The organism is Stutzerimonas stutzeri (assembly GCF_024448935.1).
GTDB classification, from domain to species: domain Bacteria; phylum Pseudomonadota; class Gammaproteobacteria; order Pseudomonadales; family Pseudomonadaceae; genus Stutzerimonas; species Stutzerimonas stutzeri_AO.
In genome coordinates, this window is the sequence record NZ_JAMOIE010000041.1 from 1 (window position 1) to 41,780 (window position 41,780).

35 protein-coding genes and 6 pseudogenes are annotated in these 41,780 nt (G+C 61.8%); 10 read left to right on the forward strand and 31 right to left on the reverse strand.

Features of this window, described 5'->3' with window-relative positions; genetic code table 11:
- Positions 1-143: 143 nt before the first annotated feature.
- The 3 genes from NA637_RS13005 to uvrD form a co-directional block, all read right to left on the reverse strand.
- Positions 144-977: a Tim44 domain-containing protein gene (locus NA637_RS13005; RefSeq protein ID WP_256072680.1), complete on the reverse strand. Its 834-nt coding sequence runs from the start codon at positions 975-977 to the stop codon at positions 144-146.
- A 134-nt stretch (positions 978-1,111) separates the two neighbouring features.
- On the reverse strand, positions 1,112-2,221 hold the full coding sequence (locus NA637_RS13010) for a TRAP transporter substrate-binding protein (protein WP_256072681.1): 1,110 nt from the start codon (positions 2,219-2,221) through the stop codon (positions 1,112-1,114).
- 55 nt (positions 2,222-2,276) lie between these two features.
- On the reverse strand, positions 2,277-4,466 hold the full coding sequence (gene uvrD / locus NA637_RS13015) for a DNA helicase II (RefSeq protein WP_256072682.1): 2,190 nt from the start codon (positions 4,464-4,466) through the stop codon (positions 2,277-2,279).
- A gap of 80 nt (positions 4,467-4,546) precedes the next feature.
- Here uvrD and NA637_RS13020 point away from each other — a divergent pair, with 80 nt between their 5' ends.
- The gene (locus NA637_RS13020; protein ID WP_256072683.1) at positions 4,547-4,858 is read left to right on the forward strand and encodes a hypothetical protein; all 312 of its coding nucleotides are present in this window, start codon (positions 4,547-4,549) and stop codon (positions 4,856-4,858) included.
- 24 nt (positions 4,859-4,882) lie between these two features.
- On the opposite strand, the gene yegQ is transcribed toward NA637_RS13020, so the two are convergent.
- The 7 genes and pseudogenes from yegQ to zwf all read right to left on the reverse strand — a co-directional run bounded on the left by yegQ (position 4,883) and on the right by zwf (position 13,692).
- Entirely contained in the window at positions 4,883-6,256 is a 1,374-nt protein-coding gene (gene yegQ, locus NA637_RS13025; RefSeq protein ID WP_256072684.1) for a tRNA 5-hydroxyuridine modification protein YegQ, read from the reverse strand.
- 430 nt (positions 6,257-6,686) lie between these two features.
- Positions 6,687-8,117 carry an aspartate kinase gene (locus tag NA637_RS13030; RefSeq protein ID WP_256072685.1) on the reverse strand — a complete coding sequence of 477 codons (1,431 nt, stop codon included), beginning with the start codon at positions 8,115-8,117 and terminating at the stop codon, positions 6,687-6,689.
- 103 nt (positions 8,118-8,220) lie between these two features.
- The gene (gene thpD, locus NA637_RS13035; RefSeq protein WP_256072714.1) at positions 8,221-9,129 is read right to left on the reverse strand and encodes an ectoine hydroxylase; all 909 of its coding nucleotides are present in this window, start codon (positions 9,127-9,129) and stop codon (positions 8,221-8,223) included.
- Positions 9,130-9,365: 236 nt separating this feature from the next.
- The gene (locus NA637_RS13040; RefSeq protein WP_256072687.1) at positions 9,366-9,761 is read right to left on the reverse strand and encodes an ectoine synthase; all 396 of its coding nucleotides are present in this window, start codon (positions 9,759-9,761) and stop codon (positions 9,366-9,368) included.
- Positions 9,762-9,773: 12 nt separating this feature from the next.
- Positions 9,774-11,051 (reverse strand): diaminobutyrate--2-oxoglutarate transaminase, encoded by a 1,278-nt coding sequence (ectB, locus tag NA637_RS13045; protein WP_256072716.1) that lies wholly within the window; start codon positions 11,049-11,051, stop codon positions 9,774-9,776.
- Positions 11,052-11,114: 63 nt separating this feature from the next.
- Positions 11,115-11,642, reverse strand: a pseudogene (gene ectA / locus NA637_RS13050) (diaminobutyrate acetyltransferase); the annotation flags it as partial.
- 607 nt (positions 11,643-12,249) lie between these two features.
- On the reverse strand, positions 12,250-13,692 hold the full coding sequence (gene zwf, locus NA637_RS13055) for a glucose-6-phosphate dehydrogenase (protein WP_336605502.1): 1,443 nt from the start codon (positions 13,690-13,692) through the stop codon (positions 12,250-12,252).
- A 160-nt stretch (positions 13,693-13,852) separates the two neighbouring features.
- Between zwf and hexR the strand changes: the two genes are divergently transcribed.
- Together hexR and NA637_RS13065 are read left to right on the forward strand one after the other, a co-directional pair.
- On the forward strand, positions 13,853-14,719 hold the full coding sequence (gene hexR / locus NA637_RS13060) for a transcriptional regulator HexR (RefSeq protein WP_256072688.1): 867 nt from the start codon (positions 13,853-13,855) through the stop codon (positions 14,717-14,719).
- Positions 14,720-14,823: 104 nt separating this feature from the next.
- On the forward strand, positions 14,824-15,027 hold the full coding sequence (locus NA637_RS13065) for a PA3496 family putative envelope integrity protein (protein WP_256072689.1): 204 nt from the start codon (positions 14,824-14,826) through the stop codon (positions 15,025-15,027).
- On the opposite strand, the gene NA637_RS13070 is transcribed toward NA637_RS13065, so the two are convergent.
- The 3 genes and pseudogenes from NA637_RS13070 to NA637_RS25700 form a co-directional block, all read right to left on the reverse strand.
- Positions 14,981-15,943, reverse strand: coding sequence for a LysR family transcriptional regulator (locus tag NA637_RS13070; protein ID WP_272889020.1), 963 nt, complete (start codon positions 15,941-15,943; stop codon positions 14,981-14,983). The two genes, NA637_RS13065 and NA637_RS13070, sit on opposite strands and share 47 nt — an antisense overlap.
- Before the next feature lie 91 nt (positions 15,944-16,034).
- Positions 16,035-16,433, reverse strand: a complete 399-nt coding sequence (locus NA637_RS13075) for an MATE family efflux transporter (RefSeq protein WP_256072690.1) — start codon at positions 16,431-16,433, stop codon at positions 16,035-16,037.
- A 313-nt stretch (positions 16,434-16,746) separates the two neighbouring features.
- A pseudogene (locus NA637_RS25700) lies at positions 16,747-17,094 on the reverse strand (transposase); the annotation flags it as partial.
- On the opposite strand from NA637_RS25700, the gene NA637_RS13085 reads away from it, so the two are divergent.
- Positions 17,065-17,265 (forward strand): hypothetical protein, encoded by a 201-nt coding sequence (locus NA637_RS13085; RefSeq protein ID WP_256072691.1) that lies wholly within the window; start codon positions 17,065-17,067, stop codon positions 17,263-17,265. The pseudogene NA637_RS25700 and the gene NA637_RS13085 overlap by 30 nt on opposite strands.
- A 57-nt stretch (positions 17,266-17,322) precedes the next feature.
- Here the strand turns inward: NA637_RS13085 and NA637_RS13090 are convergent, their stop codons facing one another.
- The 8 genes and pseudogenes from NA637_RS13090 to NA637_RS13125 all read right to left on the reverse strand — a co-directional run.
- On the reverse strand, positions 17,323-17,610 hold the full coding sequence (locus tag NA637_RS13090) for an SDR family oxidoreductase (protein WP_256072692.1): 288 nt from the start codon (positions 17,608-17,610) through the stop codon (positions 17,323-17,325).
- Positions 17,507-18,097 (reverse strand): SDR family NAD(P)-dependent oxidoreductase, encoded by a 591-nt coding sequence (locus NA637_RS13095; RefSeq protein ID WP_256072693.1) that lies wholly within the window; start codon positions 18,095-18,097, stop codon positions 17,507-17,509. Before NA637_RS13095 ends, NA637_RS13090 begins: the two co-directional genes overlap by 104 nt.
- 27 nt (positions 18,098-18,124) lie before the next feature.
- Positions 18,125-18,668 (reverse strand): annotated as a pseudogene (locus NA637_RS13100) (transposase).
- A 92-nt stretch (positions 18,669-18,760) separates the two neighbouring features.
- On the reverse strand, positions 18,761-19,072 hold the full coding sequence (locus NA637_RS13105) for an EthD family reductase (protein ID WP_256072694.1): 312 nt from the start codon (positions 19,070-19,072) through the stop codon (positions 18,761-18,763).
- Positions 19,073-19,108: 36 nt separating this feature from the next.
- Entirely contained in the window at positions 19,109-20,296 is a 1,188-nt protein-coding gene (locus NA637_RS13110) for a serine hydrolase domain-containing protein (RefSeq protein ID WP_256072695.1), read from the reverse strand.
- A gap of 105 nt (positions 20,297-20,401) precedes the next feature.
- On the reverse strand, positions 20,402-21,934 hold the full coding sequence (locus tag NA637_RS13115) for a flavin-containing monooxygenase (protein ID WP_272889024.1): 1,533 nt from the start codon (positions 21,932-21,934) through the stop codon (positions 20,402-20,404).
- Between the two features lie 413 nt (positions 21,935-22,347).
- Positions 22,348-23,382: pseudogene (locus NA637_RS13120) on the reverse strand (transposase).
- Positions 23,383-23,549: 167 nt separating this feature from the next.
- A pseudogene (locus NA637_RS13125) lies at positions 23,550-23,681 on the reverse strand (helix-turn-helix domain-containing protein); the annotation flags it as partial.
- Positions 23,682-23,852: 171 nt separating this feature from the next.
- On the opposite strand from NA637_RS13125, the gene NA637_RS13130 reads away from it, so the two are divergent.
- Positions 23,853-25,319, forward strand: a complete 1,467-nt coding sequence (locus tag NA637_RS13130) for a DASS family sodium-coupled anion symporter (RefSeq protein ID WP_256072696.1) — start codon at positions 23,853-23,855, stop codon at positions 25,317-25,319.
- Between the two features lie 371 nt (positions 25,320-25,690).
- On the opposite strand, the gene NA637_RS13135 is transcribed toward NA637_RS13130, so the two are convergent.
- From NA637_RS13135 to NA637_RS13155, 5 genes are all read right to left on the reverse strand, one after another.
- Positions 25,691-26,254 carry a fructose-2,6-bisphosphatase gene (locus NA637_RS13135; protein ID WP_256072698.1) on the reverse strand — a complete coding sequence of 188 codons (564 nt, stop codon included), beginning with the start codon at positions 26,252-26,254 and terminating at the stop codon, positions 25,691-25,693.
- 132 nt (positions 26,255-26,386) lie between these two features.
- Positions 26,387-26,809: an HPF/RaiA family ribosome-associated protein gene (locus NA637_RS13140; protein WP_045423360.1), complete on the reverse strand. Its 423-nt coding sequence runs from the start codon at positions 26,807-26,809 to the stop codon at positions 26,387-26,389.
- A gap of 176 nt (positions 26,810-26,985) precedes the next feature.
- A complete protein-coding gene (locus tag NA637_RS13145) occupies positions 26,986-27,567 on the reverse strand; it encodes an Sbal_3080 family lipoprotein (RefSeq protein ID WP_256072699.1) in 582 nt (193 codons plus the stop codon).
- A gap of 67 nt (positions 27,568-27,634) precedes the next feature.
- A complete protein-coding gene (locus tag NA637_RS13150; RefSeq protein ID WP_256072700.1) occupies positions 27,635-28,930 on the reverse strand; it encodes an NTP/NDP exchange transporter in 1,296 nt (431 codons plus the stop codon).
- Positions 28,931-28,964: 34 nt separating this feature from the next.
- Entirely contained in the window at positions 28,965-29,882 is a 918-nt protein-coding gene (locus tag NA637_RS13155) for an aldo/keto reductase (protein WP_256072701.1), read from the reverse strand.
- 277 nt (positions 29,883-30,159) lie between these two features.
- Between NA637_RS13155 and NA637_RS13160 the strand changes: the two genes are divergently transcribed.
- Positions 30,160-30,354, forward strand: coding sequence for a hypothetical protein (locus NA637_RS13160; protein WP_256072703.1), 195 nt, complete (start codon positions 30,160-30,162; stop codon positions 30,352-30,354).
- A 27-nt stretch (positions 30,355-30,381) separates the two neighbouring features.
- Here NA637_RS13160 and NA637_RS13165 read toward each other — a convergent pair.
- Positions 30,382-32,018: pseudogene (locus NA637_RS13165) on the reverse strand (methyl-accepting chemotaxis protein).
- Positions 32,019-32,381: 363 nt separating this feature from the next.
- Here NA637_RS13165 and NA637_RS13170 point away from each other — a divergent pair.
- A complete protein-coding gene (locus NA637_RS13170; RefSeq protein WP_256072705.1) occupies positions 32,382-34,403 on the forward strand; it encodes a methyl-accepting chemotaxis protein in 2,022 nt (673 codons plus the stop codon).
- A gap of 64 nt (positions 34,404-34,467) precedes the next feature.
- Here NA637_RS13170 and NA637_RS13175 read toward each other — a convergent pair whose 3' ends face one another.
- The gene (locus NA637_RS13175) at positions 34,468-36,393 is read right to left on the reverse strand and encodes a RecQ family ATP-dependent DNA helicase (RefSeq protein WP_256072707.1); all 1,926 of its coding nucleotides are present in this window, start codon (positions 36,391-36,393) and stop codon (positions 34,468-34,470) included.
- 313 nt (positions 36,394-36,706) lie between these two features.
- Here NA637_RS13175 and NA637_RS13180 point away from each other — a divergent pair, with 313 nt between their 5' ends.
- Complete coding sequence (locus NA637_RS13180; protein WP_256072708.1) at positions 36,707-36,955, forward strand: DUF2790 domain-containing protein; 249 nt, start codon at positions 36,707-36,709, stop codon at positions 36,953-36,955.
- A gap of 207 nt (positions 36,956-37,162) precedes the next feature.
- On the opposite strand, the gene NA637_RS13185 is transcribed toward NA637_RS13180, so the two are convergent.
- From NA637_RS13185 to NA637_RS13195, 3 genes are all read right to left on the reverse strand, one after another.
- The gene (locus NA637_RS13185; RefSeq protein WP_256072709.1) at positions 37,163-38,707 is read right to left on the reverse strand and encodes a phosphoenolpyruvate carboxykinase; all 1,545 of its coding nucleotides are present in this window, start codon (positions 38,705-38,707) and stop codon (positions 37,163-37,165) included.
- A gap of 156 nt (positions 38,708-38,863) precedes the next feature.
- Positions 38,864-39,757, reverse strand: coding sequence for an Hsp33 family molecular chaperone HslO (gene hslO / locus NA637_RS13190; protein ID WP_423836728.1), 894 nt, complete (start codon positions 39,755-39,757; stop codon positions 38,864-38,866).
- A gap of 137 nt (positions 39,758-39,894) precedes the next feature.
- The gene (locus NA637_RS13195; RefSeq protein WP_256072711.1) at positions 39,895-40,290 is read right to left on the reverse strand and encodes an RNA-binding S4 domain-containing protein; all 396 of its coding nucleotides are present in this window, start codon (positions 40,288-40,290) and stop codon (positions 39,895-39,897) included.
- A 101-nt stretch (positions 40,291-40,391) separates the two neighbouring features.
- Between NA637_RS13195 and NA637_RS13200 the strand changes: the two genes are divergently transcribed.
- Together NA637_RS13200 and rimK are read left to right on the forward strand one after the other, a co-directional pair.
- Positions 40,392-40,859 (forward strand): ATP-dependent zinc protease, encoded by a 468-nt coding sequence (locus NA637_RS13200; protein WP_256072712.1) that lies wholly within the window; start codon positions 40,392-40,394, stop codon positions 40,857-40,859.
- Complete coding sequence (rimK, locus tag NA637_RS13205; RefSeq protein ID WP_256072713.1) at positions 40,856-41,761, forward strand: 30S ribosomal protein S6--L-glutamate ligase; 906 nt, start codon at positions 40,856-40,858, stop codon at positions 41,759-41,761. The genes NA637_RS13200 and rimK overlap by 4 nt, the downstream gene beginning before the upstream one ends.
- Positions 41,762-41,780: the final 19 nt, after the last annotated feature.

Below are 41,780 nucleotides of genomic sequence, written 5' to 3' on the forward strand. Positions count from 1 at the left end.
GATGTGTAGAGGGCTTTCATCTCCAAGTCACCCGCTTGACCACCACAGCCAAGCCAGTTGCGCTTATGCGCAATGCGCCATATGCCTGGCGCACCAATGAAAAAACCCGGGCAAGCCCGGGTTCTTCATTTCGTCTACGCGTGTCAGGCGTTCTGGCGGATTCCCGCAACCAGCCACGGCTGGTTCTCGCCTTGCGCACGTTCCATGCGCCAGCTTTCGCTGAAGGGCTCGCCCTGGTCGAAGCGCGAATTCTTCGATACGCCCACGAAGGTGAGGGTGGCGATGGTCTTGTCGGCCTGATCGTCCACGCCATCAAGCTGGACCTGCAGGTCGTCAACGTAGGTGGCCTGATAGGCGTCGCCGATCTCGGCCCGCTCGCGCTTGAGGAACTCATGCAACTGCGGCGTGACGAACTCGGCGATCTTGTCCATCTCGTTGGCATCCCAGTGCTGCTGGAGCGACAGGAAGTGCTCGCGCGCCGCGGCCACGAAATTCTGCTCGTTGAACCAGGCGGGGGCGTTGATCACCGGTGCAGCCGCTGCGGATGTGGCGCTGCCACCGAAGATCGACGGTTGCGCAGGCATCTCGCGCTGCATCGGCGCATGGCCGGCCACGGCCGGTTGCTGCTGGCGACGACGGGCGGCGAGGAAGCGGAACAGCAGGAAGGCGATACCGCCGAAGATGAGGATGTCCATGAACTGGATGCCTTCGAAGCCATCTCCCATGAACATCGAAGCCAACAGGCCACCTGCGGCGAGACCGGCCAGCGGACCCAGCCAACGCGACGCGCCACTGGCAGCGGCCGGGGTCTTGCCTGCCTGGTTGGGCGCTGCCTGAGTCTGTTGAGGTGCCTGGCGAGTCTGATGGCTGGGCGCCGAGCCGAAGCTCTTGCCGCCGCCGAAACGCTTGGCGTGAACGTCGAGGCTAAGGGTCAGGCCGATACACAGCGCCATGAATAAGCTGAGCACACGTTGCATTTGGTATTCCTGAGTAATGAACATTCGGAGCAGATGGTGCACGGCCCGGTCCGGGCGCGCCAGTTGCAGAGTGTTTCGGGCTTTTGCTCCGTTGCGCTTGCCGACACACCGGCAAGCGCAACGGGTCGTCTGCCTCAACGCCAGTTATACAACTCTTTCTCGGAGATCTCGTGCATCGGCTTGACCTGCGCCTGGAACGCCTTCATCGAGGCCCAGATGCGGCCATTCAGCTCGCTCTGCGCGGCCAGTTCGCCTAGGACGACATCGGACTGCTCGCGCATGGCGTTCAGCACCGCGTCAGGAAAGCGCTTGAGTTGCGTACCTTGTTGCTTGAGCTGCTCGAGTGCCATGGCGTTGTTATAAACGTAATCGTCGATCATGTCGCGGCTGGCGGCGAGCGCGGCTTCGGTTAGGATCGCGCGCAAGTCGTCCGGCAGGCTGTCGAGCGCCTTCTGGTTGACCAGCAGCTCCAGCACCGCCTGTGGCTCCTGCCAGCCGGGGTAGTAATAGTACTTGGCGGCCTTGTGCAGGCCAAAGGCGAGATCGTTGTAAGGGCTGACCCAGTCGGTGGCATCGATCGCGCCCGTCTGCAGCGCGGTAAAGATCTCTCCGCCCGGCATGTTGACGGTGGTCGCGCCGAGTCGACTCAGCACTTCGCCACCCAGGCCGGGCGTGCGGATCTTCAGACCCTTGAGGTCGTCGAGCGAATTGATTTCCTTGTTGAACCAGCCGCCCATCTGCATGCCGGTATTGCCCACCACCATGGGTTTGACGCCGTAGGGCGCGTAGGCTTCGTCCCAGAACTCCTGACCACCGCCGCGGGTCAGCCAGGCATTCATCTCGCTAGTGGAAAGACCGAACGGAACCGAGGTGAAGAACTGCGCGGTGGGCACCTTGCCCTTCCAGTAATACGCGGGGCCGTGGCCAAGCTCGGCGGTGCCGCGCGAGACGGCATCGAAGACTTCCAACGCGGGCACCAGCTCGCCACCGGCGTAAACCTTGATGGTCAGCCGGCCGTCGCTCATGGCGTTGACCCTATCGGCCAGGCGCTGGGCGGCAGTGCCCAGGCCTGGATAATTTTTTGGCCAGGTGGTAACCATTTTCCAGTGATAGCTCTTGGGTGCTTCGCTGGTGGTGGCTTGCGGCTCGGCGGTGGATTCGACTTTCTTCTCGTCGTTGCAGCCTGCGAGGCTGAGGGAGGCAAGCAGGGCAGCGACGGCACCAAACAAGTGACGGCGTTTCATGAAGGCTATTTCCTTTGGCGAATTTTATTAGTATTGGTACAGGTTCACGTAAACGTTATAGCGGTTCCAGTTTGGCATAACTGAGCATCAGCCACTTGCTTCCTTCACTTTCGAAATTCACCTGCACCCGGGCCTGGGCGCCGGAACCTTCGAAGTTGAGGATGGTGCCTTCGCCGAACAGCGAATGGCGGACCCGCTGACCGAGGTTGAACGGGGTATCCGGCACATTGGCGCCGTCGAACAGCGAGCCGCCACCCATGCCGCGTGTGGTGAAGCTGCGACTGACGGTATTACGCAGGCGCACTTCGCTGACCAGTGCCGGGGGTAGTTCGCGAACGAAACGCGAGATCTTGTTGTAGGTCTCGCTGCCGTACAAGCGCCGAGTTTCGGCGTAGGTGATGATCAGCTGCTGCATGGCACGGGTGATGCCGACATAGGCCAGGCGGCGTTCCTCTTCCAGACGGCCGGGTTCTTCCAGGCTCATCTTGTGCGGGAACAGGCCTTCTTCCATGCCGACCAGGAACACCAGCGGAAACTCCAGACCCTTGGCGCTGTGCAGGGTCATCAGCTGCACGCTGTCTTCGTGGTCGCCGGCCTGCTGCTCGCCGGCCTCCAGCGAGGCGTGATCGAGGAAGGCCGCCAGCGGTGTCTGCTCGTCTTCCTGGTCTTCGCTGTAGTTGTCGAAGGCGCGTGCAGCGGAGACCAGTTCCTCGAGGTTTTCCACCCGTGCCTGAGCTTTCTCGCCCTTCTCGTCGCGGTGGTAAGCGAGCAGCCCGGATTGTTCGATGACCAGCTGCGCCATGTTGTGCAGCTGCATGCCCTCGACTTTCAGGGCAAGGGTGTCGATCAGTTCGACGAAACCGTTCAGCGCGCTCGCCGCACGGCCCGAGACTACCTTGGTGCCGACCGCCTGGTGCAGCGCCGCCCACATCGATGTGCTCTCTTGGCGGGCCAGCTGACGCAGGCATTCGACGGTTTTTTCGCCGATGCCGCGGGCCGGCACGTTGATCACCCGCTCCAGTGCCGCGTCGTTGTCACGGGCCTGGATCAGGCGCAGGTAGGCCATGGCGTTCTTGATCTCGGCGCGCTCGAAGAAGCGCTGGCCGCCGTATATCCGATAGGGGATGCGTTCACGCAGCAAGGCTTCTTCGAGCACCCGCGACTGCGCGTTTGAGCGGTAGAGGATGGCGATCTCGCTACGGCTCATGCCCTCGCGGATGGCCTTCTCGATGCTCTCGACCACGTAGCGCGCTTCGTCGTGCTCGTTGAAGGCGGCATACAGGCTGATTGGCTCGCCCTCGCAGCCTTCGGTCCACAGTTCCTTGCCCAGACGGCCCTGGTTGTTGGCGATCAGCGCGTTGGCGGCCTTGAGGATGCAGGCGGTGGAGCGGTAGTTCTGTTCCAGGCGGATGGTTACGGCGTCCTGGAAGTCTTCGCTGAACTGGTGCAGGTTTTCCACTCGTGCGCCGCGCCAGCCATAGATCGACTGGTCATCGTCGCCCACCACCATCAGGCTGTCGCCGCCCTTGGCCAGCAAACGCAACCAGGCGTACTGCACCGCGTTGGTGTCCTGGAACTCGTCCACCAGGATGTGGCGGAAGCGCCGCTGGTAATGATCGAGCAGGCCCGGGTTATCGCGCCACAAATCCAGCGCGCGCAACAGCAGCTCGGAAAAATCGATGACGCCGGCACGCGCGCAGGCCTCTTCATAGGCCTGGTAGATGCTCAGCATCGTCGCCAGAAACAGGTCGCCGCTGGGCTGGATGTGCTTGGGCCGCAGACCTTCGTCCTTCTGTCCGTTGATCCACCACTGGGCCTGGCGTGCCGGCCAGCGCTGCTCGTCGAGACCGAGTTCGCGGATCACACGCTTGACCAGGCGCTGCTGGTCGTCCGAATCGAGGATCTGGAAGTTCTGCGCCAACTTCGCTTCCTGCCAGTGAGCACGCAGCAAGCGGTGCGCAAGGCCGTGAAAGGTGCCGACCCACATGCCTTGCGGGTTGACCTTCATCAACTGCTCGATGCGCTGGCGCATCTCGGCAGCGGCCTTGTTGGTAAAGGTCACCGACAGGATCGAATGCAGCGAGGCGCGCTCGACCTGGTGCAGCCAGGCGATGCGGTGCACCAGCACACGGGTCTTGCCCGAGCCGGCACCGGCAAGGACCAAGTGACGACCCAGCGGTGCGGCCACGGCCTGGCGCTGGGCATCGTTGAGGGAGTTCAGGAGGAGGGAGAGATCGTCATGCATGGGCGCATTCTAGCCATAAACCGGCCCGGCTGGCTCGTGCAACGGACGGACGTCCGTGAAGCCATGCGCAGACAGAGGGCTTGCTGGGAGAGGACAGGCAGCGCCGGGCGCCGGGCCGGGCTCTGGTCATCGACCTGTTGACGGAAGAAGCGTCGCCCTGCTGGCGCCGCCAGCAACATTCGGTTATTCGCGAAAGCCTGGGGCAGCACGGTATCTGGCAAGGCGAGCTGATCGAGACCCGCAAGAATGGTGAGGTCTGCCCGCAGTGGGCACAGATGCCAGTGGTGCATGATCGGCTCGGCAACGTCACCGATGTGGTCGCGTTCTTCTCCGATCTCAGCGTCAGGCGCCAGGTCGAGGAGCGCCTGCGCTACCTCAGCAAGCGAGCCTGAAGCTGCTTTGCTGCACCTGCCTTGCTAGCCGCGAGTTGTGCTTTCACCCAGCTCACGCATCAGCAGCGCATGTTGCAGATCGACGCTTTCCGGTACGGGCAGATAGAGCACATGCCCGTCGCCGGGCGCCACTTCGGCGCGTTCACCCCGCTTGTTTTCCAGCGCCTCCAGGCGGAAATTCAGGTTGCCCTGCGGGGTCATCAACTCCAGGCGGTCGCCGACGGCGAAGCGGTTCTTGACGATCACTTCGGCCAGCCCGTTGCGCCGTTCGCCGGTCAGTTCGCCGACGAACTGCTGGCGCTCCGAGAGCGAGAAGCCACGTTCGTAGTTCTGGTACTCGTCGTGCACATGGCGGCGCAGGAAGCCCTCGGTGTAGCCGCGGTGGGCCAGCGATTCCAGGGTATCCATCAATGACTTGTCGAATGGCCGACCGGCCACCGCATCGTCGATGGCCTTGCGGTAGACCTGGGCGGTGCGCGCCACGTAGTAGTGGGATTTGGTCCGGCCTTCGATCTTCAGTGAATGCACGCCCATCTGCACCAGCCGCTCGACATGCTGGACGGCACGCAAGTCCTTGGAGTTCATGATGTAGGTGCCGTGCTCGTCCTCGAATGCTTCCATCATTTCGCCGGGATGGCCGCTGCCTTCGAGCAGGAAGACCTGATCGGTCGGCGCGCCGGCACCCAGGGTCGGCTGGATGGCGCCTGCCCCAAGCTGCTGCACGGGGATCGGCTGATGATACTGCTGGACGATATTGCCCAGCTCGTCTTCCTTGCCTTCGTGCGCCTTGTATTCCCAGCGGCAGGCGTTGGTGCAGGAACCCTGGTTGGGGTCGCGCCTGTTGATGTAGCCGGAGAGCAGGCAGCGGCCGGAGTAAGCCATGCACAGCGCGCCGTGAACGAAGACCTCCAGCTCCATGCCCGGCACCTTTCCACGGATCTCGCCGATCTCTTCCAGCGACAGCTCGCGCGAGAGGATGGCGCGGGTCAGGCCCTGCTGACGCCAGAACTCGACGCTGGCCCAGTTCACTGCGTTGGCCTGCACCGAGAGGTGAATGGTCATCTTGGGGAAATGCTGGCGAACCAGCATGATCAGACCGGGATCGGACATGATCAGCGCATCCGGGCCCATGGCGAGCACCGGCTCGAGATCCTTGATGAAGGTGCGCAGCTTGGCGTTGTGCGGCGCGATGTTGACCACCACGTAGAACTGCTTGCCCTGGGCATGCGCCTCGTCGATCCCCAGGCGCAGGTTGGCGTGGTCGAATTCGTTGTTGCGCACGCGCAGGCTGTAGCGCGGCTGCCCGGCGTAGACCGCGTCGGCGCCGTAGGCAAAGGCGTAGCGCATGGATTTCAGGGTGCCGGCGGGCGACAGCAATTCGGTGCGAGGGTGGGTCATGGTGCGGCGGCTCTGTATACCAGCAGAAATTGTGCGGATTCTACTGAGTTGGCCGGCGCTTTTCGCCCGGTCAGGTCAAGACGATGGAGAACTCCTGCGGCTGACCCCAGTCACTCATAGACAGGGCTTGAGTCGAGCGTACCGAGTTCCGGTGCAAGCCAACCCGTTATCAGCCGAGTTCCATCATTAGCAGCCGGCTTGTACCTGTGCGTGCAGCTGGGCAGCCGTCGCGCGGTGTCGCGCTTGCAGGCCTGGGCCGGTTTGTTGCTTGGCGCAGGCGGCTTTCAGCTGTTCTGAGCTGTTGCTGGCGTTGGTGTTTTTCGCCACTGGCACCGATGGCGCAAAATCTCCGAGAGACCGTCATCGACGACCGACGACGAGCCACCGACCCTGGCTAGAGCCAAGGCCGGCGGGCAGGTGCAGCCGTAGCTTAGGCTGCGGCGATCACATCGCCATGGTTTTCCGGCTCGATCAGTGCGCGGTGCAAGGCTGCCACCGCCGCACCGTAGTCCTCCTCATTGACCACGCACTGCATCTCCACCTGGCGGATCGACTGATGCACTGCCTGGATGCTGATGCCCGCACCGGCCAGCGCCGCGACGGTCTTGGCCAGGATGCCCTTGACCTTTAGGTCCGAACCGATCGCCGAGACGATGGCGACGTTATGCACGGTGACTTCGGCGGCCGGGTACTTCTCCTCGATCAATCGCGCGGCGCGGTTGATAAGCTTGCGCGAGCCCGAGGCGTAGTAGGTGATGCTGTTGGCATCGGAGTCCTTGTTCACCACATACAGACGCAGCTGCTTGAGCAGCTTGCTGATCTCGATGTCGTAGCCGATGTCGCCGAGCATGTCCTGATCGAATACTTCGATGCCAAAGACATCCTTGCGGCCGGCGATGATCTCGACGCAGGGCCGGTCGCTCTTGTAGTCCTGGCTGATGAGGGTGCCGGCGTGCTCGGGCTCGAAGGCATTCTTGATGCGCAATTCGATGCCGGCGCGACGCAAGGTCTTGGCCGCACGCGGATGGATCGCTTCCATGCCCAGGTTCGACAGCTGGTCGGCGACGTCGTAGTTGGTGCGGCCGATGGTGACGACCGTGTCGGCACCGACCAGGTTCGGGTCGGCGCTGGAAAGGTGGAATTCCTTGTGAATGATCGCCTCGCGCGCGCCGGTAGCAGCGGCAATCTGGGCGAAGGTGATCTCGCTGTAGCCTCGGTCAAAGGTGTTCATCAGGCCTTCGCTGCAGTGCGTATAGCCGGTGGCGACGACCAGCTCGCGGCTGAGGTCTACCTCTTCGAAGCTGTGGCGGACCATCTCTTCGAAAGGCAGCGGCGCGTCGCGGTGCCAGCCGGTCAGATCGACCATCCTGGCATTGACGCCGCGGTGCTTGAGCGCCAGCACCGCGTTGAAGGCACTGTGCGCTTCGCCGAGGGAGGCGAGCATCTCGCGGACCTTCATCAGGTGCTCGTCGAGCTGGAAATGACCATAGGCGCACAGACGCTGCAGGCTGCTCATGCATTCGCGGGCATCGTCGATGCGCGAGTTGATGAACTGGTTGGCCGCGTGTTGCTCGAACTCGCTGGCGAACAGTTCGGCGTTCTTGCCCAGCATGCGGTCACGTACGATTTCCAGCGCGTCGAGCCAGGCGCCCTCGTTGCGGGCATCGGCGAAGCGCTGGTAGACGCCGGGTTCACCGGTCTTCTTGTGTTCCAGCAGCAGGTTGGTCATGCCGCTGTAGGCCGACACCACGAAGACGCGTTGATAGAGCGCGGCGCCTTTGCGCTGGCCGATAAAGATATTATTGAGTACTTCATCAAAGCGGCTCATGGATGTGCCGCCGATTTTTTCTACGGTATGCATCGATTCAACGTCCCGTCTTGGGGGTGAATTTTCATCCCTGGGCCGCCATCTGGCCGCCAACAAAGATCAGGCCCGGTTTGGTTGCGGGCCTGAGTTACCTATTTCAGAGATATCGTTGTGGCTGGATCTGCAGCGGCTCGAAATGCTCGCGCTCGGCGACGAAGGCCGGGCGTGGCTCAAGGCCGCAAAACGGCGCCTGCGCGGCATTATCCACGTGGTTGTAGACATAGAACAGATTGCTGCGCGCGCTGGGCGTGATGTTGCTGTTGGAGCCATGCATGGTGTTGCAGTCGAAGAACACCACACTGCCCGCCGGGCCCGTAGCGGTCTCGATGCCATAACGGTCCGCCAGTTGGGTCAGGCTGTCGTGATCCGGTACGCCGAACTCCTGCTTGCGCAGGGACTTCTGGTAGTGGTTCTCCGGCGTCGCGCCCACGCAGCGGATGTAGTGCTTGTGCGATCCCGGGACCAGCATCAGCGGACCATTGTGCGGTTCGTTGTCGGTGAGCAGGATCGAGCAGCTCAGGGTGCGCATGCGCGGCAGGCCGTCTTCGACGTGCCAGGTCTCGAAATCCGAATGCCAGTAGAACTCCTTGCCGGTGAAGCCGGGTTTGAAGTTCATCCGCGACTGGTGCACATAGATATCCCCACCCAGGATGAAGCGGGCGATCGCGGCGGTGCGCTCGTCGCTGGCGACACGGGCGAACAGCGGATTGTCGGCGTGGATGGCGAACACCGAGCGGATTGCGCCGCTGTCCGGTTCCTGGATGGTCTTGCCGGAGTCGGCCACTGCCGGGTCCTGACGCATGCGCTCGAGTTCTTCGCGGAATACCGCGACTTCCTCGGCGCTGAATAGATTGGGAATGACCAGATAACCGTCACGCTCGAAGCGTTCGATCAGGTCCGGTGCGATCGGGGCGTTGGCCAGATCACTGCGGTAGACAACCGGATCCAGACGCTTCTGCCAGCTGGGTTCATCGTGCTGGCGCGAAGGGTAGAGGTCGGCTTGCACGGGGTTCACGTTAGGTTCTCCTTAGGGCTGGACGATTGCCGCGAATGCCAAGGTGCGATCCTGCGTGTCAGTTGGCGCCGAGCATGAATGACGGGTTGCTGCGCCCATTCGACGATTTTGGACGCCCGCCACATCGATGCCGGCGCTAACACCGCTCGGCGCGTTTTCATCCGAGCTTCGTAGGATGGGTGCAACCCATCAAATAGCTGTTACGAGCTGCACACGCGTTACGCGCCTTAGACGGTTTCAGCCTCCAGCGGGTAGACGCCGCTTTCGTCATGCACTTCTTTGCCGTTGAGCGGCGGGTTGAAGACGCAGGCCATCTTCATGTCCTCGCTGCCGCCGCGCAGCAGATGCTCGTCGTGCTTGTCGAGGACGTACAGGGTGCCGGGCTCGATCTTGTAGATCTTGCCGTCGGCGAGGGTCTCGACTTCACCATTGCCACTGATGCAGTACACCGACTCCAGATGGTTCTGGTAGTGGATATGCGTCTCGGTGTTGGCATAGATGGTGGTGATATGGAACGAGAAGCCCATGTTGTCGTCCTTGAGCAACAGGCGGGTGCTGTCCCAGGTCTCGGTGGTGATTTTGCGGTTGGACTGCTCGCAGTCAGCCAGAGTACGTACGATCATATTTTCAATTCCTCAAGAAGCGGCCTTGTTGGTGTCCTGTTCGGACATCACGGCGGCGAATGCCTTGTCCAGAATGCTCATGGCCTTGTCGATCTGCTCTTCGCTGATGATCAGCGGGCAAAGGCACTTGACCACTTCGCTGTGGGCGCCGCTGGTTTCGATGACCAGTCCGTTTTCGAAGGCGTGGCGGCAGATGGCGGCGGCAGTGTCGCCATCCGGGCAGCTGATGCCGATCATCATGCCGCGGCCCTTGACGAACAAGGAATCGGGACCATAACGGCGCACGATCTTGTGCATACCGTCGGCGATGCGCTTGCCCTTGGCCTGGACGCTCTTGGCGAACTGGTCATTGCTCCAGAAGTGCTCGATGGCCGCAGCGGCGGTGACGAAGGCGTGGTTGTTACCACGGAAGGTGCCGTTGTGCTCGCCCGGCTTCCACTGGTCCAGCTCCTTGCGCAGCAGCACCATGGCGAATGGCAGGCCGTAGCCCGACAGCGACTTGGACAGGGTGATCATGTCCGGCTTGATGCCCATCTCCTCGAAGCTGAAAAAGGTGCCGGTACGGCCACAGCCGGCCTGGATGTCGTCGATGATCAGCAGCATCTCGTGCTTGCGGCAGAGCTTTTCCAGCTTGCGGACCCACTCGGCCGATGCCGCGTTGAGACCGCCTTCGCCCTGAACCACTTCAACGATCACTGCAGCCGGCTTGTCGATGCCGCTGGACGGGTCGGTCAGCAGCTTGTCCATCATCCCGATGGTGTTGACCTTGTCGCCGAAGTAGTTGGCGTAGGGCATGCGGCTGACATCGGTCAGCGGTACTCCGGCGGCGCCGCGGTGATGCTTGTTGCCGGTCGCGGCGAGCGCGCCGATGCTGCAGCCATGGAAGCCGTTGGTGAAGCTGATGATGTTGTTGCGGCCAGTCACCTTGCGCGCCAGCTTCAGCGCGGCCTCGACCGCGTTGGTGCCGGTCGGGCCGGTAAACTGCATGACATAGTCCATGTTGCGCGGCTTGAGGATCAGCCGGTCGAACGTCGACAGGAAGGTCTCCTTCGCTTCGGAATACATGTCCAGGCCATGGGTGATGCCGTCGGCGCTGATGTAGTCGAGCAGCGCTTGCTTCAGCACGGGGTGGTTATGGCCATAGTTAAGCGTGCCGGCGCCGGCTAGGAAGTCGATGTAGTGCTTGCCTTCACGGGTGATCAGTTCAGCGCCGCGGGCTTGCTTGAATACCACCGGGAAGGAGCGGCAGTAACTGCGAACACCGGATTCGTGCAGTTCAAACGTTTGCATGGAATTTCCTCGAATTCTTTCTCTGGTTCTTTCTCTGGAGTCGGTGGCGACGAACGGACCCGCGCGATAGAGCTCTTCGTCCTCGTGCTGGCCGGCGAAGTGCTTGGCCCGGGAGAACAGCGTGCGGGTGCTGTACTCGGTCTCCAGCTGAGCGAAGGCTTTCTTGAAAAGCGCCTGCGAAGCGCCGTTGTCTGGCGAAATGGTCGTTTCCAGGTGACGGACGCCCTGTTCTCTGGCGACCCGAGTAACCAGGGCCATCAGCATGCGCAGAGCCAGACCCTGGCCGCGCATCGAAGCATCAACCGCGACCTGCCAGACGAACAGCGTGTCGGGGCGAGCGGGTGGGCGATATCCGGAAATGAAACCTACCAGTTGGCCGTGTGCATCTTCGGCCGCGATGGAGGTATCAGCGAAGTCGGAACACTGCAGAAGGTTGCAGTACACCGAATTGATATCCAGAGGCTGGCAGCGAGCTACCAGATCATGGAGGGCGGAACCGTCGCTGTCGGTTGGGCGACGGAGCGTTACGGTAGGAATACTCAAAACAAATCCTTTGGGGTTGTTGATTGAATCCTTTATCAGGATAAACACATTGAAAATTTAATCTCAACCCGAGCGGACGATCATCACCCTGGATTCACCGCCGATATCGTAGAAGTTGGCCGTATATCGGCCGGCTTGGACTTTCTGTCGAACTCGCGAAATGCCCGCTGCATTCGGCTACATATCGAGGCGGATGTCTTCCGTGAGTTGGGCTGACGAATCAGCGGGTGTTTCGGCTGCCGCGTGGTGCTCCAGGTGCCCTGCTGGAGCGTGCCGCAGAGTTGTTCCAAAGCCAGCAAAATCAAGCGCTGTGGCGAAGTTGGGCGCCGCCATCGGTGCCCCCGGCTGGCACTGCTGCAAACTGTTGTTGAAGTAACGGAAGTTGGCTGGCCGGATGCGCCGGATTCAGCTGGCAAACTACCGTGAGGGGGCGTAGATATCGGCGACTGATATCTGGACCCTTATTCCGGAAGATTGGCGACTTCGTCGCATTCGATGAAATTTTCATGGCGAGTTGGTTGCTGCGATTCTGGCGAGTTGCTCTGAATAGTTGTATGGCGGCTGCTGCGTTAGTTGTGTCGAAATGCAGCAAGCCGCTCTGTCCCGCATGCTGGAAGCGTTCTGGGCTTGATCGGCAGTGCGCTCCGGCCGGACCTCAGCGCCACCACTGGCGGCCCTGGTGCTCGATCAACTGATGCGCCTGCTCGGGACCATCGGTGCCGGCCGGGTAGGGCCGCGGTTTGCGGTAGTGGCTGTGCCAACCGCGCAGGATCGGATCGACCCAGTTCCAGGCGGCTTCCACCTCGTCGCGGCGCATGAACAATGTCGAGTCGCCTTCGATCACGTCCAGCAACAGCCGCTCGTAGGCCTCCCAGCGGCGTGTGCTGCTGAACGCATGGGCCAGATTCAGATCGAGCTCGACGGGCTCCAGTTGCATCCCTTTACCGGGTGCCTTGGCCATGAGCTGCAGGCTGATGCTCTCCTCCGGCTGCAGACGGATCACCAGGCGGTTCACTTCGCCTTTGGTGAACAACCTGTGCGGCACCTCCTTGAAGGTGATGATGATTTCCGAGCGCTTCTTCGCCATGCGCTTGCCGGTGCGCAGATAGAAGGGCACGCCGGCCCAGCGCCAATTGTCGATTTCGGCCTTTACCGCGACGAAGGTTTCGGTGTCGCTGTCGTTGTCGACATCGTTCTCGAAGTAATAGGCTCGCACGTCCTGACCACCGATGCGGCCGGCGCCGTACTGACCGCGCACGGTCTGGTCCTGAACGTCGTTGCCAGTGATGGGCTTGAGGGCTTCGAGGACCTTCACCTTTTCGCCACGTATGGATTTGGCGTCGAAACGCACCGGCGCTTCCATTGCGACCAGGCAGAGCAGCTGCAGCAGATGGTTCTGCAGCATGTCGCGCATGGCGCCGGCGTGATCGTAATAGCTGCCGCGCTCTTCGACGCCGAGGGTTTCGGCCACCGTGATCTGCACATGATCGATATGGCCGCTGCGCCAGATTGGCTCGAACAGAGCATTGGCAAAACGCAGCGCCATGAGGTTCTGAACGGTTTCCTTGCCGAGGTAATGGTCGATCCGGTAGATGCGCGGCTCAGGGAACACCGCTCCGATCGCTTCGTTGATCGCCAGTGCAGAATCCAGTGAGTGACCGATGGGCTTTTCCAGCACGATGCGCGCGTTCTCGCCGGCAAGCCCCGCGCTTTCCAGGTTGCAAGCAATGGGTTCGAACAGGCTCGGCGCGGTCGCCAGATAATGCACCAGCACGTGGCCCTCGGACTGACCAAGGTGGTGCGCCAAGCCAACGAATTCGCCCCTCTGTTTGGCATCCATGGCGAAGTAATCGAGCCGCCGACTGAACGCTTTCCAGATGTCGGCCTCGAAATCGGTGCGCGCGATTTCGGCACGGCAATGACGCTCGGCCAGGGTCAGGTAAGCGTCGCGGTCGATATCCTGACGGGCGATCGCGAGGATGCGTACATCGTCGTGCAGCCGCTTTTCACGGTGCAGGTGATAGAGCGCAGGGATGAGTTTGTGTAGCGCCAGATCGCCGGTACCGCCAAATACCAGCATGTCGCAGGAAATGGACACAGCATCACTCCTAGAAGGTGGGCAGACTCGATAGGTGGGCGATGCGGCGAGTCTTGTAGTATAACTACAAGCCCACTACACCCAGCCGGCAAGACGCATGCGAGCGCAGCCACAGCGTTCGACCACGCTTGCCCGGTATTGATCATAGCGAGTCCGCCACGTGAACCTGCTGCAACACATCGCCCAATCGAGAAGTACGTTACGCAAGTCGGAGCTGAAGGTGGCCGACCATGTGCTCCTCGATCCAGCCGCCGTGATGCACAGCTCCATGGCCGATCTGGCGCATGTGGTGGGTGTCAGCGAGCCGACCATCGTGCGCTTCTGTCGCGCAATCGGGTGCTTGGGGTTCCAGGATCTGAAGCTGAAACTGGCACAAAGTCTCGCCGCTGGCGCCAGCTTCGGCCAGTTCGCCATCAGTGAGAACGATTCGGTTACCGACTTCGCGCTGAAGATCTTCGATACCACCTTGCATACGCTGATGGAAGTGCGCGAAAAGCTCGACTCCGATGCGCTGGAGCGTGCGGTCGCGGCCATGGCCAAGGCGGAGCGGGTGGAGTTCTACGGCTTCGGTGCGTCCGGCGCGGTGGCCACCGATGCCCAACACAAGTTCTTCCGCCTGCTGCTCAGCGCCGCGGCCTATTCCGACCCGCACATGCAGGCGATGTCGGCGGTGACGCTGAAACCCACCGATGTGGCGATCTGCATTTCCCAGTCAGGCCGCTCCAAGGACTTGCTGATCACGGCGAATGTGGTCCGCGAATCCGGCGCCACGCTGATCACCCTCTGTCCGAGCCAGACCCCGCTGGCCGAACTGGCGACTATCAACCTGGCCATCGACGTGCAGGAAGACACCGAGATCTATACGCCGCTGACCTCGCGTATCGCCCACCTGGTGGTCATCGACGTACTGGCCATGGGGGTCGCCATGGCGCGTGGTCCGAGCCTGGTCAATCACCTCAAGAGCGTCAAGCGCAGCTTGCGCAGCCTGCGTCTGTCGCCGAAATCGGTGAAGCCGCACGAAGATTGACGAGCGCTTGAGCGGCGTTCATCGCTCCGTCATCTGCTTGTCCTCATAGCGTCACCCGGGGCTTCGATGCTGGGCTCTCCCGACACCTGTTCCGGAGACCGCGCATGTCCCAGCACCGTGAAGCCCACGTCAACCTCGATGCCCGTGCCCGCCGCAAGCAGCTGGACGAGCGCCGCATGCACTTCCGCCGTGCCATCGAAAGCTACGACGAGCAGCGCCAGCTGCATGCGCAACTGATGGAGTTTCCCGACCTGCTGATGGTCAGCCCGCTGCTTGAGGCTTTGCCTGCGAGCCGTCAAAGCGCGTAGCCAGGGCGATGATCTGCGCGCGTTCTTCGCGGATAAAGGTGCAGAACGCCTGAGCCACCGGGCTCAGCCGCTTGGCTCGGGGATGCACCACGCACCAGCTGCGGTACAGCGGTAGCTCCTCGACTGGCAGCTCCCGCAGCAGGCCGTGAGCCAGCTCCAAGTGGACTGCATGGCGTGGCATCAGCGCTACGCCGAGCCCTGCTACGACGCTTTCACGCAGGGCGTCCAGTGATGCCACCTGGATCGTCTGAGCGAAATGTGCACGCTTCTGGCGCAGATAGTCTTCGCCTGCCTTGCGCGTGCCCGAACCCGGCTCCCGGACCAGTAGTGGGTAGGCGGTCAGGTCCTGCAAGGTCAGGGTTGACGCCTGGCTCAGTGGATGATCAGTCGGTGCGACCGCCACGATGGGGTTGTTCAGGAATGGCATGAACTCCAGATCCATGTCAGTTGGCACCTGCGACATGATCAGCAGATCGTCGCGGCTGATCGACAGGCGCTTAACCGCCTGCGCGTGATTGACCACCACGAGTTCCAGACTGACCTCTGGATGCTTGCGTTTGAAGGCCGCAAACAGGTGCGGCGTGATGTATTTGGCGCTCGACTCGACCGCCAGATTCAGCTGACCCTGTAGCGAGCCCTGCATGTCGGACAGCTGCATATCCAGGCTGTCCAGGCGTCCAAAGATGTCGGTGCTGGCGCGCTGGAGCGCTTCGGCGGCGGCGGTCAGGTAGAGTTTTCTGCCCAGATACTCGAACAGCGGCTGGCCGATCAGATCCTCCAATTGGCGAATCTGCAAGCTCACTGCTGGCTGGGTCAGCGCCATTTCTTCTGCCGCTCGACTATAGGAGCGGCTTTCACATACCGCCCGGAACACCTGCAACTGACGCAAGGTTATCCGCATCATGCTTTTTCGCATCGATTTCGCCACTCCTGTTGAGACCCACCGCTTCGGCTCTGTGATTGCTAGGCCGCTAAGGCCCACCCCACCCCGCACAGCCCTGGCTGAATCAGAGCGTGGCGATCAGCAACTGCAAGGCCAGGCGCTGGATTTCGACGTTGCCGGTACACAGCGACACCGCCCAAGACCCGCCGACGAGGATGATCAGGTCGATCACGAACGCCGCCGCCAGCGCCCAGGCCACGCCGTCGAAGGTTACGAAGCGCGCATGGCGATACGTGCCCGTGCCGAGCGCCTGGCCCACGCGCACGTTCAGCGCCATGCCGAGCGACAGCGGCAGCATGAACAGCCCTGAGCTGGAATTCAGCGCCACCGTGGCGCGGCGATCACGATCTCGTCGTAGCCGGCCAAAAACAGCGCGATCATCGTGAACAGCGACACCTTCGGCGAAGATCGCCACGCCCACCGGCATGCCCACGCGCAGCAGCTCGCCGATCAGCGCCAGCATCAGCCATGAGAAAGCCGCGCCGAAGCGGGGGCGAGTTACTTGCAAAGCTGGTGTATGGCGTCATTGATCTCAGGCGGCCTTCCTGCTGATGGTTCGCGCGTCGCCACCGTCGACGAATCTTACTCCCTTGATGACATCCGCGATCTGCTTGAAACCGCATAATCGCCGCCAGCGTTTCTGTGCGCTCATGGCCCGCTCGTGCATGAGGCTCAAGCCGCTCCTGGCGCTGACACAGTTGCGCGCCTTGGCCGTTCGCAGTCGAATCGTGGCAAACGTCGATTCGACCGAAGTAGTGGTGGCGCAAATGCTGCCAATGCGCGGCCGGGAAATCGTAGAAGGCCAGCAGTGCCTCCCGGTCCTTGGCCAGGCAATCAGTGGCCTTGGGGTATTCGTTCTGGTAGGTCGCCACGAAGCGATCGAAGGCGGCCTCGGCGTGCGCGCGGGTGTTGGCCTGCCAGAGATCGCGTGCCATGCGGACTTGGCCTGGGCTGCACGCGCTTGGGCAGCTGGTCGAGCACATTCGCCGTTTTGTGCACCCGGCAGCGCTGGGCGCGCGTGCTGACGAGATTATGATCGCTACTGGAAAGAGATAAAACCCGCCGATCGTGGTGTCGGCACTCTGGCGATTGTCGTGTTCTACATCGTCTTCGGGGTCCCGCATGCGATGGCGGGCGCGTTCCAGCTGTCGGCCTTGGCCTTGACGGGGCTTTCGTACGCGTCCGCGCTTGCGCTGTTCATGGTGCCGGTGGCCCTCATGGAGACAGCACCAGGTGCTGCACTCAGAATTGCGGCCAAGCATTCCCGAAGCGTTCCCCCCTCCCTGTTTTCTTGAAAATAAAACAGGCCGCAACGGCCACCGCTGCGGCCTTGGGATAGCTTAGACGGCGTTTTATTGAGCCGTATATCCACCGTCTATAACCAGTTCGGAGCCGGTTACGAACTTCGATTCGTCGGAGGCCAGGTAAAGCACCCCGTAGGCGATGTCCATGGGCTCGCCCACGTGGCCGAGCGGATGCAGGCTGTCGAGCGCCTTGCGGCCCTCTTCCACGCTGCCCTGTTCCGACAAGTAGCTCTCAACCATTGGAGTCCAGATAAAGCCCGGGTGGATGGAGTTGACGCGGATCTTGTACCCGGCCTTCGCGCAATGCAGGGCCGTCGATTTGGTCAGGAGCCGCACCCCCCCCCTTGCTCGAGTTATAGGCGGCCAGGTTCGGGTCGCCCACCAGCCCTTCGATGGAGGAAAGGTTGATGATGCTGCCGCCGTTCTCGTTGCCTTTCATGGCCAGCACGGCCTCGCGCGTACCAAGGAAAACCCCGTCGAGGTTGACACTCATCAGCCACCGCCATTCATCCAAGGTTGTCTCCTCCACGCTGCCACTAACCGCCACGCCAGCATTGTTGACCAGCACGTCCAGGCGGCCGAACGTGTCCAGCGTCTTTTTAACCACACGTTTCCATTCCTCTTCCTGCGATACGTCCTGCTTGATAAACAGCGCCTCGCCTCCTTTCTTCTCAATACCTTTAACGACCTCGCGGCCTTCCTTCTCTTTCAAATCCGTAATAACCACTTTCGCGCCCTCGTCGGCCAACGACTCGGCAATGGCTTTGCCCAGCCCGACAGCACCGCCGGTTACCAGGGCAACTTTATTTTTAACTCGATACATAGTGCACTCCTAGGGCCTGTTGACGTTTCACATGGGGACCATAAAAAAAGCCGCAGGCCAGGCCATCATGCTTTCGTAATTTCGCTTGAGCTTATCGTAACGCGTCGCTATGGCGCGATACGGTCTCAATCGAGCAAAGGCATTCTCAACGAGATGCCGATAGCTATATACGCTCCGTCCAGGTTGGAATTTCCTTTTTCCGAGTTGCGTTCGCGAGGGATAGGCATCAGCGCTCAGAGGGATCTTGCGGGTGTTGCCTGCACGAATTTTGCCAATGACTTCTGCGTCTTCCGTGGCAGCCCCTGTGCTGTCCTGGTGTGCCTTGACGAAGGAGTCCATCAACATGTTGAAAACCGCGATCAGTTTCCCGACAGCTGACCAGGCGTTGAAGCGCTTGTAAACGGTGTTCGCCCGAAAGCCTCGGGTAGATCCCGCCACTGACAACCGGTGCGCATCCGCTCAAGGATGCCTTCCACCGTGACCGCAGGTCAGCCTTGTCATAGATCCCTTATTGAAGCAGGATAGATTTCAGCTTCGACCAGTATTCATCCGTGAGCATTTGTCGGGGCATGGCAAGCTCGCAGTTTGTTGATGCCGAAACCTATATTCTGCGAGCTTGCCCCTATCCTGCCAAATCTCCCTGTTACCAAACGTCAACAGGCCCTAAAGCCTCACTTCGCTGACCTGCACGATCGGCTCGACGTTGGTGAAGTTCGGCACATCGCCCATGATGGCCTGCGCATGCGGGGCGAAGGCGGCCGTGAAGGCTTCTGCCGAGTCGAAATAGAGGTGGCCCATGGCGATATAGGGCGCGCTTGACCCTGGCGCCGCGCCACCAAGGCCCTGTTCTGCGGCTGTGCGTTTGCAGGCTGCGCCGAGCTTCTCCTGGACCATCGGCATATGGCTGTTGCAGTAGTAGGCCATGTCGAACGTGGTGCCTTCGTTGTTAGGGTAAAGAACGCTGACCTTGATCATGTTTTACTCGCTTGGTTTTTGTGTTTGTTAGACCGTTCAGGCGGCATTTGCGGCGCTAAGAGAGGCATAAAAGGCGCTCTCGAACTCCAGGTAGCCGGTGAAGGACGTCGCATCGCCAAAAGGCAGGATCTGTGTCGCCCAGAAGCCTGCGAAACCGTTGGTTCGGTCGATCCAATAGAACAGGTTGGCGAGACCGGCCCAGCCAAGGGCACCGGCGGGGCGACCGGTCGGGGTCTGCTCGTCGTTGACCATCGCGATGTAGGACCATGACTTGGACAGGCCGGGAAAGAATTCGGCGTCGTTCGCAAGCGATGGAATCACGCCCGGCAGCGCGCCGACCTTCTTCTCGCCCAGCTGGTTCTTCGCGGCCATGGCGACGGTTTCGGGCTTCAGCACGCGACCGTTGGCGCCCATCCCGTCGTTCAGCCACATGCGGATGAACTTCATGTAGTCGCCCACCGTGCCGTACAGCCCATGACCGCCCATATGGATGTCGGGCTTGTCAGGCAGTTCGAAGTCCATCGCCGTGAGCGAGCCGTCTTCGCCGCGGGCATGCATGCCCGCCAGCCGGGCCCGTAAGCGGTCGTTCAGCTCGAAGCTCATGTCCTCGATGCCGAGCGGCTCGAAGATCCGACTCTGGAATACCTCGCCGAGGCGCTTGCCGGTGATGCGCTCGACCACCTGGCCGGCCCAGTCCATATTGGTGCCGTATTCCCATTTGTCGCCGGGATCGAACAGCAACGGCGTCATCAGCGCTGCCTTGGACGCGGTGATGACGCTCGGCTGATCCTTTTCCTGGGCGAGCCGGTTGTAGGTCTCGTTGAAGAAGTCGTAGCCGAAACCGGCGGTGTGCAGCAGCAGATGCTTGGTCGTCACTGGCTGCTTCGGATCGCGCAGGATCGGCACGCCGGCCGCGTCGAAGCCCTCGATCACCTTCAGCGTGCCGATCTCGGGCACGTATTGACTGGCGGGCGCGTCGAGGTCCAGCTTGCCCTCCTCGACGAGCTGCAGCACCGCCGTCGCGGTGATCGCCTTGGTCGTCGAGAAGAGCGCCACGACGTCGTCAGTGGTCATCGCTGCGTCGTCGTCGATTCGGCGCAGGCCGGCGGCGCCCTCGTAGATGTTGTTCTCGCGGTCCGTCACCATCGCCACTACGCCCGGCACGCGCGGCTGCGAGTTGACGACCTTGTTCAGGATGTCATCGGCATTGAATGAATGGCTCATATTGTTGTTCTTCTCCTGTGATCAATGACTGATGTCACTTCTCGGTTCTTCATCCGCCAGCAACGCGCTTCGGGGAGCGGAGCGCGCGGCGGATGACTCCCAGCCTCAGGCGGCCTGCGAGGGGCCGGCCTTGCTCATCCTGAAGGAGGGATAGCCTTGCCTGGCCTCTTGATCGCACTTGTCGCGATAGGTGCCGACCCCTCCGATATAGGACAGGACGCGCCGGGGCTTGCCCGGCACGTTCGCCCCCGTGTACCAGGAATTTGTCTTGGCGACCAGGGTGGCGTTCGCCGTTTCGTCATGATGGCGGACCCAGGCGTCCTCACCCTCCCGCGTCGGCTCTATGAGCTCTTGGCCGGTCTCGCGCAGGTGACGGATGCAGTCGGTGATCCATTCGGTCTGTTGCTGCAGGCAGGTGGTCATGTTGCACAGCGCGGCCGAGGGCGCGAGCGGGGCGCCGGTCATGAACAGGTTGGGGAAGCCGTGTTTCATCAGCCCCATCGTGGTGCGGATGTCCTTGCGCCAATCCTCGGCCAGCTTCATGCCGGCGCGACCGGTGATGTCAATGCGCGAGAGCGCACCCGACCTGGCGTCGAAGCCCACCGCCATGATGATGGTGTCGACTTCGTGGAGCGTGCCGTCTTCGAGCCTGACCCCCTCGGGCACGATCTCGGCGATCGGGTTGTCGCGGACGCTGACCACCTGCACATTGTCGCGCAGATAGGTCTCCAGGTAGCCGGACTCCAGCGGCACGCGGTGGGTGCCGAAGCCGTAGTCCTCCTGCTTGGGCACCAGGATGTCGATCAGCCGCGGATCCTTCAGCCTCGCGCGCATCTTCTCGCGGACGAACTCCGAGACCTCCTCGTTGATTTCGGCATCGAAGAACATTTCACCGAAGGAGGCGAGCCAGAGCTTGAGCGAGCCGTCGGCGTGGACCTCCTCGAGGAGTTCGCGGCGCCGCTCAGGCGTCAGGTCAGCCCAAGCGTGCACGAAGTCGTACTCGAAGCCGGAGAAGGTGCGGGGAAGGTTGGTCTTCAGCTCCTGGAACCGGCCCTTGTACCATGCGGTCTCTTCGGGCCCGTATTTCGGGTTTTTCATCGGCAGCACGTATTGCGGCGTGCGGACGAAGACAGTCAGGTGGGCGACCTCGGGCGCGATGGTCTGGATCACCTGGATACCGGTGGCGCCGGTGCCGATCACGGCGACACGCTTACCTTTCAGTTCCAGCCCCTGTTGTGGATAGCGCGCAGTATGGACGATCTCGCCCCTGAAGCTGGCCTGTCCGGGGAAGCGGTCAGTCAGCGGCGCCGAGAGCATCCCGGTGCAGCCAATCAGGTAGCGTGTCTTAACTACATCGCCCTGGTCGGTCTCGACCGTCCAAAAGCCGCTCACCTCGTCAAAGGTGGCCTTGGTGATCATGGTCGAGAAAGAGATATCACGGCGCAGGTCGAGCCGATCGGCGACATAGTGCATCCAGCGCTCGATCTCCGGCTGACCGGGGAAGCGCTCGCTCCAGGTCCAGTCCTTGTAGAGACTTTCATCGAAGAGATATTGGTAGATATAGGATTCGCTGTCGAACTTGGCGCCGGGATAACGGTTCCAGTACCAGGTGCCCCCACATCCGCCGCGGTGTCGCAGGCGTGGGCCGTAAGCCCCAGGCCGCGCAGTTGATGCAGCTGATACAACCCGGCTACTCCGGTACCGATCACCAGCGCGTCCAGTTCGGCCGGCATGGGATTGCGGCGGCCGACTTTCTGTTTCGCACTACCCATTGGCGTCTTCTCCTTTGGCGCAGCCGTTGTCCGGCCGCTGAATATTGTTGTCATTACCTTTCTTTGAAGGCATGTGCCGTATGCAAGCAACTGTTACCCTAGGCAACAAGCGATGAGCCGTCAAGAAGCATAAACCACCATTTCATTGAACAATCAGTCCCACCCCAAACCAACCCGGCCATTTCCGCCCCAGTGACCCTCTCAGACCCAACCGTCAGCCGAGCGCCACCTTGCCTGGTGTCGCCGGCAACGTCCTTGTCTTTGCCGAACGGATCTTCCTTACCCGAATAAGCGCGTTTGCGGCGGGCCGCGACGCTCGGGCAATCGAAACGCATTCGGATATTCACTTTTTCCCTTCAGGTTATTCAGGATCTTCTGGATCACCACCAGGTCTTCGATGCCGGCGATGACCGTTCATGGCGCCGCCGCATTTCCGGCAGGTCTCGCTACCCATGTGCAATGCCCGCTTGAGGCGCTGCGCCCAGCTCACGCGTGGCTTCGGCATCAGGACGGCCAGCCGGGCGATGAAGTCGAAAGGCCCGAAGATCACAGGCGAGGTGCCGTTCCGGTACGGCGTCTTGAGCTGGTCGCGAACGTTGCCATTGGGCGTGAGCGACAGGCGCTTTTCCGACACCGCCGGGCGGCTGATATAGCGGCGCAGCCGTTCCAGTTTCTGGCGCTCATGGGCCTTGGCCGCCACGCCGGCGTGCCGCGAGAAGCCAGCCACTTTGCCGACCGTGTCGCCGACTTGACCTTCTGGATCACAGGCGGGCGGCGCCTGCCAGGCAACCACCTACCACCTTCCTTCAGGCTCATTTCAGGATTGGAAAGGACTCGGCGATGCGATATGGGATCGAGTGACCGCACAATGGGCTCATGGAACCGTCATCCACCGCATCCCCGCTCAGGTCGCTGTTTTCGGCATCCCGCTCCAGCAGGCCCTGGCGCTCCAGGAAGCGCCCGAGCCGATGGGCGATGGTGTGCGCCCGTTGGATGAGTTCCTAAGCCGCGACGTTTGCAGCTGAATGCAACCAGATGCTCGGCGTGACAGGACTCGCAGCGCACCCGCAGAAACCCGTGCTCGAGACGGCAGCATCGCAGGTAGTCCTCGAACTCGAGGCGCATGTAATCCGGCAGTTCCCCGCCCTGCTCCGCCCAATGGCCAGCGAACGCCGGGCAGTATTCTTCGACGATCCGACAGCGCAGGGTTTACTCGGGACGGTGGCGCTGGTAACGACCCGCATCCTCGTCCCGGACGGTTGTCCTGGCCGCCGCAGCGCGGGCATGATCCGCCTTGCAATGCTGTGTTTTCAGCCTATCGTTCAACTGCGGAATCTTGAAGCCACAGCGTGATGGCAGCCAGTGCCAGATGCCAGCCAGTTCCGGTCACTCCCACTCGATCGTCGCCGGCGCGCCGCAGATTGTCGGCTGGGAGATCTATGGTGGGCCCCATGGTCAAGAGAATTTGCCTGGATTTACGTACGTCGCAGTTCACGACTGATCCTGGAGGGGCTTCGACCAAGCAACCGGGCAATCTCTCGCCGGTCCATGCCATGCAAGCGACTTACCTGGATCGTGGCGCGTTCTTCTATGCTGAGTTCTTGATATGACATGGGGCAGCACCTTGCCGCAAAGGCCAGGTGTTGCACTCAGTTTCCGCGGCCGCCATGACTTGGAGCAAGCCGGCAAGCATCGACCCAACATAAACTTAAACAGCAATTCAAGCACTGCTTTATTGCCTGTGAGCGTGCCGTAGCCATCTACTTACGCTATAAGGTTCCACGATGCCGACGCTGCCTTTCAAACCCTGGCCAACCCTTATTGCGGTGGTCATAACTCTGCTGATCTGGTTAGTTATTCCGTTGCCGGAAGACCTCACTTCTGATGCCTGGCTGATGCTGGCTATTTTCGTGGGGACGATCGCCGCGATTATTGGCAAGGCAATGCCTATCGGCGCTATTTCAGTCATTGCTATTTCCGTCGTGGCGGCGAGCGGGGTGACCAGCGATAATCCGGGCGCTGCCATTAGCGATGCGCTAAGCAGCTACTCCAACTCGCTGATCTGGTTAATCGCCATATCGATTATGATTTCCCGAGGACTGATTAAGTCAGGGCTGGGGGCACGTATCGGCTACTATTTCATCTCCCTCTTCGGCAAGAAGACGCTGGGGATCGGCTATAGTTTGGCTTTTTCCGAGCTCGCCATTGCCCCCGTCACCCCGAGCAATACCGCTCGTGGTGGCGGGATCATGCACCCCATCATGCGCTCTGTTGCCAAAGGCTTTGACTCATGCCCGGAAGACGGCACTTCGAGCAAAATTGGCAAATACCTGGCGCTGGTGAACTATCACAGCAACCCGATTACCTCGGCGATGTTTGTCACGGCTACTGCTCCTAACCCGTTAACCGTTCAGCTAATTTCAATCGCCACCGGGGCGGAAATTCAACTGAGCTGGATGACCTGGGCGCTCGCCATGCTGTTACCTGGTTTGGTAGCGATCCTGGCCATGCCCTATATCCTTTACCTGCTTTATCCGCCGGAAATAAAACAGACACCCCACGCCACGCAGATGGCACGCGATAAACTTGCCGAAATGGGCAAGATCAGCCGACATGAAGGCATTATGCTGTTTGTCTTCCTGGTTCTCTTGCTGCTATGGGCGGATATCCCAGCGCTATTTCTGGGCGATGCCGTCACCCTCAACACCACCACCTCTGCGTTTATTGGGCTATCGATCCTACTGCTGACCGGCGTCTTAACCTGGGACGATGTGCTGGCGGAAAAGAACGCCTGGGATACCCTACTCTGGTTCGGCGCCCTAATCATGATGGCAACCCAGCTCAACCAGACCGGCTTGATCGACTGGTTCTCCACCAACATGCAGAACTGGATAACCATGATGGGTATCGGCTGGATGGGTGCTTCCGCCCTGCTCGTGCTAACCTTTCTCTACACCCACTATTTCTTCGCCAGCACCACCGCGCATATCACTGCCATGATGGCGGCTTTTCTTACCGTCGGGTTAACGCTCGGTGCACCACCCATGCCGTTTGTACTGATCATGGCCGCCACTTCCTCCATCATGATGACCTTAACTCACTATGCGACAGGCACATCGCCCGTTATTTTTGGCTCGGGCTACCTGACGCTGGGCGAGTGGTGGAAAGCGGGCTTCATCATGAGCGTAGTGAATCTGGTTATCTGGGTAGTGGTCGGCGGCTTGTGGTGGAAGCTGCTGGGCCATTATTGAAATGGTTTTTACCATTCGCCTTTTAGCTTATTTTTATGCGTGGCAGGCGCGTTGGCGCCCAGCGGTTTACCGTACTTCAGCCCCGAAGCTGAAGCGGTGATCTGCGTAGGTTATTGTAGATCTTTCGCTATTGGTGCATAAGCGGCCAGACACCGAAGCCGCTGCGGGACCGCCCGATCGGACCAGGACATGCGTCGGTAATCGTAATCAATGCTAGACACGCAAATTAGCAGCTCACCATCGGCGTAACGCGTCGATCAGCACGCTGACCTAGCAGGAGTCTGGCTGTACGCAACGGGTCGCTTCGAGAACCGTTCTATAATCCTGCGTTGTGCCAGTATTACGTCTATCGGCTCTCGGTTTTGCCAGCTCTAGGCCGGTTTCCGGTATCGACTCGGATGCCAGTAGCCCGACAGCAGGGGTAGCGGCGGTCCATGCCAGCCGCGGCGTCGCAGTTGCGTGGCGATCAGCGCGTTCATGATCTTGTGCCCCATCAACAACACGCTGCCATGGGTTTCTGCCAGTTCGATGAGCTTGTCTGCAGCCGCACTGGCCCGTCGCTTTGATTCGCTGACCGGTTCGGTGTGGCGCGCGAAACCCAGAAACCAGGCTGTCCGAAAGGTGATACGCCAGACACCCGAGGGCATCAACGGATACGTCCAGCCGGGATAAGGCAGGTGCGCCTCGGCGAACAACGGATCGGGCGGGTGCAGGCATTGGCAGTTCAGGTGCTCGCGCGACTCCACGCAGCGCATCAGCGGGCTGCAAACCACGGTGCCGGCCGCATCGGCCAGTCGCCGCAGGGATTCGGGCCGCTCACTGGCGACGACACTGGCGGCGTTGTAACGCTCGACCCAATCCTTCATGCCGGCCGGCGTGCTCCACGGGTCGGCACTGTGGTCAGGCCGCCCATGACGCACCAGGATGATCTGCATGACGGTGCTACCAGACGGGACGATACTTATTCGAAACGTAACGGCAAAGCCGGTTCCGGGCTGTTCAAAAGATAACGGGACCGATGCGGATACGGGTTGGAAGGCCCTGGCAGAAGACCAGGGCCGGACGCCTTACTTATCGAGGGCTTCCTGTTTTTCCAGGAAATCTTCTTCGAGCATCGCGTCCTTGACTGCCTGCGGTTGTTCATCAAGCAGCGGATCATTGATCTCACCACCTGAGAGCACCTTGGTATCCAGTTTGCCCATCAGGTGTTCAAGCGCATGACGCATCTTCTCGACAGCCCCATCGACCGCAAGCTGCAACGACTCGGCTTTGTGGGTGACCGACACGGCCTGATGGCCCTTAGGGCGCGCTTCAATCTGGCAGCGCTTGTCATCAGCGCCAGCCTTTTGCGCATTCTCGTCGCTGACGTGCACTTCGATGCGAGTGAGGAAATCGTCGAAGCGCTCCAGCCGCTCCTCTACGGTCGAACCGACCCATTCATGCAGCTCGACGCTGCCGGGGATGTGGTGGCTGTTGACTTGGACATGCATACGACTACTCCTGATTGATGACGTACCTACTAGGGTTCGAGGCGTCTGTACCGCCGAGGTTCAGCGGCTTTGTCTGTATGAATTGTCGCCAGACGTTGACTGGCCTCGCCTGACGCAGGTCAGTGAAGCGGCGCGCCCGCAGGGGGCACCGCCTCGCACCGACGGGGCATCAGACGCTAGTCCTGCATCAGTTGGCGATAGCGCCGCTGATAGTCTTCGTAGGGCAACCCTTCGCCCTGCAGCCGCTGCAGCTGGTCCTGACGATAAGCCTCCTTGCTCAACGGCGCGGTTACAGCGGGCTGCGGAGCGACCGTACCCAGGCCGCTCGCCCCATGTGGGAACAGTTGATCAGTCAGTTCGGCGATCTTGTTTTCTGCACTGATGAACTTGTCGGGACGACCACCTCCCCAGCGTGCGTCGTACTCGGCCTGCCCTACCTGGCGGCCCTTCTCGTAGACCCGGATGTCGGCGTGGTTCATGTACAGCAGCAGATCCCATCGCCATGTACCGGTATAGGTCGTGCTGAGAGGGCAGCGAGCCGGGCTACTCCCGGGTGACAGCTGACGGGTTCTGAACCCCTTGTCCCGAAGCAGCTGCTGGTATGTGGTGTTGAAGCCTGCGCGCAAGCCAGGCGCAGGAATGGTGCAGATTTCCGGCGACAGTTCAGCGGACAGACTGGCTGGGGTGACCGTTTGCTTGATGCTGCAGCCAGTGATGGCAAAGGAGGCGAAAAGCAGAAACAGTGGTTTGGCGCGCATGGTGACATCCTGTCCGGGTGAGATTGCCGGCATTTTGCCAGTAATTCGGCGGATCCACATACTTCGCCTAGCGGCCCTCCGAAGACCGGCTGGCCTGATCGGCGCGAGCCCCGAGGAACCAACCCACCGCGCCCCATACCGCCGCACTCACCGCGCCGACCAGGGCAACCAGCCAGACGCCGTGGCCGAGGCTGTCGAGCAGGGCTTTGGCCCAGCCGCTCAGCGCATCGCCACCGCGATAGACCACCGTATCGATGAAATTCTTCGCCTTGTATTTGCTCTCGGCATCCAGCGGTGCGAAAAGCATCTCGCGACCCGGGCGGACAAAGGCATATTCGCCGACGCGGCGCACGATCATCACCGCCGCCAGCACAGCAAAGCCCGGCGCCAGCGCCAGACCGATGAAACCCAGGCAGACCAGCGCCGGTACCGCGGTGAGCAGCACTCTGACCCCCAGACGCTGGGCGATGCGCCCGGTAATGAACAGCTGCGACAGCAACGCGCCAGCCTGCACCACGAAGTCGATTGCACCGAAGACTCGCACCTGCTCGGCGCGGTCGGGAAACAGCTCGGCTACCAACCGCGCCTGCTCGAAATAGAGGAAAGTGCTGGCGGTGGTCAGCAGCAGGACGAAGGCGGCAATGCCCAGCAGGTAGCCCGAACCCAGCACCCTGGTCAGACCACTGAACGGATTGCCCGCCACCGGCCGTTTTGGACTTTCGGCGTGTTCGGCACCGGGGCGGCCTGCACCCCGCAGCGCACGCCAGGCCATCAGGTAGTGCTTGATCGCCACCGCCACGGCCAGCAACAGCGCCACCAACAGCATCAGGCCGAACTGCCCGAGCGCCTCGACCAGCAAGGCGCTCATGGCCGGCCCCAACAGCCCACCGACGCTCGCACCGGCAGCAATGAAGGCGAACAGCCGGCGCGCCTGAGGCGCGTCGAACACATCGGCCATCAGGCTCCAGGCCACCGACACCACGAACAGGTTGTAGACCGAGATCCACACGTAGAACACCCGTGCCAGCCAGACGCTGTCGCCGAGCACGAAGAACAGCATGGCGAACAGCACCAGGTTGCTGCAGAAGAAGCCGTACACCCAGTCGATGTAATGGATGCGCGCCACCCGCGAGTTGAGCCAGGCGAACAGCGGCACGGCCAACAGCATGGCAAAAAAAGTCGCGGTGAACAGCCATTGCAGGTTGTCGACGCCCCCCTGGATCCCCATGGACTCACGAATCGGTCGCAGCATGAAGTAGCCGGAGAACAGGCAGAAGAACAGGCCGAACCCAGCCAGTGCCGCACCCAGCTCACCGGGACGGGCATTGATCGTAACTGCTGCGCGCGCAGCGAGCGGCTTCATTAACCGGCCTCCGCTGAAGCCTCTCCAACCGTCTTCATTGAAAGGCTTCGACGATCATTGCTCGCTGGTGCGCGTCCGGTAACCGGCCCTGCCCGGCCATGATATTGTCGGCCATGTAACGCGGATTGGAGGTGGCGGGAATCACCGTGGTCACCGCCGGCTCGGCGAGAATGAACTTGAGCAACAGCTGTGCCCATGAACTGGCATCGACATCCGACGCCCAGGTCGGCAGTGGTTTGCCCTTGACCCGCGAGAGCAGGTTGCCGCGGGTAAAAGGCCGATTGATCAGTGTGGCAATGCCGTGATCAGCGCAATACGGCAGCAACCGCTTTTCGGCGTTGCGCTCGCCGACCGAATAGTTGAACTGAACGAAGTCGACCGGCTCCTGCTTGAGCACCTCGAGCAACCGATCATGGGCGGATTCGACATAGTGCGTCACGCCGATGTAGCGGATGCGCCCCTGCTCCTTGAGCTCGCGCAGCAGGCCCAGTTGGGTGCGCGTGTCCTGCAGGTTGTGCACTTGAATCAGGTCGATCATGTCGGTCTGCAGCGTCTCGAAACTCTTCTCGATTTGTGCCAGGCCACGCTCACGGCCAGTGGCGGAGACCTTGGTGGCGAGGAAAACCTGATCACGTACGTCACGACGCTGGATCAGCTCGCCCACCACGCGATCGGCATTGCCGTAGCTCGGCGCGGTGTCGATCACCTTTGCGCCGCCTTCGACAAAGACCTGCAGCACATCCAGCAAGGCCTGCATGTCAGGATCGTCAACGCGGATGTCATGTGTACGCGATGTGCCCAGCCCGATCACCGGAAGCAATTCGCCGGAGGCAGGGATCGGCCGCACTCGCAACGCTTCGGCGGCTCTTCCCAGCAATGGCAGCAGCGGCCCGAGGGTGGCAACGGTGGCTAACAGGGCGGAACGATGGAGCAGCTGACGGCGAGTCTGCATGAGCGGGTCTCCGTATGAGGTGGTGGCGGCGACGTTGAGTATGGTCGATGCCGCACGACGCACCGGCAGATCCGATGACAAGAGCTTTTCTGTATGTGACAGCGCAGTGAGAGCAGCCCGCCCAAGGTTCACAGCCTGCAAGGACAGGCAGCCCATAGGCTCGGCTGCGCATTAATGGCATTATGATATCATTTCAATTCTACTTCGCCGCGCCAAACTGGCAGGTGCCGGCTCAGCTCGACCCATAAGCTGCGGCTTGCTTCCTATCGAGAGAACGATGCGCCCAACCCCTTCACGCCCCAGCGGGCAACCTACCAGGCCGGCGCCGCTGAAACAGCGCCGCAGAAGACAGCGCCTGATCAGCCTGGCCTATGCCCTGGGGCTGCTGCTGGTGTTTCTGCTCAGCCTGTTGCTGTTACCGGACGACGCCGGGCTGGGCAAGCTGCTCTGGGGCGCACGCGGCTCCGGCTAGCCGAGCGCCACGTAAGCGCAGGAGGGCTCAGACCTGGAAACGGCCCACCAGGGCAGCCAGACGCTGAGACAGCCCCGACAATTGCTGACTGGCCTGCATGCTTTTCGCTGAATTGGCCGCCGCATCATCGGATAGATCTCCGATATCGCTGTTGTTGCGGGCAATCTCCTCGGTGACGCTGCTCTGCTCCTCACAGGCCGTGGCAATCTGCGCCGCCATGTCATTGATGCGCTGAACCGACTGCGTCGTATCCGCCAGCACCTGATCGACCCCAGCAGCCCGCTCTACGCTGTCGCGCGCCTTGCTACTGCCGGCATGCATCGCCTGCACGGCCTTGGCGACGCCCCCCCCTGCAACCGCTCGATGCGTAGCTGAATGTCCTTAGTCGAGTCCTGAGTACGGCCCGCCAACGCTCGCACCTCGTCCGCCACCACGGCAAAACCACGACCCTGCTCGCCGGCACGGGCGGCCTCGATGGCGGCATTCAGCGCCAGCAGGTTGGTCTGCTCGGCAATACCGCGGATCACTTCAAGCACGGCACCGATGCTGGCGGTCTCTTCAGCCAGTGCCTCGATGGTCTGCGAGGTGCTTTCCACTTCCTGAGCCAGCTGACGGATCGACTGCACGGTACTGCTGACCACGGCAGCGCCCTGGCTTGATTGTTGTTGCGCATCGCGTGCCGCATCCGAGGCGTTTTGCGCATTCAGCGCGACCTCGTGTACCGCAGCGCTCATTTCCGTGGCAGCCGTGCTGACCTGATCCACGGCGGCGTGCTCGCTGTTGATCAATTGATCATTGGTCGCCGCCATCCGCGCCATGTCACGTGCAGCCGAATCGACTTCTGCGGTCACCCGACCGACTTCAGCGATCAAAGGCTGCAGCTTGTCGAGAAAACGATTGAACGCATTGCCAAGCTGGCCCAGCTCGTCAGCCGAGCGAACATCCAGGCGCGCACGCAGATCACCATCGCCCTCGGCGATCTGCTGAACGCGATCGAGCAATCGGCGCAGCGGCTTGAGCACCACCAGTGGCAGACCGAGCACCAGCAGCACACAGCCCAGCAAGCCGATCACCAGCAGGGTGCCCTGTTGCGCCTCGGTGCTAGCGCCCTCGGCAATCGCCGCCGCGCCGATCGATTGGGCGGCCTCGTCCTCAAGGTTGCCGAGCTGATCGATGGCGTCGCGCATGCTGTCGAAGCGTGCCTCGCTGTCGCCGAAGCTCAGCGTGCTGGCCGCCTGCGGGTCGAGGTCGAGCTGTTCGACGACGCGCTGCGACACCGCCGACCATTGGGCGAACCCGCGGTTGAATTGCTCGACCAGCGCCATGCCCTCAGGTCCCGGCTGCATGGCCGCGTATTTCTGCACACGGTCGTAGGCCTGCTGCAGATTCTCCGCGTGGCTGGCCTTGAGCGCCTCGACGTGATCCCCGGCATCGCTGTCGAGCAGGCTCCGTTCGGCGACGAAGGCCTGGTAGAGGTCGCGGTCGGCATTGAGCAGCAGGCTGATGGCCGGCAGATGCCGCGACGCGAGCCGCTCGCTGGAATCGGCGACGCGCTCGATGCCGCGTATGCCAAAGACACCCATTAGCACCAGCAGGATGGCGAGCGCCGCGATGGGTAGGGTGAGTTTCCAGCGGAATCCGAGATCGACGAAAAGGCGGGGCATGACAGTGCTCCTTGGCGGGCTTGTCCATGGCTATCGGCCGCAATGGCTGCGGCAACAGGTTACCCGTCGACCGTTGCACAGCAACCGCAACGCTCCGTTGAGCCAGGTCAACCCGCGGGACAGACGGCCCGGCATTACCGGAGGCGTGCCACCGGCACCCACCGGTACTTTCGGATGAAGACTATGGTTTCATGGCGATCTTCGACCCGGCGGCCGATAACGTGGCTGACGGTGACGGCGCCGAACGGGCATACAGCTCGCGGCCTGGGCGCCGATAACAAAAAAGTAGCCTCTGATCCACGGCTGATCAGTGCGGGAGCGGCCGAGTTTCCCGCTTCCTATCCTCAAGCGCGAGTAACGCCCATGATTTCGCTCTCCCGATTCAAGCCAGGCCATACGCAATCCACCGGCACGGCGAGCCTGCTCTGCTCGGCTCAGCAACTCTCACAGCAGCTCGCCGCCCTGCGCTTCAACCCTACCTACATTGCCGGCTTCGTCTCGCCGCATGTAAATCTCGATGAAGTGGCTCGGCAGGTATCGCAGCGCTTTCCAAGCGCAACGATCAGCCTGTGTACCACGGCGGGCGAGCTGTCCAGCGAGGGCCAGCGGCTTTACTGTGCGACCGGCGCGCAGTGGGATCGGGCGGTGTTGCAGCTGTTCGACGCCAGCGTCATCGCCGCCGCCGAGATGGTCCGCGTGCCACTGGAGTGCGAGGACATCCGCAGCCAGGGTCAGCGGCTGTCGATGGGCGAACGCATCGCGCGCCTCACGGCGTCGATCAAACGTGTGCAGGTGTCGATGAAGATCGATTACCGCGACACCCTGGCAAACATCTTCTTCGATGGTCTCTGCGCGTCTGAATCCTTCTTCATGGAGGCGCTGTACGAATCCGGTCGTTTCCCCTGCCTGTTCGTCGGCGGCTCAGCCGGCGGCAAGCTGGATTTCCAGAAAACCCAGCTGCATGACGGCAAGCGCAGCTACCAGAACCATGCGCTGATCGTCTTCCTCAAGTGCGCACGGGACGTGCGCTTTGGTGTGTTCAAGAGCCAGAATTTCGAGCCGACGCCGCTGAGCCTGAACGTGCTCAGTGCCTCCCTGGAGGACCGTTACATCAGCCAGGTGGTCGACTCACGCGGCAACATCCGCACCATGGTCCAGGCGCTGTGCGAGGCGCTCAAGTGTGCGCCACAGGAGCTGGAGCAGCGGCTGGCCGACTACTCGTTCGCCATCCGCGTCGGCCAGGAAGTGTTCGTCCGCTCGATCTCGCAGATCGACTTCGCCAACGAGCGCGTGCACCTGTTCTGCGACGTCGCCCCCGGCGAAGAGCTGATCATGGTCAAGCGCACCCCGCTGGCCGAGACCACCCGCCGCGACTATCAACAGTTCATGCGCAACAAGCCCGGCAAGCCGCTGGTGGGCATCCTCAACGACTGCATCCTGCGCCGACTGAACAACGAGCAGGCACTGGGCGGCATGGACCCGGTATTCGATGACGTGCCAGTGGTCGGCTACTCGACCTTCGGCGAGATTCTCGGCCTCAATCTCAACCAGACCCTGACCGCGGTGTTCTTCTTCCGCACCAACGGCAAGGATGAGTTCCACGACGAATACACCGACAACTTCATCGCCTACCACGGCGAGTGCAAGGCGTTCTTCCTGCGCCGGCAGATCAAGAAGCTGACCGGCCTCAGCCAGGTGGTGGTCAAGCAGATCGAGCAGTTCAAGCGCCAGGACTACAGCAGCGCGGTGGACATCAATGGTCTCGACGAACACATCCGCCCGGTGTTCCGCGGCCTGGCCGACCTTGGGCAGGTGCTGTCCCAGGCCGACCATGAACGGCAGTCCATGTCCGAACAGCTGAGCCAGTGCGCCAACGAGCTGCACGGCTCGATGGACGACCTGACGCTGAACATCAACCAGCAGGGCACCGTCATCGAGCAGGCCGGCAGCTCGGTCAAGCAGATGGTTCATCAGGCCGACGAGGTGGTCAGCAGTGCCCGCGATCTGGCGCAGTCGAGCCAGCGCATCCAGTCGGTGGTGCAGACCATTCAGCAGATCGCCGGGCAGACCAACCTGCTGGCGCTCAATGCTGCAATCGAGGCCGCGCGCGCCGGCGACATGGGCCGCGGCTTTGCGGTGGTGGCGGACGAGGTGCGCAAGCTGGCCGAGATCACCGGCAAGAACGCCGAGGAGATCGGCACCGATATCGACCGCCTGGCCAGCGAGATTCGGGGGGTGGCGCAACACATCGAGACCCAGTCTGCCGGTGTCGGCTCGCTGACCGGACTGCTCGATGCGCTGGAAAATTCGAGCAACCTCACCACCGGCACCTCGCGCCAGACCAAGGGTGTCGCCGACCGACTGATCGGCCTGACCGCGCGCTGAGGCGCTTCGCCAATGGCCAGGGTCTGTTGACGTTTGTCGCGAGCGAACGAAACGTCAACAGACCCTAACGCGTCAGGCGTGCGCGAACCTCGGCGTAGGGGTAGGCCTCCAGCGAGGCGAAACCGGGGAGCTGGCGCGCCTTGAGCTTGGTGAACACCGGCACGCTGATGCCGCAGAGAAAGCGCGTCAGGCACTCGGCGCTGGGTGCGTTGCCCTTGAGCTGCCTGTAGCGCTGACTGAATTCGGCGCAGCGGGCGGCCAGGTCCATTTGATCCAGTGGCGCCAGTGCCGGCGGTTCCGGCAGTTTCGCGACCTGCCCGTGACAGACCGAGCAATGCCCGCAGCGCTGCGGAGCCTGGCGATCACCGAAATAGGCGGCCAGCCGCTGGCTCAGGCATTCGACGGATTCGAACAGCGCCAGCATGTTGTCGATGCGGGTGATTTCGCTGGCTTCGTGCTGCTTGAAATAGGCGTGCAGCTCGCCGCTCAGCGCTTCGGCATCGAAGCGCGTGTCGAGCAGCGCATAGACCTCGGTCATCTGCTTGCTCTCCAGCTCGATCCAGCCCTTCTCTTGGAAATACTCCAGCGCCTTGACCACCCGCGCGCGGTCGGCGCCGTGCTGCTGATAGAGTGCGTCGAAATCCAGCCTGCACCAGGTCCGTGCCCGCGCCGAGCTGTGCACGATGGCCTCGACGAACTGGCGCCGCTCGCCGCCGAACTTCGCCACAAGGGCTTCAGGTTCGAGCAGGTACTTGAAGCGGTACTCGGCGAAATAGGCGAAGCGTGGCGCGATGATGCCGCGCAGCTCCAGTTGCACCAGCAGGGTTTTCAGCGGCAGCTGACGGATGTTGCTCTGGTCCGACAGCCGGTTGAGCATCAGTTCCCACTGCCCGCCGGCGCCGGCCTGCAGCAGCTCGTCGAGCACGCAGCGGATGCCCTCGCGCTCCGGCGTGTCGCCATAGACGAAGTTCTGCAGCACGCTGAGGCTGTCGCGATTGGCCAGCACCAGGCAGTCGGACGGCTGACCGTCGCGCCCGGCGCGACCGATCTCCTGGCTGTAGTTCTCCACCGACTTGGGCAGGTCGTAGTGCACCACGTTGCGGATGTCGGATTTGTCGATGCCCATGCCGAAAGCGATGGTGGCAACGATGCAGTTCAGTTCGCCCGCCATGAAACGGCGCTGGATCGATTCACGCAGCTCATGAGCCATACCGGCGTGATAAGCACTGGCCGGAAAGCCCCGCTGCGCCAGGTGCTCGGCGACCTGCTCGGCGGTCTTCTGCTGGGTGACATAGACAATGGTGGGCTGCCCCGCCCTGTCTGACAGCCATTCCACCAGCCGGCGCTGCTTGTTGAAGCCACTGACCGGTTCCACCAGCAGGTTGAGGTTGGGCCGGTAGAAACCGGTGGTTACCACGTCGTCCGCGGCAATCGAGAATTTGGCCTGCATATCGGCGATCACCGGCGGCGTCGCGGTGGCAGTCAGCAGCAGCACCTGGGGAATGTTGAACTGACGCTGGTAGTCGGGCAGCTTGAGGTAATCCGGACGGAAATTGTGCCCCCATTCGGAGATGCAGTGCGCCTCGTCCACCACCAGCAGCGAGATCGGCACCTGGCTGATGAAGTTGCGGAAACGCTCGTTCTTCAACCGCTCCACCGAGATCATCAGGATCTTCAATTCACCGGACTTGGCCCGCGCCATGGTCTCGCTGGCCTGCTCGCGGCTCTGCGCCGAGTCGATGCTGCCGGCGGCAATGCCATGCCGGTGGAGGAACGCCAGCTGGTCCTGCATCAGCGCCAGCAAGGGTGAGACCACCAGGGTGAGCTGCGGCAACAGCAGCGCCGGCAGCTGGTAGCACAGGGATTTGCCCGAGCCGGTGGGAAAGATAGCGGCCGCCGAGCGCCCGGCCACCACCGCGCGAATGGCCTGCTCCTGGCCGGGACGGAAGCCGTCGTAGCCGAATGTCTGCCTGAGCGTCTGTTCGATCATGCTGAGCCACTCCTTTGACTGGAGGCCGGATGGTAGCAAAAGGAGGGAGACGGTACTGCACCTCGGCCCGCCTGAGGCGCCGGCCGTCTGGAAAACCCGCATGCGCACTGGCGAGGCGGGTCGAGACGCTGGCGCGAAGGACGCAACCAGCCATTTCGCTCAATCGGCTGGATTGAAATCGGCAATTATCGTTAGCAAGCTAGCAAATTTACGATAGCGGGGCTCCTGAAGAACAAGCACAAGCGCCGCCGGATCAGGTGATCCCGCCCGCGAACAGGAACGGACCTACGAACCAGATAGAGGATTTCCTGCCATGCGCGTTACCCTTGCTACTGCTGCCCTACTCCTCTCGGCCGCCTCGCTTGCCCATGCCAACAGCGGCGAACCCGAACCTTACACCTACGGCACCCGACTCGATATTGCCGCGGTGGTGTCCATCAGGATCGAGCCGACACCCTATTGCGAGGTGACAGACGCGGTGATGACCTATCGGGATTCTACCGGGGAAGTCCATAGGCTCGCCTACCGAGCGCTTGCCGACAGCTGCAAGAACCAGAACTGACCCGCTACAGTTCCGGACTGGCAGACGCCGATCCGCCTTCAGGACGATCGGCAACCTTCGCAACCGGCGCAAGCTTGTCCGAGACGATCAGAAACGATCGCGGATGACCACCTCTTCAAACGGCAGCTTGCCGACACGCGGCCAGGATCGGCAGCTCGCTTGCCCAGCCGCCCGAAGGCGGCTTTTCCCATGGCTTGGCGCTACAGCTTAGAGCTGCGGGCCAGCGGCCTTGATGGTATCGGAGACGTCGAACTTCTTGAAATTCTCGATGAACTTCGCCGCCAGTTCCTTTGCAGCCTGATCGTAGGCGCTCTTGTCGGCCCAGGTGTTGCGCGGGTTCAGCAGCTGGGTGTCGACGCCGGCGACGGCCTTCGGCACGTCCAGGTTGATGGTCGGCAGGTGCTCGGTCTCGGCACCGATCAGCGCGCCGCTCTGGATCGCAGCGATCACCGCACGGGTGGTCGGGATGTTGAAGCGCTTGCCGACGCCGTAGCCACCACCGGTCCAGCCGGTGTTGACCAGGTAGACCTTGGAGCCAAAGCCGTTGATACGCTTGATCAGCAACTCGGCGTACTCGCCAGCCGGACGCGGGAAGAACGGCGCGCCGAAGCAGGTGGAGAAGGTCGACTTGATGCCGCTGCCCGAACCCATTTCGGTGGAACCGACCAGCGCGGTGTAGCCGGACAGGAAGTGGTAGGCAGCCTGCTCGTTGTTCAGGATCGACACGGGCGGCAGTACGCCGGTCAGGTCGCAGGTCAGGAAGATCACCGCGTTCGGCTCACCGCCGAGGTTCTTCTCGGAGCGCTTCTCGACGTGCTGCAGCGGGTACGCGGCGCGGCTGTTCTGGGTCAGGCTGGCGTCGGCGTAGTCGGGCAGACGGGTGCGCTCGTCGAGCACCACGTTCTCCAGCACGGCGCCGAACTTGATAGCCTTCCAGATCACCGGCTCGTTCTTCTCGGACAGGTCGATGCACTTGGCGTAGCAACCACCCTCGATGTTGAACACGCGGCCAACGCCCCAGCCGTGCTCGTCATCGCCGATCAGGTAGCGGCTCTCGTCGGCCGACAGGGTAGTCTTGCCGGTGCCGGACAGACCGAAGAACAGGGTGGTGTCGCCGTCTTCGCCGATGTTGGCGGCGCAGTGCATCGGCAGCACGTCGACGTCCGGCAGCAGGAAGTTCTGCACGGAGAACATGGCTTTCTTCATTTCACCGGCGTACTGCATGCCGGCGATCAGCACCTTTTTCTCGGCGAAGTTGATGATCACGCAGCCATCGGAATTGCTGCCGTCACGCTCGGGGACACACTGGAAGAACGGTGCGTTGAGAATGCACCACTCGCTCAGGCTCGCCTGATTGAACTGCTCGGGGGTGATGAACAGGCAACGGCCGAACAGGTTGTGCCAGGCGGTCTCGGTGGTCATCTTGACCGGCAGGTAGTGCTCGGGATCGGCGCCAACATGGACGTGGGAAACAAAGCTGTCACGCTCGGCGATGTAGGCTTCGACACGATTCCACAGCGCTTCGAAGTTGCCAGCCGGGAACGGACGGTTGATCGGGCCCCAGGCAATCTTGTGCTGGGTGCTGGGCTCTTCGACGATGAAGCGGTCAGCCGGAGAACGACCCGTGCGGTGCCCGGTCTTCACCACCAGAGAGCCATTGGCGGACAGTTCGCCCTCTCCGCGCTTGACGGCTTCTTCAATCAGTTGAGCGGTGCTGATGTCGGTGTACACGGCGTTGGTGGCTTGCGTCATGAGTGTTCCCGTCGGCCCTGGGCCGATTCCTCCATGCTGTTGTAGCCCACCGGACGGTGAACTACATCGAAAAAAGTGCTCGCGATTATGACAGAAATGACGCTGCGCTGGGTATGAGGGCGTGATGGCGAAAAGGTTCATAGGCCCGGGAAGCCCTCAATGTCGCGTGCCGGATGGTCCTTCCGTTCCCGCACCAGCAAAAAGCTGGGTGATGTCGGCCGCGTCGAAGCGGTAGCTATGATTGCAGAACTGGCAATCGATGGTAATGGCCCCGCCCTGCTCCGTCAGCAATAGTTCGGCGTCGTGCTGGCCGAGACTGATGACTGCATTGGCCGAGCGTTCGCGCGAGCAGCTGCAGCGGAACACGATCGGCCGCGGCTCGAACAGCCGAACCTGCTCTTCGTGATAAAGACGATGCAGGATGGTCCGGGTATCGAGCCCCAGCAACTCTTCGGTCGACAGGGTATCGGCCAGGGTACGCAGGTGCTGCCAGCTGGCTTCGCGCTCTTCGCCGTCACGGATGCGATCAGCCGGCAGCTGCTGCAACAACATCCCGCAAGCACGGCGGCCATCAGCGGCCAGCCAGAAGCGCGTCGGCAATTGCTCGGACGACGCAAAGTAATTCGACAGGCTGTCCGCAAGCGTCACGCCGTCCAGCGCAACAATGCCTTGATAACGCTGCCCGTTGGCCGGGTCGATGGTCATCGCCATAATGCCATCGGGCATCAGTTCCGAAAGGGTCGCGCCGGGGGTCAGCAGCGCCTCGTCATAGCGGGCGATACCACGCACCTCTCGATTGCTGGAACACTCGACCATCAACAACGGCACCGCGCCGGACGAGCGTGCCTGCAACACCATCAACCCATCGAATTTCAGCGTGCCGACCAACAGCGCCGCCGCCGCGAGCAGTTCGCCGAGCAACTGCGCAACCTGTTCAGGATACGCATGCTTGGCCAGGACCTCCGCATAGCTGCGCTCGAGCCCGACCCATTCGCCGCGAACGTCGGTGTCATCGAAGAGAAAGCGTTGGGTGTAATCGGAATCGAGCATGGGCATGACCAGAGCAGGTGGGCGTTCGGGGCCGTCATAATAAATAGCGGGACGTGGCACGTCTCGGCGATGGTGCGGCGCCTAGAAGAAGGGACCGCATTCTAGGATGAAAGTGGCGATCGTCCAACCAGCGGCACTCAACCGGCGTCCGAGTGAAACCGCTGCAACGCGCGGCGTTGCTTCTTGCTCGGCTTGCCGTCGGTTTCCACACCCAGACTGCCGGCCTTGCGCATGGCGGCGGCGTGTTCGCGGCGGGCCAGGCTTTCGGCGGTCTCCTCATACAGTAGCTGAGCCTCTGGCGCGCCCTTGCGCACCGCCGACAACGCCCTGATCACCACGGTGCGCTCATCGAAGCCGGCCCGAATCACCAATTCTTCCCCGAGTTTGGGTTCCTTGCTCGGCTTGCAACGCTCGCCCTTGCAGTGCACCTTGCCGCCTTCGATGGCCGCTTTGGCCAAGGCGCGCGTCTTGAAGAAACGTGCCGCCCACAGCCATTTGTCCAGACGGACTTTGCCGTCGTCTTTCTCACTCATCGTTCAACTCTGCCTAGCGTCTCGTTGTCATAGGTTGGAACAGGGAGATGCGCTTGTCATGCAGCCTGTCTAGAATGCGCGGAAATTTGCCGGATACGCTTTTGAACAGTCCCGACCTGCAAACAATCATCGGTTTGCGCGAATGGATCGCCTTGCCTGAGCTCGGTGTGGTCGGCCTGCGCGCGAAGATCGATACCGGCGCCAGCACCTCCGCCTTACATGCGACCGACATCAGCGAATTCAAGCGCAATGGCCAACGCTGGGTCCGTTTTACCGCCCACCTGGGGACGCTGGTGCAGAGTCGCCACCGCTGCGAAGCGCCGCTGGTGGCGCGCAAGATCATCAAAAGCTCCAACGGACACGTACAGACCCGCTACGTGGTGCGCACGCTATTGGCGCTGGGCGACCACCTGTGGCCCGTCGAATTCACCCTTACCTGTCGCAAGACCATGCGCTATCGCTTACTGCTGGGGTCAAAAGCCCTGATGGACGGCAAATGGCTGGTCGACCCTGCCCGCACCTACGTGCAGGAAAAACCCCAGACTCTCACTCTTTCCGGTGCCCCATGAAAATCGCCGTGCTGTCGCGCAACCCACGCCTGTATTCGACCCGCCGTCTGGTTGAGGCCGGCCAGCAACGTGGCCATGAGGTGGTCGTCATCGACACCCTGCGCGCGTACATGAACATCGCCAGCCACAAACCGCAGATTCATTATCGCGGCCGCCCACTGGAAGGCTTCGATGCAGTGATCCCGCGGATCGGCGCCTCGGTTACCTTTTATGGCTGCGCGGTGCTGCGCCAGTTCGAAATGCAGGGCGTGTTTCCGCTGAATGAATCGGTGGCCATCGCGCGCTCGCGGGACAAGCTGCGCTCGCTGCAGTTGCTGTCGCGCCGGGGTATCGGCCTGCCGGTGACCGGTTTTGCCCACTCGCCAGACGATATTGCCGATCTGATCCGGATGGTCAACGGCGCGCCCCTGGTCATCAAGGTGCTCGAAGGCACCCAGGGCATCGGCGTGGTCATGTGCGAAACCGCCACCGCCGCCGAGTCGGTGATCGAGGCCTTCATGGGCCTCAAGCAGGACATCATGGTGCAGGAATACATCAAGGAAGCCGGCGGCGCGGACATTCGCTGCTTCGTGGTCGGCGACAAGGTCATCGCCGCCATGAAGCGTCAGGCCAAGCCTGGCGAATTCCGCTCCAATCTGCACCGCGGCGGCACCGCCAGTCTGATCAAGATCACCCCGGAGGAGCGCATGACCGCGATCCGCGCGGCCAAGGTGATGGGCCTGAGCGTGGCGGGCGTCGATATCCTGCGCTCCAACCATGGCCCGCTGGTGATGGAGGTGAACTCATCTCCAGGTCTGGCCGGGATCGAGGAAACCACCGGCAAGGACGTCGCCGGGCTGATCATCCAGTACCTGGAAAAGAACGCCGGCCCGCATCTGACGCGGACGAAGGGGAAGGGCTGAAACGGCTGGAGGCTGGAGG

What these genes read in the sequence shown, in the direction of transcription:
- ectB (WP_256072716.1), bottom strand. Translation starts at nt 11,051, where the DNA reads ATGCAAACGTTTGAACTGCACGAATCCGGTGTTCGCAGTTACTGCCGC.
- NA637_RS13160 (WP_256072703.1), top strand. Translation starts at nt 30,160, where the DNA reads ATGCGCCCAACCCCTTCACGCCCCAGCGGGCAACCTACCAGGCCGGCG.
- NA637_RS13145 (WP_256072699.1), bottom strand. Translation starts at nt 27,567, where the DNA reads ATGCGCGCCAAACCACTGTTTCTGCTTTTCGCCTCCTTTGCCATCACT.
- NA637_RS13075 (WP_256072690.1), bottom strand. Translation starts at nt 16,433, where the DNA reads ATGCTGGCGCTGATCGGCGAGCTGCTGCGCGTGGGCATGCCGGTGGGC.
- NA637_RS13105 (WP_256072694.1), bottom strand. Translation starts at nt 19,072, where the DNA reads ATGATCAAGGTCAGCGTTCTTTACCCTAACAACGAAGGCACCACGTTC.
- yegQ (WP_256072684.1), bottom strand. Translation starts at nt 6,256, where the DNA reads ATGACCCACCCTCGCACCGAATTGCTGTCGCCCGCCGGCACCCTGAAA.
- NA637_RS13170 (WP_256072705.1), top strand. Translation starts at nt 32,382, where the DNA reads ATGATTTCGCTCTCCCGATTCAAGCCAGGCCATACGCAATCCACCGGC.
- NA637_RS13155 (WP_256072701.1), bottom strand. Translation starts at nt 29,882, where the DNA reads ATGCAGACTCGCCGTCAGCTGCTCCATCGTTCCGCCCTGTTAGCCACC.
- NA637_RS13110 (WP_256072695.1), bottom strand. Translation starts at nt 20,296, where the DNA reads ATGAGCCATTCATTCAATGCCGATGACATCCTGAACAAGGTCGTCAAC.
- NA637_RS13150 (WP_256072700.1), bottom strand. Translation starts at nt 28,930, where the DNA reads ATGAAGCCGCTCGCTGCGCGCGCAGCAGTTACGATCAATGCCCGTCCC.
- rimK (WP_256072713.1), top strand. Translation starts at nt 40,856, where the DNA reads ATGAAAATCGCCGTGCTGTCGCGCAACCCACGCCTGTATTCGACCCGC.
- NA637_RS13195 (WP_256072711.1), bottom strand. Translation starts at nt 40,290, where the DNA reads ATGAGTGAGAAAGACGACGGCAAAGTCCGTCTGGACAAATGGCTGTGG.
- NA637_RS13070 (WP_272889020.1), bottom strand. Translation starts at nt 15,943, where the DNA reads ATGCGAAAAAGCATGATGCGGATAACCTTGCGTCAGTTGCAGGTGTTC.
- NA637_RS13140 (WP_045423360.1), bottom strand. Translation starts at nt 26,809, where the DNA reads ATGCATGTCCAAGTCAACAGCCACCACATCCCCGGCAGCGTCGAGCTG.
- NA637_RS13185 (WP_256072709.1), bottom strand. Translation starts at nt 38,707, where the DNA reads ATGACGCAAGCCACCAACGCCGTGTACACCGACATCAGCACCGCTCAA.
- NA637_RS13040 (WP_256072687.1), bottom strand. Translation starts at nt 9,761, where the DNA reads ATGATCGTACGTACTCTGGCTGACTGCGAGCAGTCCAACCGCAAAATC.
- NA637_RS13030 (WP_256072685.1), bottom strand. Translation starts at nt 8,117, where the DNA reads ATGCATACCGTAGAAAAAATCGGCGGCACATCCATGAGCCGCTTTGAT.
- NA637_RS13175 (WP_256072707.1), bottom strand. Translation starts at nt 36,393, where the DNA reads ATGATCGAACAGACGCTCAGGCAGACATTCGGCTACGACGGCTTCCGT.
- hslO (WP_423836728.1), bottom strand. Translation starts at nt 39,757, where the DNA reads ATGCTCGATTCCGATTACACCCAACGCTTTCTCTTCGATGACACCGAC.
- NA637_RS13130 (WP_256072696.1), top strand. Translation starts at nt 23,853, where the DNA reads ATGCCGACGCTGCCTTTCAAACCCTGGCCAACCCTTATTGCGGTGGTC.
- NA637_RS13065 (WP_256072689.1), top strand. Translation starts at nt 14,824, where the DNA reads ATGTCCCAGCACCGTGAAGCCCACGTCAACCTCGATGCCCGTGCCCGC.
- uvrD (WP_256072682.1), bottom strand. Translation starts at nt 4,466, where the DNA reads ATGCATGACGATCTCTCCCTCCTCCTGAACTCCCTCAACGATGCCCAG.
- NA637_RS13095 (WP_256072693.1), bottom strand. Translation starts at nt 18,097, where the DNA reads ATGTATCGAGTTAAAAATAAAGTTGCCCTGGTAACCGGCGGTGCTGTC.
- NA637_RS13180 (WP_256072708.1), top strand. Translation starts at nt 36,707, where the DNA reads ATGCGCGTTACCCTTGCTACTGCTGCCCTACTCCTCTCGGCCGCCTCG.
- NA637_RS13010 (WP_256072681.1), bottom strand. Translation starts at nt 2,221, where the DNA reads ATGAAACGCCGTCACTTGTTTGGTGCCGTCGCTGCCCTGCTTGCCTCC.
- NA637_RS13135 (WP_256072698.1), bottom strand. Translation starts at nt 26,254, where the DNA reads ATGCAGATCATCCTGGTGCGTCATGGGCGGCCTGACCACAGTGCCGAC.
- NA637_RS13005 (WP_256072680.1), bottom strand. Translation starts at nt 977, where the DNA reads ATGCAACGTGTGCTCAGCTTATTCATGGCGCTGTGTATCGGCCTGACC.